The organism is Sinomonas flava (assembly GCF_039531875.1).
In the GTDB taxonomy this organism is placed as follows: domain Bacteria; phylum Actinomycetota; class Actinomycetes; order Actinomycetales; family Micrococcaceae; genus Sinomonas; species Sinomonas flava.
Genome location: NZ_BAAAQW010000014.1, coordinates 32,366 through 87,884, shown reverse-complemented (window position 1 = coordinate 87,884; position 55,519 = coordinate 32,366). Strand labels below are relative to the sequence as shown.

The 55,519-nt window shown below is 70.9% G+C and carries 52 protein-coding genes and 1 tRNA gene (1 of these 53 only partly in view); 30 read left to right on the top strand and 23 right to left on the bottom strand.

Annotated elements, in window-relative coordinates; translation table 11 throughout:
- From ABD298_RS17890 to ABD298_RS17875, 4 genes are all read right to left on the bottom strand, one after another.
- Positions 1–708, bottom strand: partial view of an acetyl-CoA carboxylase biotin carboxylase subunit gene (locus ABD298_RS17890; protein ID WP_344301181.1) — the 5' portion only. The gene continues 702 nt to the left of window position 1, outside the view; 708 of the gene's 1,410 nt are visible here — the first part of the coding sequence; it begins with the start codon at positions 706–708; its stop codon lies off the left edge, out of view.
- Complete coding sequence (locus ABD298_RS17885) at positions 705–1,250, bottom strand: acetyl-CoA carboxylase biotin carboxyl carrier protein (RefSeq protein WP_344301180.1); 546 nt, start codon at positions 1,248–1,250, stop codon at positions 705–707. The genes ABD298_RS17890 and ABD298_RS17885 overlap by 4 nt, the downstream gene beginning before the upstream one ends.
- 129 nt (positions 1,251–1,379) lie before the next feature.
- Entirely contained in the window at positions 1,380–1,766 is a 387-nt protein-coding gene (locus ABD298_RS17880) for a low affinity iron permease family protein (protein ID WP_344301179.1), read from the bottom strand.
- Between the two features lie 71 nt (positions 1,767–1,837).
- On the bottom strand, positions 1,838–2,929 hold the full coding sequence (locus tag ABD298_RS17875; RefSeq protein ID WP_344301178.1) for a S1C family serine protease: 1,092 nt from the start codon (positions 2,927–2,929) through the stop codon (positions 1,838–1,840).
- 104 nt (positions 2,930–3,033) lie between these two features.
- On the opposite strand from ABD298_RS17875, the gene ABD298_RS17870 reads away from it, so the two are divergent.
- Positions 3,034–3,996, top strand: coding sequence for an aldose 1-epimerase family protein (locus tag ABD298_RS17870; protein WP_344301176.1), 963 nt, complete (start codon positions 3,034–3,036; stop codon positions 3,994–3,996).
- Between the two features lie 22 nt (positions 3,997–4,018).
- On the opposite strand, the gene ABD298_RS17865 is transcribed toward ABD298_RS17870, so the two are convergent.
- Positions 4,019–4,504, bottom strand: a complete 486-nt coding sequence (locus ABD298_RS17865) for a MarR family winged helix-turn-helix transcriptional regulator (protein WP_344301175.1) — start codon at positions 4,502–4,504, stop codon at positions 4,019–4,021.
- 99 nt (positions 4,505–4,603) lie between these two features.
- On the opposite strand from ABD298_RS17865, the gene ABD298_RS17860 reads away from it, so the two are divergent.
- Positions 4,604–5,668, top strand: a complete 1,065-nt coding sequence (locus tag ABD298_RS17860; RefSeq protein ID WP_344301174.1) for a sodium:calcium antiporter — start codon at positions 4,604–4,606, stop codon at positions 5,666–5,668.
- Between the two features lie 37 nt (positions 5,669–5,705).
- Here ABD298_RS17860 and ABD298_RS17855 read toward each other — a convergent pair whose 3' ends face one another.
- The 6 genes from ABD298_RS17855 to ABD298_RS17830 form a co-directional block, all read right to left on the bottom strand.
- A complete protein-coding gene (locus ABD298_RS17855; RefSeq protein WP_344301173.1) occupies positions 5,706–6,179 on the bottom strand; it encodes an SRPBCC family protein in 474 nt (157 codons plus the stop codon).
- Positions 6,180–6,287: 108 nt separating this feature from the next.
- On the bottom strand, positions 6,288–7,475 hold the full coding sequence (locus ABD298_RS17850; RefSeq protein WP_344301172.1) for an MFS transporter: 1,188 nt from the start codon (positions 7,473–7,475) through the stop codon (positions 6,288–6,290).
- Between the two features lie 7 nt (positions 7,476–7,482).
- Entirely contained in the window at positions 7,483–7,923 is a 441-nt protein-coding gene (locus ABD298_RS17845; RefSeq protein ID WP_344301171.1) for a VOC family protein, read from the bottom strand.
- A 233-nt stretch (positions 7,924–8,156) separates the two neighbouring features.
- A complete protein-coding gene (locus ABD298_RS17840) occupies positions 8,157–8,948 on the bottom strand; it encodes an IclR family transcriptional regulator (RefSeq protein ID WP_344301169.1) in 792 nt (263 codons plus the stop codon).
- 71 nt (positions 8,949–9,019) lie between these two features.
- Positions 9,020–9,730, bottom strand: a complete 711-nt coding sequence (locus ABD298_RS17835; RefSeq protein ID WP_344301168.1) for an HD domain-containing protein — start codon at positions 9,728–9,730, stop codon at positions 9,020–9,022.
- A 67-nt stretch (positions 9,731–9,797) separates the two neighbouring features.
- Positions 9,798–10,421: a HutD/Ves family protein gene (locus tag ABD298_RS17830; RefSeq protein WP_344301166.1), complete on the bottom strand. Its 624-nt coding sequence runs from the start codon at positions 10,419–10,421 to the stop codon at positions 9,798–9,800.
- Positions 10,422–10,549: 128 nt separating this feature from the next.
- On the opposite strand from ABD298_RS17830, the gene ABD298_RS17825 reads away from it, so the two are divergent.
- Both ABD298_RS17825 and ABD298_RS17820 read left to right on the top strand, forming a co-directional pair.
- Positions 10,550–11,566, top strand: coding sequence for a zinc-binding dehydrogenase (locus ABD298_RS17825; protein WP_344301165.1), 1,017 nt, complete (start codon positions 10,550–10,552; stop codon positions 11,564–11,566).
- Between the two features lie 13 nt (positions 11,567–11,579).
- A complete protein-coding gene (locus ABD298_RS17820; RefSeq protein WP_344301164.1) occupies positions 11,580–12,653 on the top strand; it encodes a tellurite resistance/C4-dicarboxylate transporter family protein in 1,074 nt (357 codons plus the stop codon).
- A 75-nt stretch (positions 12,654–12,728) separates the two neighbouring features.
- Here the strand turns inward: ABD298_RS17820 and ABD298_RS17815 are convergent, their stop codons facing one another.
- A complete protein-coding gene (locus tag ABD298_RS17815) occupies positions 12,729–13,904 on the bottom strand; it encodes an MFS transporter (RefSeq protein WP_425564498.1) in 1,176 nt (391 codons plus the stop codon).
- Between the two features lie 179 nt (positions 13,905–14,083).
- On the opposite strand from ABD298_RS17815, the gene ABD298_RS17810 reads away from it, so the two are divergent.
- From ABD298_RS17810 to ABD298_RS17800, 3 genes are all read left to right on the top strand, one after another.
- Positions 14,084–14,833 (top strand): IclR family transcriptional regulator, encoded by a 750-nt coding sequence (locus ABD298_RS17810; protein WP_344301162.1) that lies wholly within the window; start codon positions 14,084–14,086, stop codon positions 14,831–14,833.
- 201 nt (positions 14,834–15,034) lie between these two features.
- On the top strand, positions 15,035–16,225 hold the full coding sequence (locus ABD298_RS17805) for a 4-hydroxybenzoate 3-monooxygenase (RefSeq protein ID WP_344301161.1): 1,191 nt from the start codon (positions 15,035–15,037) through the stop codon (positions 16,223–16,225).
- 162 nt (positions 16,226–16,387) lie between these two features.
- Entirely contained in the window at positions 16,388–16,870 is a 483-nt protein-coding gene (locus ABD298_RS17800) for a carboxymuconolactone decarboxylase family protein (RefSeq protein WP_344301159.1), read from the top strand.
- Here ABD298_RS17800 and ABD298_RS17795 read toward each other — a convergent pair.
- Complete coding sequence (locus ABD298_RS17795; protein WP_344301158.1) at positions 16,860–17,819, bottom strand: AraC family transcriptional regulator; 960 nt, start codon at positions 17,817–17,819, stop codon at positions 16,860–16,862. The genes ABD298_RS17800 and ABD298_RS17795 overlap by 11 nt on opposite strands.
- Before the next feature lie 173 nt (positions 17,820–17,992).
- Between ABD298_RS17795 and ABD298_RS17790 the strand changes: the two genes are divergently transcribed.
- The 8 genes from ABD298_RS17790 (at position 17,993) to ABD298_RS17755 (ending at position 27,940) form a co-directional block, all read left to right on the top strand.
- Complete coding sequence (locus ABD298_RS17790) at positions 17,993–19,378, top strand: ABC transporter substrate-binding protein (protein ID WP_425564491.1); 1,386 nt, start codon at positions 17,993–17,995, stop codon at positions 19,376–19,378.
- 2 nt (positions 19,379–19,380) lie between these two features.
- A complete protein-coding gene (locus ABD298_RS17785) occupies positions 19,381–20,352 on the top strand; it encodes a carbohydrate ABC transporter permease (protein WP_425564489.1) in 972 nt (323 codons plus the stop codon).
- A complete protein-coding gene (locus ABD298_RS17780) occupies positions 20,349–21,248 on the top strand; it encodes a carbohydrate ABC transporter permease (RefSeq protein WP_344301157.1) in 900 nt (299 codons plus the stop codon). Before ABD298_RS17785 ends, ABD298_RS17780 begins: the two co-directional genes overlap by 4 nt.
- Positions 21,249–21,288: 40 nt before the next feature.
- Positions 21,289–22,353: an NAD(P)-dependent alcohol dehydrogenase gene (locus ABD298_RS17775; RefSeq protein ID WP_344301156.1), complete on the top strand. Its 1,065-nt coding sequence runs from the start codon at positions 21,289–21,291 to the stop codon at positions 22,351–22,353.
- 130 nt (positions 22,354–22,483) lie between these two features.
- Entirely contained in the window at positions 22,484–23,101 is a 618-nt protein-coding gene (locus ABD298_RS17770; protein ID WP_344301155.1) for a PadR family transcriptional regulator, read from the top strand.
- Between the two features lie 23 nt (positions 23,102–23,124).
- Positions 23,125–25,029: an ABC transporter ATP-binding protein gene (locus ABD298_RS17765; protein WP_425564497.1), complete on the top strand. Its 1,905-nt coding sequence runs from the start codon at positions 23,125–23,127 to the stop codon at positions 25,027–25,029.
- A gap of 557 nt (positions 25,030–25,586) precedes the next feature.
- Positions 25,587–26,783 carry a dual-specificity RNA methyltransferase RlmN gene (gene rlmN / locus ABD298_RS17760; protein WP_344301151.1) on the top strand — a complete coding sequence of 399 codons (1,197 nt, stop codon included), beginning with the start codon at positions 25,587–25,589 and terminating at the stop codon, positions 26,781–26,783.
- Positions 26,780–27,940: an FUSC family protein gene (locus ABD298_RS17755; RefSeq protein WP_425564486.1), complete on the top strand. Its 1,161-nt coding sequence runs from the start codon at positions 26,780–26,782 to the stop codon at positions 27,938–27,940. The genes rlmN and ABD298_RS17755 overlap by 4 nt, the downstream gene beginning before the upstream one ends.
- Before the next feature lie 9 nt (positions 27,941–27,949).
- Here ABD298_RS17755 and ABD298_RS17750 read toward each other — a convergent pair whose 3' ends face one another.
- Positions 27,950–28,450, bottom strand: coding sequence for a GNAT family N-acetyltransferase (locus ABD298_RS17750; RefSeq protein WP_344301150.1), 501 nt, complete (start codon positions 28,448–28,450; stop codon positions 27,950–27,952).
- Positions 28,451–28,591: 141 nt separating this feature from the next.
- On the opposite strand from ABD298_RS17750, the gene ABD298_RS17745 reads away from it, so the two are divergent.
- Positions 28,592–29,593: an aldo/keto reductase family protein gene (locus tag ABD298_RS17745; RefSeq protein WP_344301149.1), complete on the top strand. Its 1,002-nt coding sequence runs from the start codon at positions 28,592–28,594 to the stop codon at positions 29,591–29,593.
- Positions 29,594–29,705: 112 nt separating this feature from the next.
- On the opposite strand, the gene ABD298_RS17740 is transcribed toward ABD298_RS17745, so the two are convergent.
- Positions 29,706–31,229 carry an FAD-dependent oxidoreductase gene (locus ABD298_RS17740; protein ID WP_344301148.1) on the bottom strand — a complete coding sequence of 508 codons (1,524 nt, stop codon included), beginning with the start codon at positions 31,227–31,229 and terminating at the stop codon, positions 29,706–29,708.
- Between the two features lie 80 nt (positions 31,230–31,309).
- Between ABD298_RS17740 and ABD298_RS17735 the strand changes: the two genes are divergently transcribed.
- Positions 31,310–32,032 carry a GTP cyclohydrolase II gene (locus tag ABD298_RS17735; protein ID WP_344301147.1) on the top strand — a complete coding sequence of 241 codons (723 nt, stop codon included), beginning with the start codon at positions 31,310–31,312 and terminating at the stop codon, positions 32,030–32,032.
- 35 nt (positions 32,033–32,067) lie between these two features.
- Here ABD298_RS17735 and ABD298_RS17730 read toward each other — a convergent pair whose 3' ends face one another.
- Entirely contained in the window at positions 32,068–33,588 is a 1,521-nt protein-coding gene (locus tag ABD298_RS17730) for an APC family permease (protein ID WP_344301145.1), read from the bottom strand.
- A 1-nt stretch (position 33,589) separates the two neighbouring features.
- Positions 33,590–34,666, bottom strand: a complete 1,077-nt coding sequence (locus ABD298_RS17725; protein WP_344301143.1) for an agmatine deiminase family protein — start codon at positions 34,664–34,666, stop codon at positions 33,590–33,592.
- 152 nt (positions 34,667–34,818) lie between these two features.
- Here ABD298_RS17725 and ABD298_RS17720 point away from each other — a divergent pair, with 152 nt between their 5' ends.
- Positions 34,819–35,511, top strand: coding sequence for a TetR/AcrR family transcriptional regulator (locus ABD298_RS17720; protein WP_344301142.1), 693 nt, complete (start codon positions 34,819–34,821; stop codon positions 35,509–35,511).
- Between the two features lie 124 nt (positions 35,512–35,635).
- Positions 35,636–37,057 (top strand): flavin monoamine oxidase family protein, encoded by a 1,422-nt coding sequence (locus ABD298_RS17715; RefSeq protein WP_344301141.1) that lies wholly within the window; start codon positions 35,636–35,638, stop codon positions 37,055–37,057.
- 97 nt (positions 37,058–37,154) lie between these two features.
- Here ABD298_RS17715 and ABD298_RS17710 read toward each other — a convergent pair whose 3' ends face one another.
- The gene (locus tag ABD298_RS17710) at positions 37,155–37,484 is read right to left on the bottom strand and encodes a DUF2853 family protein (RefSeq protein ID WP_344301140.1); all 330 of its coding nucleotides are present in this window, start codon (positions 37,482–37,484) and stop codon (positions 37,155–37,157) included.
- Between the two features lie 123 nt (positions 37,485–37,607).
- On the bottom strand, positions 37,608–38,297 hold the full coding sequence (locus ABD298_RS17705) for a class I SAM-dependent methyltransferase (RefSeq protein WP_344301139.1): 690 nt from the start codon (positions 38,295–38,297) through the stop codon (positions 37,608–37,610).
- A 63-nt stretch (positions 38,298–38,360) separates the two neighbouring features.
- Between ABD298_RS17705 and ABD298_RS17700 the strand changes: the two genes are divergently transcribed.
- Positions 38,361–40,025, top strand: a complete 1,665-nt coding sequence (locus ABD298_RS17700) for an FAD-binding dehydrogenase (RefSeq protein ID WP_344301138.1) — start codon at positions 38,361–38,363, stop codon at positions 40,023–40,025.
- 240 nt (positions 40,026–40,265) lie between these two features.
- On the opposite strand, the gene ABD298_RS17695 is transcribed toward ABD298_RS17700, so the two are convergent.
- Positions 40,266–40,342 (bottom strand) — tRNA-Met (locus ABD298_RS17695).
- Between the two features lie 97 nt (positions 40,343–40,439).
- Entirely contained in the window at positions 40,440–41,903 is a 1,464-nt protein-coding gene (purB, locus tag ABD298_RS17690; RefSeq protein WP_425564484.1) for an adenylosuccinate lyase, read from the bottom strand.
- 188 nt (positions 41,904–42,091) lie between these two features.
- On the opposite strand from purB, the gene ABD298_RS17685 reads away from it, so the two are divergent.
- Complete coding sequence (locus tag ABD298_RS17685) at positions 42,092–42,616, top strand: hypothetical protein (protein WP_344301136.1); 525 nt, start codon at positions 42,092–42,094, stop codon at positions 42,614–42,616.
- Entirely contained in the window at positions 42,613–44,085 is a 1,473-nt protein-coding gene (locus ABD298_RS17680) for a hypothetical protein (protein ID WP_344301135.1), read from the top strand. The genes ABD298_RS17685 and ABD298_RS17680 overlap by 4 nt, the downstream gene beginning before the upstream one ends.
- Positions 44,086–44,093: 8 nt before the next feature.
- On the opposite strand, the gene ABD298_RS17675 is transcribed toward ABD298_RS17680, so the two are convergent.
- Complete coding sequence (locus ABD298_RS17675) at positions 44,094–44,522, bottom strand: phage holin family protein (protein ID WP_344301134.1); 429 nt, start codon at positions 44,520–44,522, stop codon at positions 44,094–44,096.
- Positions 44,523–44,576: 54 nt separating this feature from the next.
- On the opposite strand from ABD298_RS17675, the gene hisC reads away from it, so the two are divergent.
- From hisC to ABD298_RS17650, 5 genes are all read left to right on the top strand, one after another.
- Complete coding sequence (gene hisC, locus ABD298_RS17670; RefSeq protein ID WP_344301133.1) at positions 44,577–45,737, top strand: histidinol-phosphate transaminase; 1,161 nt, start codon at positions 44,577–44,579, stop codon at positions 45,735–45,737.
- Positions 45,738–45,893: 156 nt separating this feature from the next.
- Complete coding sequence (pdhA, locus tag ABD298_RS17665; protein ID WP_344301132.1) at positions 45,894–47,138, top strand: pyruvate dehydrogenase (acetyl-transferring) E1 component subunit alpha; 1,245 nt, start codon at positions 45,894–45,896, stop codon at positions 47,136–47,138.
- Entirely contained in the window at positions 47,138–48,118 is a 981-nt protein-coding gene (locus tag ABD298_RS17660) for an alpha-ketoacid dehydrogenase subunit beta (RefSeq protein WP_344301131.1), read from the top strand. Before pdhA ends, ABD298_RS17660 begins: the two co-directional genes overlap by 1 nt.
- Positions 48,119–48,129: 11 nt before the next feature.
- Positions 48,130–49,638, top strand: coding sequence for a dihydrolipoamide acetyltransferase family protein (locus ABD298_RS17655; RefSeq protein WP_344301130.1), 1,509 nt, complete (start codon positions 48,130–48,132; stop codon positions 49,636–49,638).
- A gap of 195 nt (positions 49,639–49,833) precedes the next feature.
- Positions 49,834–51,276, top strand: a complete 1,443-nt coding sequence (locus ABD298_RS17650) for an MFS transporter (RefSeq protein ID WP_344301129.1) — start codon at positions 49,834–49,836, stop codon at positions 51,274–51,276.
- Here the strand turns inward: ABD298_RS17650 and ABD298_RS17645 are convergent.
- Complete coding sequence (locus tag ABD298_RS17645; RefSeq protein ID WP_344301128.1) at positions 51,273–51,854, bottom strand: PadR family transcriptional regulator; 582 nt, start codon at positions 51,852–51,854, stop codon at positions 51,273–51,275. The two genes, ABD298_RS17650 and ABD298_RS17645, sit on opposite strands and share 4 nt — an antisense overlap.
- A 144-nt stretch (positions 51,855–51,998) precedes the next feature.
- Between ABD298_RS17645 and ABD298_RS17640 the strand changes: the two genes are divergently transcribed.
- The 3 genes from ABD298_RS17640 to ABD298_RS17630 form a co-directional block, all read left to right on the top strand.
- On the top strand, positions 51,999–53,141 hold the full coding sequence (locus ABD298_RS17640) for an aromatic ring-hydroxylating oxygenase subunit alpha (protein WP_344301127.1): 1,143 nt from the start codon (positions 51,999–52,001) through the stop codon (positions 53,139–53,141).
- A 2-nt stretch (positions 53,142–53,143) separates the two neighbouring features.
- The gene (locus ABD298_RS17635) at positions 53,144–54,145 is read left to right on the top strand and encodes a PDR/VanB family oxidoreductase (RefSeq protein WP_344301126.1); all 1,002 of its coding nucleotides are present in this window, start codon (positions 53,144–53,146) and stop codon (positions 54,143–54,145) included.
- 2 nt (positions 54,146–54,147) lie between these two features.
- On the top strand, positions 54,148–55,519 hold a 1,372-nt coding region (locus ABD298_RS17630; protein WP_344301125.1), incomplete at its 3' end, for an MFS transporter.

Below are 55,519 nucleotides of genomic sequence, written 5' to 3'. Positions count from 1 at the left end.
CGAGCACTCGCGCTCGCCGAGGTGGATGCGGTGCCCGTGGCGGTCGCCGAGGACCTGCACCTCGACGTGCTTTGCGTCCTCGACGAACCGTTCGAGGAACACGGTGCCGTCGCCGAAGCTGGCCTCCGCCTCGGCCGAGGCGAGCTGCCAGGCCTCGAGGAGCTCCGCATGGCTGCGGACGAGCTTCATGCCGCGGCCCCCGCCGCCGAACGCGGCCTTGATCAGCACGGGGAAGCCGATCGAGTCGGCGAGGTCCGCTACCTCGCGCTCCGCGGCCGCCGTGCCGCCCCTCGAGACCGGGACGCCGTTCGCCTCCGCGAGGCGACGGGCGGTGAGCTTGTCGCCGAGGGCCTCGAGGGCCTCGGGCTGCGGGCCGATGAATGTCAGGCCCTCCTCGGCGCACAGCCGGGCGAAGGCAGGCTGCTCGGAGAGGAAGCCGTAGCCGGGGTGCACCGCGGTGCAGCCGGTGGCGACGGCGGCGTGGACCACGGTGTCCATCGCGAGGTAGGAGTCGCCGGGGCGGGGGCCCCCGAGCACGACGACGCGTCCGGCCCGCTTCGCCGCGAGGGTGTCCCTGTCGGCGGCCGAGACGCCGAGGACGGTGTCGAAGCCGAGCCGGTCGCAGGCCTCGATGAGGCGGACCGCGATCTCGCCGCGGTTCGCGATGAAGACCCGGTGCGCCGCGCGCTCGGTGGCGGGGGAGGTCATGCGGACTCCCGCACCGCGAAGAGCGGCTGGCCGAACTCGACGAGGTCGCCGTCCTTCGCGTAGACCTCCGTGACCGTGCCGGAGACCCCGGCCTGGACCGAGTTCATGAGCTTCATGACCTCGACGATGCAGACCACGGCGTCCGGCTCGACCGTGTCGCCCACCGCGACGAACGCCGGGGAGCCCGGCTTGGGGGAGGAGTAGAACGTGCCGAGCATCGGTGCGGTCACGACGGCGTGTCCGGCCTCGGGCGTCAAGGGCGCCTGTGCCGACGGCGCCGGGACCGCCCTGAGCGCGGGGCCGGGGGCCGTGGAGTGGGCGGGGGAGGGCTGCGGCGAGGCCGCGGCGGCGGGTGAGGCGGCGGCGTCGTGCGCGGCCTGAGGCGCGGCGTGGGGTGAGGGAACGGCGGGGGCCCCGTCTGCGAAGTGGCCGCCGCGGGAGACCCGGAGCCGGAAGTCTCCCTTCTCGAAGAGGAAGTCGGTGAATTCGGTCTTGTCGAGCTGCTCGATGACGGCAGCGAGCTCTTCGAGGTCAAGGTCCACGGGGCAGCACCTCCTTGCGTTGTGGCGGGGATCACTTCTCCAGAACCGTAGAAGGTGATTCCTGCCATCGCAACGGAAACTTTCAAGATTCCTATCAAAGGAATATCGATTGGCCTCGCCGTGCCGCTGCTACGAGCCGTCCGTATCGCCGGCCTCGTGCTCAAGGCGCTCACGCTCCCGCTCGAGTTCCTTCTCGCCCTCCTCCTCGGCTTCGTAGAGCCTCGAGTTGGTGATCTGCAGCTCCCGCATCACCGCATCGAGCTTGATGTGCAGCGCGGCGGAATCCCGGTTCTGGGTGTTCTGGATGATGAACACCATCAGGAACGTCACGATCGTCGTGCCGGTGTTGATCACCAGCTGCCACGTGTCGGAGAAGCCGAGGAACGGCCCCGAGATGCCCCACAGGACGAGGATGGCGACCGCGGCCGAGAAGACCCAGGGATGCCCGAGCACCTTGGAGGTCCGGGTCGCGAACCGTGTGAAGAAGTCCTTGCGGTGTGTCGTCTCGTTGTCCATGGCCACATCTTGCCCGGTCGAGGTGCCAGTTCCCCGTGGCGGGGACTCCGTTGCGTGCTTCATGTCTGCCCTCACCCCTGCTGTGCGAGGTCCCCAAGGGTGACCTTGAGGTCCTGGGTGCCGTCGCCGCGCCGGACGGTGGCGGTGACGGTCTGGCCGGGGTCCTGCTTCCGCAGGGCCGCCAGCAAGTCCGTGACGTTCTTGACCTTCGCGCCGGCGAAGTCGGTGATGATGTCACCCGGCTTCATTCCGGCCTTGTCCGCCGGCCCCTGCGCGGTGACGTCGAGGACGAGGGCGCCCTCGGTGGTGGCCAGCCCGAACCGCTGGGCCGTCTGGGCGGTGATGTCCGCGGGAACGATGCCGAGGGCCGCATGCTTGACTATGCCGTTGGCCAGCAGCTGGTCGGCGACCGAGGACACTGTGCTCGCGGGGGTGACGAAGCCGATGGCGACCGCGCCCGAGCTCGGCGGCAGGTACGCCTCGGAGAGCCCGATGATCTGGCCGTTCGCGTCCGCGACCGCCCCGCCCGAGTTCCCGGGCGAGATGGGGGCGTCCGTCTGAAGGAGGTCGATCGCCCCGTGCGGCGATTCCGAGGACGGCGGCATGTTCCGGTGGAGCGCCGAGACGATGCCGGCGGTGACCGTCTCGTCGAGGCCGAGCGGGCTGCCGATCACGACCGTCAGGGAGCCGACCTCCGGGACCTGGGTGGCGTACGCAGGGGCGGGGAGCCCGTTGCGGCTGACCTTGAGCACGGCCACGTCGGTGACGTCGTCCACGCCGGTCACGTCGGCAGACGCCTGCGACCCGTCCGCGAACTGGACCTGCACCGTCCTGTAGGGGTGCTTCTGCTGGTCTTCGACCACGTGTGCATCGGTCACGAGCGCGCCGTCGCTGTGGTAGACGACGCCGCTGCCGAGCCCGAGCGGGGTCTTGACGGTGACCACCGAGGGCTCGAGCTCCTTCACGACGCCGGGCACCGCGGCGAGGCCGCCGCCGCCGGCGGCACCGGAAGGCCCGACCGACGACGACGCCCCGGCCGCCGCCGTCGCGGGAGCGCCGCTCGCCCCCGCCGTGCCCCCCGACGCCGTGCACCCGGCGAGCGCGGTCGACGCCGTGGCGACCAGAAGGCCCCTCCAGAGTCGCTGTGCGCGTGTGGTCCTCATCGGATTCTCCCTTCGCTGGCAGCCCTTACTGATTGTTTTCCCACGTCCTTTGCGGGTATGCAACCATTGCGCTTTTTTCATGCATGCGAGGAAAGGGACACACGATGGAACCGACCCCCGGAAGGGCAGACGAGCGCCGCCTGCCGTCAGGCCGTCAGGTCACCCTTGCCCACGCCGGCTGCTCCGTCACCATCACCGAAGTCGGGGCCTCGCTCCGCCGCTTCCAGTGCGAGGGCCGAGACGTCCTGGACGGCTACACCGAGGATGAGATGTGCACCGGGGCCCGCGGCCAGTCGCTCATCCCCTGGCCCAACCGCATCCGCGAGGGGCGGTACAGCTGGGGCGGGCGTACCGAGCAGCTCGCGCTGACGGAGCCGGAGAAGGGCGGGGCGATCCACGGCCTGACCCGCTGGGCGAACTGGCGGCTCGAGCAGCTCAGCGAGGGCGCTGCCAGCTTCGTCCACACGCAGCACGCCTGCCAGGGGTGGCCGTGGGTGCTCGAGTGCCGGATCGAGTACCAGCTGGACGATTCCGGACTCTCGGTGAGGACCACGGCGGTGAACCGGAGCGCGGACCCCTGCCCGTACGGGACCGGCGCGCATCCATACCTCACCGCGGGCACGTCGTCCATCGACCCGGCGCGGGTGCAGGTCCCCGGCGGCGTCTACCTGCCTGTCGACGACCAGGGGATCCCCACCGGACGACGCCGCGTGGACGGGACCGCCTACGACCTGCGGGAGCTGACGGTGCTCGGCGACCGCCGGATCGACGTCACCTACACCGAGCTGGCCCGGGAGGACGACGGCCGCGCCCGGGTCCACCTCGAGGGCCCCGACGGGACGTGGGCCGCGGCGCTGTGGGCCGACGAGGCCTACCCCTACTTCGAGATCTTCACCGGGGACACCCTGCCCCAGGAGGACCGCAGGCGCACGGGGCTCGGCGTGGAGCCGATGACCTGCACGCCCAACGCCTTCAACTCGGGCGAGGGCCTCATCGAGCTCGGGCCGGGCGAGTCGCACACCGCCGTCTGGGGCATCGAGCCACGGCCCTCGGGCAGGAGGGGATGAGCACGGTCGGCGGCGCGGCCGGTCAGCCGCTGAGGCCGAGCGTGAAGCGCCCGTCCTCGGTGCCGGATCCGCCCGCGGCGTCGGCGAACGACGCCATCGCCGCCGCGACCTCGTCCCGCGACTCCTTGGGCATCCGTCCGATAACCTCGGCGATGGCCTGGCGGCGGTGCTCGAACACCGTCTCGACCAGTTCCTTCCCCGCGGGAGTGAGATCGAGCTGGAGGAAGCGCCGGTCGGTCGGGTCGTCCCGCCGGCTCACGAGACCGGCGACGACCAGGCGCTCGCAGGTCCGCGTCGCGTTGGAGGCGTGCACTCCGAGTTCCCGGGCCACCGCGCCAAGGTTCTGGGGTCCGTGGAGGGCGAGGAGCACGAGGACCCGCAGCTGCGGGGTGGTGACCACATCCTCGACCTCGGCCACGGATGCCGCAACCACCCTCAGCAGGACATCCGCTGCGCGCAGGACAGCGTCCACCTGCTCAGCGTTCCCCAGACCCCCGGTCTTCTCCATTCCCCCAGTATCCGCTGGCCGGTTGCGGATCCGCAAAGTTTGCGGAAGGTCCCGGGTCGGCCGGATCGTCCCATCCTCTCAACAGAAGGAGATTCGCCCATGTCGTCCTGGCCGCTCTGGGCTCTGCTGCTGCTCTTCGTCGTCGCCGCCGCCGTGATCTGGCTGGCAGGCATCCAGCTCTCCAAACAGACCGACATCCTCGACGTGAGGCTCCACCTCGGTTCCGCCCTCGGCGGCCTGATCCTCCTGGCCGTCGCCACCAATCTCCCCGAGATCGCCATCACCGTCAGCGCGGCCGTGTCCGGCAACCTCGGGGTTGCGGTGGGCAACATCCTCGGCGGTATCGCGATCCAGACTGTCGTCCTCGTGGCCCTGGACGCCTTCGGGACCAGACGGGGCGAGCCCCTGATGTACCGTGCGTCCTCCCTCACCCTCGTCATCGAGGCGGTCACCGTGGTGGGCGTCCTCGGGGTCGTCATCGCCGGGAGCCAGATGCCCGCGGGCCTCGTGGCCTTCCGCCTGACGCCGGCGGCTGTCCTGATTACCGCGGTGTGGGTGGTGGGCCTGCTCGCCGTCCGGCGGGCCCAGAAGGGCCTGCCATGGCGAGAGCAGGGCAACGCCCCCGGCGCGCAGGACAAGGCGCAAGGGCACAGCAAGGACCCCGGAGACGGCAGTCGGGGCACGAAGACCAGCACCGGCCGGGCGGTACTCATCTTCTCGGTGGCGGCCGTGGCGACCCTGGCTGCTGGCGTGGCTCTGGAGCGCAGCGGCGACGAGATTGCCGGCCACGTCGGCCTCTCCGGAGTCCTCTTCGGTGCGACCATCCTTGCCCTGGCCACGTCCCTGCCCGAGATCTCGACCGGCCTGGCCTCCGTGAAGCAGGGCGACTACAAGCTGGCGGTCAGCGACATCTTCGGCGGCAATGCCTTTCTCCCCGTGCTGTTCCTGGTTGCGGTGCTCATCTCGGGCACACCGGTCCTGCCGCAGGCGCACAACACGGACATCTACCTGACAGCGCTCGCGATCCTGCTGACTCTCGTCTACGTCATGAGCCTGATCTTCAGGCCCAAGCGGCGGGTCGCCGGCATGGGCGCGGACTCGTTCATCGTGCTGGTCCTCTACCTGCTCGGCGTCGCGGGGCTTTTCGCCGTCGCCTCTGGGTAGCCGCCACGGGTGAACAGCGCCAGCCGCCCGAGCGCGGTCACGTCCCGCTTCCCTGCCGATCCGTGCGGTGCTCGCCGCTCTCCAGCCGTCGCTTCAGATTCTGGAGGCTCTTGGGCGCCTCCCTCGCCGCCATCCTGCGGACCAGGGGCGCGAGGAACTTCCCGAGCCCGCGGCCGGCGAAGTCGAACGACAAGGTCACCCGCGAGCGGGTGGTGTCCCCACGTGGCTCGACAGTCACCTTCGCCAGCAAGCTTACTGGGCCGCCGATGGTGCGCGCGGCCCAGGTCCTCGGCTCATCGACGTCGATGATCTCCTGGGTCGTCGTCCGCTGCATGCGCCCGACCCGGCGTGTGGTGACGAACCGCGATCCCACGCCGCGCGAGCCGGTATCGTCGCGGCGTGCGCTCACGACGTCGAGCTGCCACTCCGGGAACTGCAACGGGTCCGTGATGTAGGAGAACACCTCCTCGATCGGACGTGCAATGTCGATAATCAAGACGATCGGCATCATGTCGATTCCTCCTCTTTTCGCCCCCCTACCAGACTGCCGCAGTTTCGGGCGGATGTGGCCAGTGGAGACACCTGCGGCCGGCGCCGGACAGCCGTGAGACGTCGGAGCTCACCGCGAGCGCCGTGTGGAGAGCCGCCGCCCTGCCACCACGAGCACGACGGCGAGCACCAGGCCCGCCGCGCCGCTCACCAGCAGCGGCACCCGCCCGGCGTCGCCCCATGCGAGCCCGGCCCAGATTCCCGCAACGAGGATGCCGCCGCCCGTGAGCCCCTGGAAGAGGCCCTGCGCCCTGCCCTGCAGCAGTGTGGGGGCGAGGCTCGCCACCCACGCCTTGCCCACGCCGTCGGTCGCGGCCGTGAACCCGCCGTAGGCGATGAGGATCGGGAACACGAGCGCGGGGTCGTTGATGAGGCCGAGCCCGAGGTACCCGACGGCGAAGAACGCCAGCCCGGCCGCGAACACGAGGTGCCGCGGGACGCGGTCGGACAGCGCCCCGGCCGGGTAGGACAGCGCCGCGTATGCCACGTTGTACAGGATATACGCCCCGATCACTCCCTCGGTGGAGAGCCCGAGGTCGTGCGCACGCAGCAGCAGGAGCGCATCCGGGAAGTTCACGAGCGAGAACAGCGTCAGCCCCGCGATCAGCAGCCGCAGCTTCGCGGGCAGCGGCGAACCCCCTCCGGGCGAGGCCGACGACGGCGCGTGGCCACCCGCCGTCGTGCGCGGCGCCTCCCGCACCGCCGCGACGAGCAGCACCGAGAGCACCGCGGGCACCACCGCGATCCACAGGAGCGGCGGGATCTGCCGCTGGAACGCCTCGTACAGGATGAGCCCGAGGGCGGGGCCGACGACGGCGCCGAGGGTATCCGCCATGCGGTGGAACCCGAAGACCCGGCCGCGGCTCGCCGGATCGGCGCCGTCCATGAGGAGCGCGTCGCGGGGGGCGCCGCGGATGCCCTTGCCGAGCCGGTCCACACAGCGGGCAGCGAGGACGACGGGCCAGGACCCGGCGAGGGCGATGATGAGCTTGCCCACGGCGGCGAGCCCGTAGCCGGCGGCGATGAGGCGGCGCTTCGAGGAGCGGTCCGCGAGCCGACCTGCCCAGATCTTCGTGAGCGACGCCGCACCCTCGGCCGCGCCCTCGACGGCCCCGACCACCGCGGCGGGGGCGCCGAGGACGGTCGTGAGGAAGATGGGCAGGATCGGGTACAGGAGTTCGCTGGCCGCGTCCTGGAAGAAGCTGACGCCAGAGAGCGTCCCGACGTTGCGCGTGAGCCACCTGGGACGGCGTGCCACGCGCCGGTCAGCCGATCTGTTCGGCCAGCGCGACGATGATGCCCGCCGGTCCGCGGAGGTAGCAGAGCCTGTAGATGCCCTCGTACTCCGCCACCTCGCCGAGCAGTTCGGCGCCGTGGGGCCGGAGGCGCGCGAGGGTGTCGTCGAGGTCGTCGACCGCGAACATGACACGGTGCAGGCCCAGCGTGTTGGGCGGCGGGTCCTGCGGCTCGGGGCGGTGCGCCGCGGGGTGGCGGTACGCGGCCAGCTCGAGCTTGCCGTGGCCGTCCGGGGTCCGCATCATCGCGATCTCGCTGCGGACGCCGTCGAGCCCGACGGTCTGGTCGGCGAAGAGGCCTTCGATCGGGGCCCGGCCTTCGACCTCCAGGCCCAGTTCCGTGAAGAATGCGACAGCCTCGTCCAGGTCATCCACGACGATGCCGACATTGTCCAGACGCTGAACAGCCACAGGATCACCTTTCGCAGGAGCGGATGGCCCCAGTCTGTCACCAGTTCAGGGCTCGTCCGGAGGCTTCGAGGAGGATGTCGGCCAGGGCCATCAGCTCGCTGCGGGCCTCCTCGGCGGATTCGCGCGGCATGCTGCCCCGGCGTATCGGGCCCCCGAGGACACGAACACGTTCGCGCCTCCCGTCGTCGCCTGACTCGACGGCCAGCCGCAGACTGGCGCCGCGGGGCGCCACCTCAGCCGCCGATCTTCGCGCTCGCGCGGAGGGTCTCGAGGGGGATGTGCGCCGTCGCCCGCTCGATCTGCGCCGAGATGCCGCGCAGGGTGGGCAGGTGCCGGAGCATCGTGCTGGCCTGGGAGGACAGGACGACGATCCCGAGCCCGGCCCCGATCCGTCCCGTGTGGAACACGGGCACGGCGATCGAGGCGGAGCCGAGGCGCATCTCCTCGGCCGTGGTCGCGTAGCCCTGGTCGCGGATCTGGACGAGCTCCTCGGCGAGCCGCGCCGGGTTGATGTGCGTGTACGCGGTGGGCTGCTCGAGGTGCCTGTGGAAGTATGCGTCGCGGACCCAGTCCTCCTCGTAGGCGAGGATCACCTTGCCGACGGCGGTCGCGTGCATGGGCAGGCGGCCGCCCACGCGAGAGGCGCGCGGCACGCGCTTGGTCCCGTAGATGCGGTCGATGTAGAGGACCTCATGGCCCTCCCGGATCGCGAGGTGCGCCGTTTCGCCGGTGAGCGAGAAGAGGTCCTGGATGTAGGGGTGGGCCGTGTCGCGCAGCGCCCGCCCGGCGTTCTGGCCCAGCTCCCACAGCCGAAGCCCGAGCTGGATGCGGCCCTGCGGGTCCCGTGCCAGGGCACCCCACTCGACGAGTTCCGCGACGAGCCGGTGGGTGGTGCTGAGCGGCAGGTGGGCCGCCTCCGCGAGCTCCGAGAGGCTCAGGGACCGGCGTCCGGACTCGAACGCGAACAGGATCGCCAGCGACTTGGACGTGACCGTGCGGCCCGGCTCGTTGCTGCCGCCCGCCATCGTGCCTCCTCGCCCGTGCCGCTGTGCCGCCGCTCGGCGCCCTGACGCCGGCGCTGGCGCGTCCGCCGCGGCTAGGGCAACTCTAGCGCCGCCCGCTCCGGCCACAGGTTCGCGGACTCGATCGCCGCGAGGCCCCGCGCGAGAGCCTTCGCGGCGTCCGTGAACAGGTGCGCGTGCACGCGCGAGCTGCACAGCCGCAGTGCCTGCCCGCGGTCCAGCCCGAACCAGTCCATGACCGTGTCGATGCCGTGCGGGGTCAGCCGCCAGACCTTGTCCGCGTCCTTCACGATGGCGTCCTCGATGGAGACCGCCTCACGCCGCGAGTCGTGGCCGTCGATGATCTCGACGATCCGTGCTGCCCGCTCCGCGGGCACGCCTGCCTCGGCGAGGATGGCCTCCGCGAGCCGGGCGCCCTCCTTCTCGTGCAGCAGCACGAGGTCCGGCCGTCCGCCGCCCGGCGCGATCGCCTCGAGCACCTCGTCAGCCGGCACGCGTGACCAGCCGATGTCGTGCAGCATGATCGCCGGCAGCACGACGCCGGCCTCCGCCCCCGGGTGCGCTGCCAGCAGCGAGCGCGCGATCGCCACCGCGTACAGCGTGTGGGCGTCGTTGCTGCGCACCCCCAGATGCACGACGGCGCGCGGCCAGATCCGTGACAGCTCGCCGTCGAGCCCGTGGTCGCCGGTGTCGGCGAGGCCGAACACGCCGTCAGCCTCCGCGGGAATCGACGATGCGACCTCCCGGCCGACGTGGTTCACGGCCGCCGTGCGCTTCAGTGCCATGGTGCCAGTGGACCGCGGACGACGTGCTCGCCGCCACCTGCGGCTTCCGCTGGACGGAAGCGGTCAGCTAGCCGGCCTCGGGGGAGTCCGCCGGGGAGTCGGCTTCGAGGGAGACCACCGCCAAGAAGCCCCGGCCGGACACCTCGACCGGCGGCTCGCCCTCCTCTGCGGCACCGGCGACCACGGTGTCGTACCGCCCGAGGTGAGCGCCGCCGTCGTCCGCCGGACCCGCGCCCGACGCGACGGCGTCGCCTTGGAGGAGGACGCCGAGCTGGCCGGCCGAGAGGGGCAGGGAGCGCTTCTTGGAGAGCTCGAGGATCGTCACGTAGCCGGTGAACATGCCGCGGCGGGTGATGAGGCTGAGGTTGCGGATCGAGCCGGTAGGCAGGACCGCAGTGGCGGGCGCACCGCCGTCGAACCGGAACGGGCGGAAGCGCTCGAGGCCGTGCTCGCGGCCGTCCACGGTCAGGACCAGCAGCTCGCCCTCCACCACCGTGAGCACGCGCTCCATGCCGGCGAAGGCGGAGAAGTCGCCGGCGCGCTCGACGTCCGCGATGCTCAGCCGCCAGCCCCAGTCCTCTCCTGAGGCGGGGGCACGCTCGGGCCCGCTCGCGATCTCGACCGTGGTTCCGCCGCCGTTGCGCCACTTCTCCGGGCGGAGGTCGGCGAAGCGGATGATGTGCGCGGGCATGGGCGTCCTTCCGTCGGTGCTCCACGGCTACGGGGCCGGAGGCGGACGCCCCGGCCGTTTCCCGGGTGGGGCTATGATCGCCCCGTCGGCGACCAGGGCCGGGGCGTTGATGAGGACAGGGGTGAGGCGTGAGGCAGGCAGTGATCACCGGGGTGGGCGGTCCAGAGCGGATGGCCCTGCGCGAAGGCCCGGATCCGACGCCGCGGGGACGCGAGGTCCGGATCCAGGTGCGGGCCGCGGGGGTCAACTTCGCGGACATCCTCGCCCGCAAGGGCCTGTACCCGGACGTGTCACGGTTCCCGGCGGTCGTGGGCTACGAGGTCTCGGGCGTGGTGGACGCCGTGGGGCCGGAGGCGGACCCGCGGTGGGAGGGGCGCGACGTCGTCGGCCTCACCCACTTCGGCGGATACGCGGACACAGTCTGCGTCCCGCAGGAGCAGGTGTTCGAGAAGCCGTCCCGGCTCTCGCACGCCGAGGGCGCGGCCATCCCGGTGACGTACCTCGCCGCGTGGCAGCTCATGGTGGTCATGGGCTCGCTCTCCGCCGATGAGACGGTCCTGATCCACAACGCCGGCGGGGGAGTGGGGCTGGCCGCCGTGGACATCGGGCGGCACGTCGGCGCGCGGATGATCGGTACGGCCAGCGCCCGCAAGCACGCCTTCCTGGCCGAGCGGGGCCTCCACGAGGCCATCGACTACACCACCCAGGACTGGCCTCAGGAGGTCATGCGGCTCACGGGAGGCCGCGGCGTCGAACTTGTCCTGGACCCCTTCGGAGGGCGGCACTGGAAGCAGAGCTACAGGGTGCTGCGGGCGTCCGGGAGGCTGGGGATGTTCAGCGTGGCGGGCTCGGTCTCGTCGAGGCTGCCCGGGAAGCTCAAGCTCCTGGGGCTCGTAGCGCGCCAGCCGCTGTTCAACCCCATCCCGCTCATGAACCGGAACCTCGGCGTGTTCGGCGTGAACCTCGGGCACCTGTTCACCGAAGGCGAGAAGGTCCGCGGCTGGGCGAACGCCATCCTCCAGGGCGTCGACGACGGGTGGGTGCGCCCGCACGTGGACCGCACCTTCCCGCTCGCTGACGCCGGAGCGGCCCACGCCTACCTCGAGGGACGGCACAACACCGGCAAGGTGGTCCTGGTCCCCTGACTAGACTGCGGGCATGAGCGCAGCCCCTCCCCGTGAACCTGTGAGGTCCCGCTATGCGGAGGCGGTCCAGACGCTCACGCCGGGGTACTTCGCGCTCGTGATGGCCAGCGGGATCATCTCCGTAGGCCTCGAGCTCGAGGGGTTCGGCGTGCTCTCCGCCGTCCTGCTCTGGATCTGCGCCGTCGCCTACACGGTGATCCTCGTCCTGACCCTCATCCGGCTGACCCGCTTCCGGGACGCCATGGCGCGGGACTTCATGGATCCGGGCCGCGCGTTCGGGTTCTTCACGTTCATCGCGGGCACCGACGTCCTCGGCGTGCGGCTCGGCATGGCCGGGTGGCCGGCAGCGACGGCTGTGCTCCTCGCCATGGCGGTGCTCGCGTGGGTGGTCCTGGGCTATGTGGTGCCGTGGACCGCGGTGCTCGGCCGCGACGAGCGGCCCGTGGTCAAGGACGCCAACGGGACGTGGTTCATCTGGGTGGTGGCGAGCCAGTCGGTGGCGGTCGCGGCGGCGTCGCTCGAACCCGGGGTGGGCGACGAGTGGCGCTCGGCCCTGGCCCTGACCGCCGTGGTCGCCTGGTCCGTGGGGCTCATCCTCTACGCGGCGGTGGGGATCTTCGTGTCCCTGCGGCTCATGACCTACCCGATCCGGCCCGAGGACCTGCGCCCGCAGTACTTCGTGGCGATGGGGGCCATGGCGATCAGCGTCCTCGCCGGGGCCCGGATCGTGGAGATGGCCGGTGCGCCGATGGTGGACGCGACGCGGGGACTCGTGGCCGGCTCCTCGGTGGTGTTCTGGTCCTTCGCCTCGTGGCTGTTCCCTGTGCTGGTGGCCGCGGGATGGTGGCGGCACTTCGTCCACCGGGTCCCGCTCGCGTACGAGCCGGGCCTGTGGAGCGTCATCTTCCCGCTCGGGATGTACGCCGTGGCCGGGATCTACCTCGGACGGGCGGACCACTTGCCGATCGTGGCGTTCATCGGGCGCGCGGAGCTGTGGATCGCGGTTGCGGCTTTCCTCGCCACGTTCGCCGGCATGCTGTGGCACCTGTGGACCACCCTCGTGAGCCCGCGCCCCTCCGCCGTCTGAGGGTCACCTTCTGAGGGTCACCTTCTGGGGGTCACGTGAGGTGACTCTCAGGAGGTGACCCCCAGAGGGAAGGCGTCAGAGGTCGTTGCGGCCCGGGACGACGTGCGGGACGGCGACGAGCGCGAGCACGGCCAGCACGGCGGCCGCGGCAAAGACGTAGAAGCCCCACGGGTACGCGATGCCGAGCGTCACGAGGGTGCCCGTCACGGCTGGCCCCAGGATGGCGCCGATCCGGCCCACCCCGGCGGAGAAGCCGAGCGCGGTGCCGCGGAGGTGCGCCGGGAAGATCTGCGAGACCCAGGCGTAGACGAGCACCTGGGCGCTGAACACGAACACGCCGGTGACGAACACGGCCACGTTGAGCAGGAGCTCGTTCTGCATCTTGATGCTCAGGAACGCCAGCAGCACCGCAGAGACGCCGAACCACATCAGCACGATCCGCTTGGCCCCGTGCTTGTCCGCGAGCCAGCCCGCGAGCACGAGGCCCGCCACGGCGCCGACGTTGAGCACAAGCAGGAGCGTGAGCGACGAACTGAGCGAGTACCCGGCCTCGGCCATGAGGGTGGGCAGCCACGTGTTGAGGCCGTAGACGAGCAGGAGGCCCATGAAGGAGGCGACGGCGATCCCGAGCGCCACGAGCGGGTACGGCTTCTGCAGGAGGCTCTTGAAGCCGACCGGCTGGGACTCCTCGGCGACCTCGGCAGGCTCGAGCGTGCCCTCGGGGGCGGCCTTCGACGGCAGCGATTCGGGGAGCTTGAACCACAGGAACGGCACGAGCGCGAGGCCCGAGAGGCCGCCCGCGATGAACATCACGCGCCAGTCGGGGATGACCATGAGCGCGAGGAACGCGGTCGCGACGGCGCCCACGTGATACCCGGTCATGGTGCGGGTCGTGTTCGAGGCGCCGGAGCCGGCCGGAGCGTAGTCGTTGATGTAGGCCAGCGCCGCCGGCAGACAGGCGCCCAGGCCAAGGCCCGCGAGGAGCCGGAACAGGCCGAAGAGTGCGACGTTCGGCGCGATGACCACGGCGAGGGTGAAGACCGAGAACCACGCGACGCACGCGATCAGGAGGCGCCGGCGGCCGAACCGGTCCGAGAGCGGGGCGATGAACAGGGCGCCCAGGCCCACGCCGACGAGGGAGATGGTCGCAGCGAACGTCGCGCCGACCGGGTCGAAGCCGAGTTCCTTGGTCTTGAGCAGCGTGGGAATGACGGCACCGAGGACCACGAGGTCGAAGCCATCGAGGACCATGGCGAGCCAGCAGAGCCACACTGGCCACTGGGATCTCTTCGAGGACACGGGGGTCTGGGGCATCACTGCATCGTTCCGCACCTGAGAGGTGTATCACCGAGCCGTGTCGTGTGCGACACTGAGAACCATTCAATGGAATCTAGTGCGACCAGTGCGGGTGCGACAGGAGCGAGGCCGAGATGGCGAATTCGACGACCGGGGACTCGGTGGTGGACCGCGTGGTCCGCATCCTCGAGGCCTTCCCGGAGGGCGTCAGCTCGCTCCCGCTCGGCGAGCTCTCGGCCCGCGCCGGGCTCCCGCTCACGAGCGCGCACCGGCTCGTCAAGCAGCTCGCCGAGCACCGACTGCTCGAGCAGGCCCCAGGCGGCAAGGTGCAGCTCGGCCTGCGGCTCTGGGAGCTCGTGAACCGGAACTCGCCCACCCTCGTGCTGCGCCAGGCGGCGCTGCCCTTCATGGACGACATCCACCAGGTCCTCAACCAGAACGTGAACCTCGCGGTGCTCCAGGGCGACGACGTCCTCTTCGTCGAGCGGCTCTCCCGCAGGGGGTCCGTGGCCAACCGGGCCAAGGTCGCGGGCCGCATGCCCGTGCACATCTCCTCCGCCGGCGTGGCGATCATGTCTGCGCAGCCGCCGCACGTCCAGGTGGCCTACCTCGCGCGCTTCCGCGACCCCACGGGGAGGACGACCGCCGAGCATGTCCGTCAGATCCTCGCCGCGGCCGCGACCCAGGGCTTCGCGGAGCTCGCCGGCGTGGTCGACCCCGACACGTGGGGCATCGCCGTGCCCATCCACGACCGCCAGCGCCGGCCCGTCGCGGCCATCGGCGTCGTGGTCCCGCTCGCCGAGGTCCGGATCCAGCAGCTCGTCCCCGCGCTCATGACGGCGGCGCGCGGCATCGGCAGGCAGCTCGGCGAGCGCGCGCAGTAGGCGGGCCGGCCCCGCGCGGCGGGGGGCGCCGTCGTGCGTACCGAACGGCGCACGACGCCGGGAGCGTGCCTCTCGTTTTCGTCAGCGTCTTCCGATCAATGGAATTCGGGTACGCGGCGCAGGCGATGCGCGTCACACTCATTCCAGACGCTTCGCCGCCGCGGATCCCGCGAGCCGGCCCCACCCCCGAAAGGAACGATCATGGGCGATCGCACCGTCATCACCACCCAGGTGGCCATCATGGGCGCAGGGCCTGCAGGCCTCATGCTCTCCCACCTGCTCGCACAGGCCGGCATCGACAACACCGTGGTGGAGATCCGCAGCCGCGAGGCCATCTCCAGCACCATCCGCGCCGGCATCCTCGAGGCCGGCAGCGTCAACCTGCTCGTCGACTCGGGCGTGGACAACGTCCTGCGCAACGGCCACGAGCACGAGGGCACCGAGTTCCGGGTCAACGGCGTGAGCCACCGCATCGACTTCAAGGGCCTCGTCGGCCAGTCGGTGTGGCTGTACCCGCAGAACGACGTGTTCGACGACCTCGCCGCGCGCCGCGAGGCCGACGGCGGCGACGTCCGCTACTCGTGCTCCAACGTCGACACCGCTGACCTCACCGGCCAGCCCAAGGTCTTCTTCACCGACGAGGACGGCAAGGACTTCGAGCTCCGCGCCCAGATCCTCGTCGGCGCCGACGGCTCCCGCAGCCACTGCCGCTTCGCGATCCCCGAGTCCGAGCGGCGCTGGTACTTCAACGAGTACCCCTTCGCCTGGTTCGGCATCCTCACGGAGGCGCCGCGCAGCTCCCCCGAGCTCATCTACGCGAACTCCGAGCACGGCTTCGCGCTCATCTCGCAGCGCACCGACACCGTGCAGCGCATGTACTTCCAGTGCGACCCGGGCACCAACCCTGCCGACTGGACCGACGAGCAGATCTGGGAGCAGCTGCGCCTGCGCGTCAACGGCAACGGGTTCGAACTCAAGGAGGGGCCGGTCACGGACAAGGTCGTGCTGCCGTTCCGCTCCTTCGTCAACGAGCCGATGCGGTATGGGAACATGTTCCTTGCGGGCGACGCCGCGCACACCGTCCCGCCGACGGGTGCCAAGGGCCTCAACCTCGCCCTGCACGACGTCCGGCTGCTCTTCGAGGGCCTCGACTCATACTTCAAGTCCGGCTCGTCCGCGATCCTGGACTCCTACTCCGAGCGTGCTCTGGACCGCGTCTGGAAGGCCCAGAACTTCTCCTACTGGATGACGACGCTCCTGCACACCGTCCCCCAGGAGGAGAACCACGCGTTCTTCCGCGCCCGCCAGCTCGGCGAGCTCGGCTCCCTGCTCGAGTCCGAGCACGGCCGCGCCTACATCGCCGAGTGCTACACGGGGTGGCAGACCAAGTAGTCTCCGCTGTCCCATCGGGCTCCCGTCCCCCGTTGCGGGGTCTCTGGCACGCCGATGCGGGGTCCCTGGTCACGCCAGGGACCCCGCATTCGCATGCCAGGGACCCCACAACACCGAGGGGGGTCCGGCTTTGACTCCGCCGCCGGATGGCATGATGCCCCCATGACTCAGAATCCCGCCCTCGACGCCGACGACGAGCCCTCGTTCTACCTCGACAAGTCCGATCCCGCCGTCTGGAAGTCCCTCAACGCCGTCGCTCTCGCCGCCCGGAAGGCCGCGGACGACGCCGGCCTGCCGCGCGCCGTCGTGGAACTCGCCTCGGTGCGGATCTCGCAGATCAACGGGTGCGCCTTCTGCCTGGACCTCCATGGGCGGCTCGCGGTCGAGGCGGGCGTGCCGGAGCGGAAGCTGCACGTGCTGCCGGCGTGGCGCGAGGCCGGGCTGTTCACGGTGCTCGAGCGGGCCGCCCTCGACATCGCCGAGGCCGTCACGCTCCTGCCCGATGACGAGGAGCGGATTGCCGTCCTCGCCCGCGCGAAGGCCGAGCTCGGCGAGGCCCGGTACTCCGCCCTGTGCTGGAGCGCGGTCACGATGAACGCTTTCAACCGTGTCTCGATCGTGAGCCGCCACAAGGTCATGCCGTAGACGGCGCCGACCGCGATCTGCGGTAGTCGCGCGGCGTCATGCCCGATTCGCGGAGGAAGTGGCGGTTGAAGTTGGACAGGTTCGTGAACCCGACGTCGTAGCAGACCGCCGAGACTGGCAGGTCCGTCGTCTCGAGCAGGCGGCGCGCGTGGGCGATGCGGAGCTTGCGGACCAGATCGCTGAAGTTCTGGCCGGTGGAGCGCTTGAAGTACTTCGAGAAGGCCGTCTGCGTCATCCCGGACATCTCGGCCGCCTCGGCCATGCTCACGCCAGAGGCGAAGTTGGTGAACACGTACTCGAGGACGAGCTCCACCACGGCGGCGCCCCGGCTGTCGAGCTCGGGATTGAACCATGCATCGGCGAGGTACCGCCTGTCCTCGCGCGGAGCGCGGGAGAGGACCGCGAAGAGATCCATCAGGTGGCCCAGCCGCTCAATCCCGTGCGAGGAGCCCATCGCCTCGATCGGCGCCGCGGCGGACCTCGCGGAGGCGCCCAGGAATTCGATGCCGCGCGAGGACTCCTCGAGCAAGGGGGCCATCTCGCGCAGCTCCGGAAGGAGCGCGGTGCACCGCTCCAGCCAGTGGCCGTCGAACTGGATGACGGCGTCCCGCTTCTCGATGACCTCCCCCGGGGCGAGGTCGCTCACCCAGTCGTGCGGCAGCCCCGAGCCGATGAGGGCTACGTGGCCGGCCTCGAACGTGCCGATGTGGTCGCCCACGATGAACTTCCCCGTGCCGTGGCGGATGAGGTGGATCTCGTATTCCGGATGGTAGTTCCAGCGGGCTATCGGGCTGGGATAGTCGTGCTCATGCCAGCGCACCGAATGGGCCGGGTCCGGCGGGATGACCTCCCGGTTCGCCTGGAGGCCCAAGAGCCGCTCGGCAAGCCTGGCGGCCGCGCCCTCCTCACCTCCGGCGCTGTGACCCGCAAGGGCCGACCTTCCGCTCATGGCAAATAAGTATCAGAAGACGGCAATGAGGGCGCTAGTGCCCAACGTCGCGTGACTCTACCGTTGAAGGACAGCCACACCGGACGGATCCTCCGGAAGCGGCCTCACACCACTCTCACTCGTCCTTGCCGACGACGTGATGCGGCCTGCCCTGAAGAACAAAGGAGTCCTCCTTGCGCCCCTCCACACACCGTCCGCGACTGCCTTCCCGGCTCCGCGTCGTCTCCGGCGCCGCCGTCGCACTCTGCCTCGCCCTCAGCGCGACCGCCTGCGCCGGGGCAGGCGGCGGCGGATCGAGCGCCGATCCTGACAGCGTCAACGTCCTCATGGTGAACAACCCCCAGATGGAGGACCTCCAGCGGCTCACGGCCGAGAATTTCACCGCGAAGACGGGGATCAAGGTCAATTTCACCGTCCTGCCGGAGAACGACGTCCGGGCCAAGATCGGCCAGGAGTTCTCGAGCCAGGCAGGACAGTACGACGTCGCGTCGCTGTCCAACTACGAGATCCCCTTCTACTCGGAGAACGGGTGGCTCGCGCCGCTCGACGGCTACGCTGCAGCCGACGCCGCGTTCGACCAGCGCGACATCCTCCCCGCCTACACCGCCTCCCTCACCGGCGCGGACGGCAAGCTCTACGGCGAGCCGTTCTACGGCGAGTCGTCCTTCCTGATGTACCGCAAGGACATCTTCGCGGCCAAGGGCCTCACGATGCCCGACCATCCCACGTGGAGCCAGGTCGCGGACCTCGCGGCGAAGGCCGACGGCGCCCAGCCGGGGATGAAGGGCATCTGCCTGCGCGGCCAGCCCGGATGGGGCCAGGTCTTCGCACCCCTCACGACCGTGGTGAACACTTTCGGAGGAACGTGGTTCGACAAGGACTGGAACGCCAAGGTCGATTCCCCGGAGTTCCGCGAGGCGACGCAGTTCTACGTCGACCTGGTGCGCAGTCACGGCGAGGCGGGCGCCGCGCAGGCGGGCTTCACCGAATGCCTCAATTCCACGAGCCAGGGCAAGTCCGCCATGTGGTACGACGCCACCTCGGCGGCCGGCGTCCTCGAGGCCGAGGGGTCCCCCGTGAAGGGCAAGATCGGCTATGCCCAGGCGCCCGTGCAGAAGACAGCGTCCTCGGGCTGGCTGTGGACCTGGTCGTGGGGCGTCCAGGCGGCCTCCAAGAAGAAGGACGCGGCCTGGAAGTTCATCTCGTGGGCCAGTTCGAAGGACTACGAGCAGCTCGTGGCCTCCACCCTGGGCTGGGCCAAGGTCCCGTCCGGCAAGCGCATCTCCACCTATGACAACCCCGAGTTCCAGAAGGCCGCCCCCTTCTACACCGCAGAGCGCTCCGCCATCGAGAAGGCCGATCCGAAGAACCCGGGCCTGCAGGAGCGTCCCGCCGTCGGCATCCAGTTCGTCGGCATCCCGGAGTTCGCGGATCTGGGCACCCGGGTGTCCCAAGGCGTGACTGCGGCCATCGCCGGGCAGGGCACCGTCGAGGATGCCCTCGCCAAGGGTCAGGAGGCCGCGCAGAAGATCGGTGACAAGTACAAGGGCCAGGAGTAGCCATGACCACAGCAACAGCCCCGCGGCCGCGCGCCGCCCGGCACATCCCCGCCACGATGGGTTCCCACCCGAAGGCCCGCGAGCGTGCCATCGCCTGGGCGCGCCGGGCGCCGCTCCTTCCGGCCCTCGTCTTCCTCATCGTCGTCACGCAGCTGCCGTTCGTCGCCACGGTCGTGATCTCGTTCCTTGACTGGAACAGCCTGCGGCCCGGCCGCACCCGGTTTGCGGGGTTCGCCAACTACGCGGAGGTCCTCGGCAACGCCGACCTGCGCCAGGCGATCCTCACGACGATCGTCCTGACCGTCTCGGTGGTGCTTGCGAGCCTCGTCCTCGGGCTCGGTCTGGCCCTGCTGCTCGACCGGAAGTTCTTCGGACGAGGACTAGCCCGCACGCTCCTCATTGCGCCGTTCCTCGTCGTCCCGGTGGCTGCTGCGCTCGTGTGGAAGCATGCGATCCTCAACCCCACCTACGGCCTCATCAACGGGACGCTGACCTGGATCTGGTCGCTCTTCGGCAGCCAGGACGCGCCCCAGCCCGACCTGCTCTCGCAGACGCCCCTCGCGGCGGTGGTCGTCTCGCTGGTCTGGCAGTGGACCCCGTTCATGATGCTCATCCTGCTCGCGGGGCTGCAGTCCCGGCCCGGCGACGTCGTCGAGGCCGCCCAGATGGACGGCGCCACGCCCTTCCAGATCTTCCGCCACCTGACCCTGCCGCACCTGCGGCAGTACCTCGAGCTCGGCGGACTGCTCGGCGCGATCTACATCGTCCAGAACTTCGACGCGGTCTTCACCCTCACCTCCGGCGGCCTCGGCACTGCCAACCTGCCCTACGCGATCTACCAGACGTTCTACTACGCCAACGAATACGGTCTCGCCTCGGCGGCCGGCGTCGTGGTCGTCCTCGGCACCATCCTCGTGGCGACCTTCGCCCTGCGCACTGTGTTCTCGCTCTTCCAGAAGGAGGCGGCACGATGACCGCACTCGCCCCAACGCCCCGCACCGCCTCCGGCACCCGGCCGGCCCTGCGCCGTCGTGCGTCCTCGAAGGACGCTGGGCGGACCAGGGCGGCCGCCGGGGTCGCTGCCTGGATCCTGGCGCTGCTGTTCGCCTCGCCCGTCCTGTGGATGGTGCTGACCTCGTTCCACTCCGAGGCCGACGCCGCCACGAACCCGCCGTCGCTCGCCGCCGATCTGACTCTGGACGCCTACCGCGAGTTCTTCGGTGCCACCTCGGGCGTGAGCCCCTGGCCGCCGCTCATCAACTCGGCGACCGCATCGGTCCTCTCGACGGTCCTCGTGCTCGTCCTCGCCATCCCCGCCGCCTACGCGCTCTCCATCAAGCCCGTGAAGAAGTGGACGGACGTGCTGTTCTTCTTCCTGTCCACGAAGATGATGCCCGTGGTCGCGGCCGTCCTGCCCCTCTTCCTGTTCGCCAAGACGGCCGGGGCGCTGGACAACATCTGGTTCCTCATCCTGATGTACACGTCGATGAACCTCCCCATCGCGGTGTGGATGATGCGGTCCTTCCTCGCAGAGGTCCCCGTGGAGATGCTCGAGGCCGCCCAGCTGGACGGCGCCGGCCTGGTCCTCGTGCTGCGGAAGGTCATCGCCCCGGTGGCCATGCCCGGCATCGCCGCGACCGCGCTGATCTGCTTCATCTTCAGCTGGAATGAGCTCCTCCTGGCCCGCGTGCTCACCGGGGTGGTCGCCGGCACGGCGCCCGTGTTCCTGACCGGGTTCGTCTCGAGCCAAGGCCTCTTCCTCGCCAAGGTGTGCGCCGCCGCCGTCGTGATCTCGCTCCCCGTGCTGTTCGCCGGCTTCGCCGCGCAGGACAAGCTCGTCCAGGGGCTCTCACTCGGCGCCGTCAAGTAGCCCCGCGTCCCCACCCTCCTCGACTTCCGAAGGACCCGCCATGACCACCTCCGCCAGCCCCACCAGCCCCGCAGCCACGACGCCGGGGCTACCCCGCCGGATGCGCGCCGCGGTCCTCGCGCGCCAGGGGGAGATGACGCTCGAGACCCTCCCGCTGCCCACGCTTGACCCCGACCAGGTCCTCGTGCAGGTCGCGGCCGTCGGCGTCTGCGGCAGCGACGTCCACTACTACGACCACGGACGCATCGGCCCCTACGTCGTGGACCACCCGCTCGTCCTGGGCCATGAGCTCTCCGGCCGCATCGTGGCGGTGGGCAGCAGCGTCGACCCGGAGCGCGTCGGCCGGCGCGTCGCCGTCGAGCCCCAGCGCCCGTGCCGAAAGTGCCCGCAGTGCCGGGCGGGGCGCTACAACCTCTGCCCCGACATCGAGTTCTACGCGACGCCGCCGGTCGACGGCGCCTTCGCCGAGTACGTGGCGATCCAGGACGACTTCGCGTTCGACATCCCGGATACCCTCAGCGACGAGGCGGCTGCGCTCATCGAGCCCCTCTCGGTGGGCCTCTGGGCCTGCGAGCGTGCCGGCATCCGACCGGGCAGCAGGGTCCTGATCGCCGGCGCCGGTCCCATCGGCGTCATCACGGCCCAGGCGGCGCGCGCCTTCGGCGCGGCCGAGGTCTACATCACCGATGTCGCCGAGGATCGACTGGCCTTCGCCCTCGGGCACGGGGCGACCCACGCGCTCAACGCCATGACCGAGAGCGCCGAGGGCCTCGACGTCGACGCGTTCATCGACGCCTCAGGCGCCGCGCCGGCTGTGCGCGCGGGCATCCGGGCCGTGGCTCCGGCGGGGAAGGTGATCCTCGTCGGGCTCGGTGCGGACGACGTCGAGTTGCCCGTCTCCTTCATCCAGAACCGTGAGATCTGGCTCTCGGGCGTCTTCCGCTATACCAATACCTGGCCGCTTGCGATCCAGCTCCTCGCCGACGGGAAGGTGGACCTCGACGTCCTGGTCACGGGCAGGTTCGCGCTGGCGCAGGCTGAGGAGGCGCTGAAGGCCGGCAAGCAGCCGGGCCAGCTCAAGGCGGTGGTCTACCCGGGTCGCTGACCCTCAGAGCTTGTTCTCCGATGTTCAGCGATATATCGTTAGGTATCGGTTCCGTCCGGAGCCGGGACATATCGATCCGCTTCAGGAGAACACCGTGTGCGAAAACGCGCGACACCATCATCATGAAGAAATGCACCATCACGACGGACCACGTCGCCCAGACGAGCGGGGCTTCGGTCCCGCCGGCCCCCGCGGCGGCATCCCCGGCTTCGCGCCCGGGGGCCCGGGCTTCCCCGGACACGGCTTCGGGCCCGGCGGCCATCATCCCGGCCACGGCTTCCCGCCGGGGTTCGGCCCCCGAGGGGGACGCCGCGCAAGCCGCGGGGACGTGCGGGCCATGGTCCTCTCGCTCCTCACCGAGCAGCCCCTCACCGGCTACGGCATCATCCAGGCCGCGAGCGCCAAGACGAACGGCATGTGGAAGCCGAGCCCCGGCTCGGTGTACCCGACGCTCGCCCAGCTCGTCGACGAGGAGCTCGTCGAGCAGGCGGGCGAGGGCAAGCGCACCGAGTACACCCTCACCGACGCCGGCCGCGCCTACGCCGCGGACCACGCAGAGGAGCTCACCAAGGCCTGGGACTCTGCCCCCGGAACGAGCGAGGCGACCGAGGCGTTCATAGAGAGCGTCGGCAAGTTCATGGGCGTCCTGCACCAGTTCCGCACGGCGGCGACGGACGCGCAGCGCACCCAGGCCGCCGCGAAGATCGATGAGGCCCGCAAGGCCCTGTACCTGATCCTCGCGGAATAGCGGAGTCGGGAGAAGCCATGTCAATGCACCCACCCGGGCGACCCGGCGCCGTCGTGCGCGGAGGGCGCATTGGAACCGGCGACGTGACCCTGCAGAAGAAGCTCAACGCCGAGGCGCCCAAGATCCCGCACCTTCTCGCGCGGATCGCCGAGCTGTTCCGCCCGCACCGCGGGGCGCTCGTGCTCACGGTGGTGCTGGTCCTCGCGGCGGCGGCGCTCTCGGTCGCCCCGCCGCTGCTGACCCAGCGCATCTTCGACCAGGGGCTCTTCCCGCCCACGGGCCGCCCCGACGTCCCCACCCTGGTGCAGCTCGTGGGGCTCATGGTCGGCGCGTACGTGCTCTCGGCCCTGCTGGGGGTGTGGCAGACGTACCTGACCTCGACGGTGGGCAACGAGGTCATGGGCGCGCTGCGCGTGCGGCTGTTCACGCACCTGCAGTCCATGGAGCTGAGCTTCTTCACCCGGACGAAGACCGGCGTGATCCAGTCGCGGCTGCAGAACGACGTCGGCGGGGTCGCCGGGGTGCTGTCGAATACGGTCTCCGGGGTGGTCGGCAACGTCGTGACCGTCATCGCGGCCTTCGTGGCCATGGTGGCGCTGAACTGGCAGCTGACCCTCATCGCCGTCGTGCTCATGCCGTTCCTCGTCGTCGCGCAGCGGCGCGTCGGGCAGGTCCGCGCCCGGATCGCGACGAAGACCCAAGAGTCCCTGTCCGACATGACCGCCATCACGCAGGAGTCCCTGAGCGTCTCGGGGATCCTGCTGTCGAAGAGCTTCAACCGCCAGCCGGACGAGATCGGCCGGTACTCGAAGGAGAACCGGAACCTGGTCCGGCTGCAGATCCGTCAGGCCATGAGCGGCCAGTACTTCTTCGCCCTCGTGACGATCTTCATGTCCTCGATCCCGGCGATCGTGTACCTCGTGGCGGGGTGGCTGCTGACCGGGAGCGTGGGGGCCGGTGCCCCGGCCGCGATCACCGCCGGCACGATCGTCGCGTTCACCAACGTCCAGGCGCGCCTGCTCTTCCCGCTCATCGCCCTCATGCGCGTGGCCCTCGACCTGCAGACCTCCGGCGCCTTGTTCGCGCGCATCTTCGAGTACCTCGACCTCAAGCCCGCCATCACCGACGCGCCCGACGCGGCCCCCCTCCCCGACGGCGCGCCGCGCCTGGGCGAGGTGGCGTTCGACGGCGTGACGTTCCGCTACCCCGACGCGCGCGGCGAGGAGCGGGCCACCTTGGAGGACGTGTCGTTCGCGATCGAGCCCGGTCAGTACGTCGCCTTCGTCGGGCCCAGCGGTGCCGGCAAGACGACGGTCTCCTACCTCATCCCGCGCTTCTACGAGGCGACCTCGGGGTCGGTGCGCTTCGCGGGCCGGGACGTGCGGGACATCGAGCGCGAGTCGCTGGTGAGCCATATCGGCGTCGTGAGCCAGGAGACGTACCTGTTCCACGCCTCGATCGCCGAGAACCTGCGGTACGCCAAGCCCGATGCGACGCTCGAGGAGCTCGAGGCCGCCTGCCGCGCGGCGAACATCCACGCCACGATCCAGTCCTTCCCGGACGGCTACGACACGGTGGTAGGGGAGCGGGGCTATCGGCTCTCCGGCGGGGAGAAGCAGCGGATCGCGATCGCACGCGTGCTGCTCAAGGACCCTGAGGTCCTCATCCTCGACGAGGCGACGAGCGCCCTCGACACCGTCTCCGAACGCCTCGTCCAGCGCGCCCTCGACGCCGCGGCCCACGGCCGGACCACGATCGCGATCGCGCACCGGCTCTCTACCGTGGTCGGCGCGGACGTGATCTACGTCGTCGACGGCGGGCGGATCGCCGAGCGCGGAACGCACGCCGATCTCCTCGCGGCCGGGGGCACGTACGCGGGGCTGTACGCCGAGCAGGCCGCGGCGCCGTCGCCGGCCCGGCAGGCCTGACGGCGGGCAGGTCCCCCGGCGCCTCGCCGCCCCGCGTTTCGGGTACGCCAATTTGGGTCGCCCCGCGTTTCGGGTACGCGAATTTGGGTCACCCCGCGTTTCGGGTACGCGAACTCGGCCAGGCCGGCTTTTCGGGTACGCCAACGTCGTCAGGGCGCCAGCGTGTGAGCATGGCGATGGGGTGAGACGGCTTGGGGCGAGGGAGATCGCCTCAGGGCGTCTCACACGCAAGAAGCCGTCGCAGCGCGGGTCATATCCTGTCTCAACAGCGACAAGCCGCCTCCTGACGTCGGCCGGGAACGCGCGCACGACGGCGCCGCGCACCCGCGTGGGTCGGCCACACGCCGTCGTGCGTACCCGAAAGGCTCTGGGGGCCGGAAGATCTGTACCCGAAAGGCTCTGGGGGCCGGAAGATCTGTACCCGAAACGACCCCGCCCGCCCAGCTGCGCCGCCCCGCCCCGCCCGGCCGCCCCGCCGCCCCGCCCTAGCCCCGCGAGAGCGGAATCATAGTGCCCGGATTGTCACTTCAACAAACGGGCGTGGGATGATGGGAAGGATGACTTCTCGCCCTGCCTCTCCCGACACCCGTCCCCAGGTCCTGCCCACGGCAGAGGGCTGGGAGCAGCAGCGCACCCCCGAGGGCCGGCCGCTGCTCCAGTTCGCGTCTCCGCGGGTCAAGCAGCCCCCGCAGCACCTCGCGGACCTCTCCCTCGAGGAACGCCAGGCCAAGCTCAAGGAGCTCGGCCTCCCGGCGTTCCGCGCCAAGCAGGTGAGCACCCACTACTTCCAGCACTGGACCACGGACCCGGCCGCGATGAGCGACCTCCCCAAGGCCGGCCGCGAGGACCTCGTCTCCGAGCTCTTCCCGCCGCTGCTGACCGAGGTCCGCCGCCTGAAGACCGACGACGGCAACACCATCAAGTTCCTCTGGCGCCTCTTCGACGGGGCGCTCGTCGAGTCCGTGCTCATGCGCTACCCGGGCCGCATCACCCTCTGCGTCTCGTCCCAGGCCGGCTGCGGCATGAACTGCCCGTTCTGCGCGACGGGCCAGGCGGGCCTGACCCGCAACATGTCCACCGCGGAGATCGTAGACCAGGTGGTCGCCGCGAACCGCATCATCGCCGCCGGCGAGCTCGGCGAGAAAGAGCACGCAGACGAGCGCGTCACCAACATCGTGTTCATGGGCATGGGCGAGCCGCTGGCCAACTACAAGCGCGTCATGAACGCGGTCCACCGCTTCGTCGACGCGGTCCCGATGGGCCTGGGCATGAGCGCCCGCAACATCACGGTCTCGACCGTGGGCCTCGTCCCGGCGATCCGCAAGCTCGCCGACGAGGACCTCCCCGTCACCTTCGCGCTCTCCCTCCACGCGCCCGACGACGAGCTCCGCGACGAGCTCATCCCCGTCAACAACCGCTGGAAGGTCGACGAGGCCCTCGACGCCGCGCACGACTACTACAAGAAGACCGGCCGCCGAGTGTCCATCGAGTACGCGCTCATCAAGGACATGAACGACCACGCCTGGCGCGCCGCCCTCCTCGCCAAGAAGCTCAACCAGCGTGGCCGCGGCTGGGTCCACGTGAACCCGATCCCGCTCAACCCGACCCCGGGCTCGATCTGGACCTCCTCCGAGCGCCCCGTGCAGCAGGAGTTCATTGAGACCCTGCGCGCGGCCGGCATCCCCACGACCCTGCGCGACACGCGCGGCAAGGAGATCGACGGCGCCTGCGGCCAGCTCGCCGCAGCGGAGTGAGCGCTTCCGAGATGACGCACGACGGCGCCGCGCGCCCGGGCGGGCGGCGCGCCGTCGTGCTTTCCCGGGTCCGGAGGTTCGTGCGCGAGCTGCTGTTCAGCATGGGCCCGCTCAGGAACGACCACCAGGTCGCCGTGCGCTGCGCGGTGGGCGTGTTCGTGCCGCTGATCACGCTCGTCGCGGTCAACCGGCTCGACCTCGCCATCTTCGCGAGCTTCGGCGCGTTCACGGGCATCTACGGCCGCAATGAGCCGCACCGCCAGCGGATCGTGACGCAGGTGCGGGCGGGGCTGCTCATGGTTGGCGTCCTGTTCGCGGCAACGGTCGGGGCCCGGCTGAGCCCGGGCGGAGCGATGGACCCGTGGGCGATCGTCGGGGCGACGACGCTGGTCGCGTGGGCGTGCTCCGTCGTCGTCGGGCTGTGGCGGCTGCGGCCCTCGGGCTCGCTCTTCCAGATCTTCGCGTTCGCGGCCGTCGCGTCGATGCCGCACCAGCCGCCGCTCGGGGAGGCCATGCTCGCCGCGGCGGGCTCGGCTGCCCTCAGCCTGGCCATCGGCGTGGCATCGCGCGTCCACCCATCGCGCCGGACCTCGTTCACCTGGGACGCCGTCCGCGCGGCGTGGCGCATCCGGCTCGGCGCCGAGGAGCGGAAGGTGCTGTGGCTCGAATCCCTCGGCTACCTCATCGCCGCCGGGATCGCCGGGACGCTCGCGACGATCGTCGGCCAGTCCCTCGGGTTCGGCCACAACTACTGGGCGATGGTCGCCGCGGTGGTCCCGCTCGTGGGGCATTCGACCCGGCACCGAGTGGACCGGGGCGTCCAGCGTATCCTCGGCACCGTGGTGGGGCTCGCGGTCCTCGCGGGGATCGTGGCGATCCGGCCGGCGGCGTGGCTCATGGTCGTGTTCATCGCGGCGTGCCAGTTCGGCGCCGAGATGCTGATCGCGCGCCAGTACTTCCTCGCCCAGGTGTGCGTGACGCCGCTCGCCCTCATGTCCACGCTGCTCGTGGCCCACGTCAACCCGCTGGACCTGCTGCACGACCGCTTCATCGACACCGTGATCGGCGCGATCGTGGGCGTCTTCGTGGTACTGGCCCCGAGCGTCTGGCGGCGCTGGATCCGGTGGCGCTCGCGGGCGGAGCAGCTGGAGTGGTAGGCCGTCCCCTCAGCTGACCGCGTGGATGCGCACGGGGTTCATCACGGGCTTGCCGTAGCAGATGGAGTCGTCGAGCTCCTGGTACGGGCCGAAGTTGGGGATGCGCCGATAGCCGGCCGCCTCGTAGAACATCTTCCCGTCCGGCTGGGCCGACCCAGCCTCGGCGAGCATGAGCGTCACGCCGGCGCCGTGGGCCTCCGCTTCGAGCGCGGTGAGGATCGAGGTCGCGATACCGGCCCCGCGCGCGTAGGGGAGGACATAGACGCGCTTGACCTCCGCCGTCGTGCGCTCGACCCACCGCAGCCCGCCGCAGCCGAGCGGCTGCCCGGTGGCTCGCTCGTAGGCGATGAGGAAGATCGCGACGTCCGCGGCCGACGGCGCGTCCCCTGCCTCGTGGTCTGCGTGACCCCAGCGCGAATCGAGCTCGGCCTGCTGCGCGGCGCGGAGGTCGCGGCCCACCGGGTTGCTCCACGGAACGCGCCGGATGATGAGCTTGGGGTGGGTCTGCATGACGCTCTCCTGACTCGAGGTGCCGCGAGGTATGCCTGAAACGGTAGTGAGCGCGTGTTTCGGGGCCGTGACGCAGACGTGATTTCTGGCGAACATGTGGCTACGCTCACTGCGGCGAGCCCACTGTCGGAAGGAACCCCCATGGAATACCGCAAGCTCGGCACCTCGGGCATGTACGTCTCGGAGATCGCCTACGGCAACTGGGTCACGCACGGCGATCAGATCGACCAAGAGACCGCGACCGCCTGCGTGCGGACGGCGCTGGACCTCGGCATCACGACCTTCGACACCGCCGATGCCTACGCCGGCACCCGCGCCGAGTCCGCGCTCGGGGAGGCACTGGCGGGGGTGCGCCGCGAGGGCCTCGAGATCTTCACCAAGGTCTACTTCCCCACGGGCGAGGGCAAGAACGACCGCGGCCTCTCCCGCAAGCACATCATGGAGTCCATCAACGGCTCCCTCCGCCGTCTCCGCACCGACTACGTGGACCTCTACCAGGCCCACCGGTACGACTACGAGACCCCGCTCGAGGAGACCATGCAGGCCTTCGCGGACATCGTCCACGCGGGCAAGGCGCATTACATCGGAGTCTCCGAGTGGACCCCGGACGAGATCCGCGCCGGCCACGAGCTTGCCACCGAGCTCAACATCCGGCTCGTCTCGAACCAGCCGCAGTACAACATGCTCTGGCGCGTGATCGAGGCGGAAGTCGTGCCGCTGTCCGAGGAACTCGGGCTCGGGCAGATCGTCTGGTCCCCGATCGCGCAGGGCGTCCTCACGGGCAAGTACCAGCCGGGCGCCCAGACCGCGCCGGCGGACTCCCGCTTCTCGACGGCCGAGGGCACCGTCAAGGCGGACCACCGGTACCTCCAGGACACCGTGCTCGAGCGGGTCCAGGCGCTGCGGCCGCTCGCCGAGGAGTCAGGCCTGTCCATGGCGGCATTCGCGGTGGCGTGGGTGCTGCAGAACAAGAACGTCTCGGCGGCGATCATCGGCGCGTCCAAGCCCGAGCAGATCAAGGACAATGTCACCGCTTCTGGGGTCGCCCTCGACCCGGCCCTCCTCGCGAAGGCGGACGAGGTCCTCGGGGACGTCGTCGAGCGCGACCCGTCCAAGGTCGAGTCGTTCCTGAAGCGGGCCTAGCCCCCTCCTGTCCGGCCTCGCTCACCCCCAGTCATCGACTGCTCCGTAAGTGTCGTTATAGGGCCCCAAAACGACACTTACGGAGCAGTCGATGGAAGGGGCGGACTAGGGGTCATCGGGGGAGGTCGCGCCGGGCGAGGTCCTTCTCGGCCGGCCCCTGGATGACAGTGCCGTCCAGGGCGAACCGCGACCCGTGGCAGGGGCAGTCCCACGTGGGCGCCTCGCCGTCGGCGCCCCGCCTGAACTCGACGACGCAGCGCAGGTGCGTGCACCGGGCGGAGAGCGCGTGGGGCGCGCCGGAGTCGTCGGCGTAGACGGCGGTCGCCTTCCCGTCCACGTCGAACACGGCGCCCTCTCGCGGTGCCAGCCGCGGGAGCCCGCGCCACGGCGGGAGGCGAGGCTCCGCCGTCGTGCTTTCGGCCTGGCGCGCGGGGGCGACCTCGCGCGTGCTGTCGAACAGCCCCGCCCACGGGCTCGCGCCGCCCGTGATCGCCTCCGCGACCACGAGCGCCGCAGCGGTGCCGTTCGTGAGGCCCCACTTCCGCAGGCCCGTGATGACGTACACGTGGCGCGCCTCCGGGGTGAGTGAACCGGCGAACGGCAGCCCGTCCGCGGGGAGCGTGTCCTGGGTGGACCAGCGGTAGGCCGGCGCGCCGCCGCCGAGGCGCTCCCGGGAGAACTCGGCAAGCCGGTCGAACCGCTCCGTGGAGCCGGCCCCGGGTGCCCCGCCGTCCCCGCCCACAGGATGGCCTTCGCCGCCCACGAGCACGTAGTCGGTCCCGCCCACCCGGGCGGACAGGATCGAGCGCATGGGCTCGTCGGCGCTGATGAACGTCGCGTCTTCCGGCAGGCTCCCGCCCGGTACGGGGCTCGCGACGATGTACGAACGGTGCAGCGTGAGCCGCTCGCGGTACCGGCCGCCGTCTCCCATCGGGACGTTGGTCGCAACCACGATGTCCCGCGCCCGCACCGTGCCGCGGTCCGTGACGGCCTCGGCGGGGGTGCCGTCGCGCAGCTCCGTCACCACGGTGCGTTCGACGACGACGCTGCCGCCGCCGTCCACGGCCCGCGCGAGTCCGCGGAGGTAGTTCACGGCGTGGATCTGGGCCTGGTGGTCGAAGCGGACGGCCCCCGCGGTGGGGAAGGGGAGGGGGACGTCGGCGGTGTACGACGCCGGCAGGCCGAGCCGGGCGGCGAGCTCGGCTTCGGCGCGGATCGCCGGGAGGTGCTCTGTGGACGCGGTGTAGGTGTAGTTGGCGACGCGGCGGAAGCCGCAGTCGATGTCCTCGGCCGCGACGGTCTTGGCAATGTGCTCGAGGGCGGCCTCGTTGGCCTGCCCGTAGGCCCGGGCCGCGTCCTCGCCGTGGTCCGCGGCAAGCGTGCCGTAGGCGAGGCGGTGCAGCGAGGTGACCTTGCCGGTCGTGTTCCCGGTGACACCGGTGCCGATCCGGGAGCCCTCGATCACGGCCACGGTGAGGCCCCGGCCCTTGAGCTCCAGCGCCGCCGTGAGCCCGGCGATGCCTCCGCCAATCACCGCGACGTCCACATCCAGGTCACCGTCCAGGCGCGGGTAGTCCGTCTCCTGCGCGGTGGCGATCCAGAGAGAGATGACCTTTGACTGCGCTGCGTCCGCCACGACTGCCTCCCGGAACCCCGCCTGTGTAAAATCGGGTTAGGCTATTTTAGATCGACGGCGAGCGTGGAGAGAAGGGGCCAATGCCAGAACACCACAGCCCGGAGGCGCCAGGCCCCGAAGTCCGCACCCACGTCCGAGTGCCGCTCGCGCTGCCCGACGGTTTCACAACGACCGCGGACGTGTTCACGTTCCGGCACCTCGCCGACCCTCTCGAGCACCTCCTGCTCGGGCTCGGCGACTGGGAAGGGGCCCTTGCGCAGGCGGCCGACGGCGGCGCGGCCCCCCTCGTGCGGCCGCACAGCGAGTGCCTCACGGGGGACGTCCTCGGGTCCCTGCGCTGCGACTGCGGGCACCAGCTCCGCGAGGCCGTCGAGCGGATCTCGGGCGAGGGCGGGTTCCTCCTCTACCTGCGGCAGGAGGGCCGCGGGATCGGGCTGTACGCGAAGCTCGACGCCTATGCCCTCCAGGACCAGGGCCTCGACACGTATGCCGCGAACCGTGCCCTCGGGCGCGGCGACGACGAGCGCGACTACCTCGTCGCCGCCCAGATGCTCGGCGCCGTCGGCGTGGAACGGATCCGGCTCCTCTCCAACAACCCCGACAAGGCCGCGCAGCTCGAGTCGTTCGGGATCGGGGTGTCCGAGCGCGTCCCGACCGGCGTGCACGTCTCCGCCAACAACGTCCGCTACCTCGAGGCGAAGCGCGACCACACCGCGCACACCCTCGACCTCGGTGGCCCGGGCCTGGCGGCGACGGACCTGACGGACCTCGACCCGACCGGGACGGACGTCGCGGGCCTCTGACCCCCAGGAGGTGACCCCCAGACGGGCGGAGGAACCTACTCGGCGGCGGCCTCCAGCGGGACGGTGCGGCCGCGGAAGAACTCGGGGTGCCGGCCCCGGACAGCCAGCATCACGAGGACACCGAGGGCCAGGATGCCCACGCCAACGATGAACACGAGCCCCACGCCGCCGATCTCGGAGCCGGAGCCGAACGCGGGGTCGATCGAGTCCACGGCGGTCTGCACGAACACTGCGGTGAGGCCGATCCCGCCCAGCAGCGGCAGCGCGAGCCGCATCACGGCGTGGCGGCCCGAGCCGAACCACGTCCGGCGGAAGTACCACACGCACGCGAACGCGGTGACGGCGTAGTAGAAGCAGACCATCATGCCGAGGGCCATGATCGTGTCGTTCAGGACGTTGTCGCTGAGCAGCCGCATGGCCACGTAGAACACGGCCGAGATGCCGCCGGCGAGCAGGACCGCGACCCGCGGGACGCCCTTGCTGTCCACGGCGCGGAGCCGGGCCGGCAGCGCATCGTAGAACGCCATCGCCTGGAGCGCGCGGGCTGGCCCGACCATCGTGGACTGCAGCGACGACGCCGAGGACGTCAGGACGGTGAGCGAGAGCAGGATCGCGAGCGGCCCCATGACCGGCCCCGCGAGCGCCGTCAGCATGTTCTCCGAGTTGTCCGGGTTGGCCAGGCCCAGGCCTTCCTGGCCGGGGCCGGCGAACATGAGGGAGGCGATGGTCGTGGCGAGGTAGATCGCGAGGATGACGGCGGCGGTGACCGTTGCGCCGACGCCTGCGGTGTGGTGGCCGCCCTTGGTCTCCTCGGCCATGGACAGGCACATGTCCCAGCCCCAGTACAGGAAGATGGACAGGCTCAGGGCCGCCGCGAGGGCGCCGCCGCTGGGGATCTGGGACGGGTCGAACCAGCTCCAGTCGAACGGGACGGAGGTTTCCGAGGCGCCCTCAATGGCCTTCTGCAAGGCCATCGCGGAGTACAGGAGCATGACGCCGACCTGGAATACGACGAGGACCATCTGGACGTTGCGCGTCGTCTCGAGTCCGCGGATGCTGACCCACAGGGCCACTGCCATGAACACGAGGCACGTGACGACGTTGACGAGCTTGTCCTGCGCGAGCTCGGCGATGGCCTCGTTGCCCGTGAGGTCGGCGACGAACCGGTAGAAGAAGTCGACGGCGACCCCGGCCAGGTTGGACAGGACGATGATGTTGGCGGCGAGGAAGCCCCACCCGCCCATCCAGCCGACCCAGGGCCCGAACGCCTTGGACGCCCAGGTGAACGTGGTGCCGGAGTCCGGGAGCGCTGCGTTGAGCTCCTTGTACGCCAGGGCCACCATGAACATCGGGATGAAGCCGATGAGCAGGACGATGGGCATCTGCGGGCCGACCTGGGCTGCGATGGGGCCGATGCTCGGGGCGATCGTGTATGCCGGGGCGACGGTGACGATGCCGAGGACGATGATCGAGAGCAGGCCCACCTGCCCGGCCTTGAGGCCCTTCTTCCCGACCTCGCCCGTGCCCGGCATGTTCTCCATGGTATTCAGGGCCATGTCAGATCCTTCCGCTCGTGCTGTGCCGTGGGCCGGTGGCCCGCGGCTGCTGCTGGGTGATGCAGTGGATCCCGCCCCCGCGGGAGAAGATGGCGCGGGCGTCGACGGCGGCGACGTGCCTCCCGCGGTAGGCGTCGGCGAGCATGCGGAGCGCCTTCTCGTCGTGCGGATCGTTGAACGAGCAGGCCACGAGCCCGCCGTTAAGGGCGACGTGGTTGATGTAGCTCCAGTCGACCCAGCCCTCGTCGTCGTGCAGCTGGGCCGGGGCGGGGACCTCGACGATGTCCCACGGCCTCCCGTCCACGGTGCGCGAGGCCCGGAGTGCCTCGAGGGCCTGGCCGGAGACCTGGTGGTCGGGGTGCTCGGGGTTGTACTGGACGTGGACCAGCAGCGTCCCCGGCCTGGGGATCGCCGCGACGAGGTCCACGTGGCCGCGCGTGCCGAAGCGCTCCGAATCCCGTGTGAGGCCTCGGGGAAGCCAGACCACGTGCCGGGCGCCGATGGTGCGCTCGAGCTCCGCCTCGACGCTTGCCTTGGTGGCGCCGGGGTTGCGGCCCGGGTCGAGCTGGACGGTCTCGGTGACCAGGACGGTGCCACGCCCGTCCACCTGGATCCCGCCGCCCTCGTTGACGAGCGCGCTCGGGATGACCTCGGCGCCGGCGGCCTCGCCGACGGCGCGGCCGATCGCGGCGTCGCGCTCCCAGCTGGCCCAGTCCTGGGCGCCCCAGCCGTTGAAGGTCCAGTCGACGGCGCCCAGGCGGGGGGCGCCGTCGTGCGCGCCGTCCTTGCCGGCGCCGAGGACGAAGCTCGGGCCGATGTCGCGCATCCAGGCATCGTCGAGCTCGGCCTCGAGAAGGTGGACGCTGCGGCCGAGATAGGCCTCGGCGATGGCGCGGTCCTCGGGGCGGACGACCATCGTGACCGGTTCGAAGCGGCGTGCGGCGCGGGCGACGGCGGCCCACGCCTCGCGCGCCTCGTGTGCGGACTCGTCGGTCTCGCCGAGGGTGTAGCCGCCGGACGGCCAGGCCATCCAGAGGCGTTCGTGCGGATCGGTCTCCGCGGGCATGAGCCAGCTCATGGGGGAGTCCCTTTCGAGAAGAGTGGGGGCCCTGGGTGAGGGCGATAAATGAATGAGGTTCGTTTATTAGAGCAGTGACGCAGGCCACGGTCAACCCCCGCTCCGGCCCCGCGCCGCCGCCCTTCGCGCGCAGTCCCCCTAGACTCCGAGGCATGGAGATCCCCGCCGCCGATGGGCCCGAGACCGCCGAGCCGCGCCGACGCGGGCGGCCCCCGCGGCCGGTCCTCTCGCGCGAGAAGATCACGACGGCGGCGCTCGCCGTCATCCGCCGGGCCGGCTACGAGGGGCTCACCATGGCGGCCCTCGCGCGCGAGCTGCGGACCGCGCCGTCGGCCCTCTACAACCATGTGAAGTCCAAGGACGAGGTCCTCAACTGGGTCCAGGACGACGTCAACGAGGCGATCGACACGTCCGGCTTCGAGGAGGGCCCGTGGGACCTTGCGCTCACGCGGTGGGCCCACTCCTACCGCGACGCGTTCGCCCGGCACTCGCCCCTGATCCCCGTGATCGCCGTCCTGCCGATCACCGGCGCCCCGAACACGCTGGCCATGTACGAGCGCGTCGCCGGCGGGCTCCGGACGGGGGGCTGGCCGGAGGACCTGGTCGTGGACGTGATCGTCGCGGTCGAGTCGTTCGTCCTGGGGTCCGCGATGGACGTCTCGGCCCCTGAATGGATCTTCGACGTCGGGGACCGCCGGGACCTCGCCCCGACCTTCGCAGACGCCGTTGCCGCCCGGCCCCGCCGGGGAGCGGCGGCCGCCGATGACGCGTTCGGACTCGGCCTCACCGCACTGGTCGCGGGGCTGCGCGGCACCCTCGCGGCGGTGCGCGCGACCCGCGCTTGACCCCACACGCCTGAAGGAGTGACTACTCGGCGGGTCGTACGGCAGGGGGTTGTGGGACTCAATTTAATGATCTACATTCATTTTGAGATCCCTCCCACACCCCTCCACCGTCGAAGGAAGCGCCATGTCCCAGCAGACCCCCGCAACGCAGACCCGTGAAGCCGTCGTCGTCGTCGTCGGCGCTGGCCCCGCCGGGCTCATGGCGGCCCGAACCCTCGTGAAGGAGGGCCAGCGCGTCGTCGTGCTCGAGGCCCGCGACCGGGTGGGGGGACGCACCTGGAGCGACACGGTCGAGGGGGCCTTCCTCGAGATCGGCGGCCAGTGGATCAGCCCGGACCAGACCGAGCTGCTCGGGCTCGTGGACGAGCTCGGCAAGGAGACGTTCCAGCGCTACCGCGAGGGGCAGAGCGTCTACATGGCGCCCGACGGGACGCGCACGGTCTATTCCGGGTCCGAGTTCCCGGTCTCGCCCGGCACCCTCGCGGAGGTCGAGCGGCTCACCGCGATCCTGGACCAGCTCGCCGCCGAGCTGGGCCCGGAGGAGCCGTGGGCGCACCCGAAGGCCCGCGAGCTCGACACGGTGAGCTTCGAGCAGTGGCTACGCGCCCAGTCGGCGAACGAGGAGGCCTGCAACCTCATCGGCCTCTTCATCGCCGGCGGCATGCTCACCAAGCCGGCGCACGCCTTCTCCGCGCTCCAGGCGGTGCTCATGGCCGCCTCGGCCGGCTCGTTCAGCAACCTCCTCGACGAGGACTTCATCCTCGACCGCCGCGTGGTGGGCGGGATGCAGTCCGTGAGCGAGGCGATGGCCGCCGAGCTCGGCGACGCCGTGGTCCTCGGCGCGCCCGTCCGCACGCTCAAGTGGAGCGATCAGGGAGTGGTCGCGACGGCCGACGGTGGGGCCTCCGGCCGCGTCGCCGTCACCGCGCGTCGGGCGATCCTCGCCGTCCCGCCGACCCTGTACTCCCGCATCTCCTACATCCCGGCGCTCCCGCGGCGCCAGCACCAGCTGCACCAGCACCTCTCGATGGGCCTGGTCATCAAGGTCCACGCCGTCTACCCCCGCCCCTTCTGGCGCGAGGCCAACCTCTCGGGAACCTGCTTCGGGGCGGGCCAGCTCGTCCAGGAGGTCTACGACAACACGAACCACCGGGACGACCGCGGGACGCTGGTCGGCTTCGTCTCCGACGAGAAGGCGGACGCAATGTTCCTGCTCTCACCCGAGGCGCGCAAGGCCGCAATCCTCGCCTCCATAGCGGACTACCTCGGCGAGGAGGCGCTCACGCCCGAGGTCTACTACGAGTCCGACTGGGGCTCGGAGGAGTGGACGCGCGGCGCGTACGCGGCGAGCTTCGACCTGGGCGGGCTGTCCCGCTACGGGGCCGACCAGCGCACGCCCGTCGGCCCGATCCACTGGGCCTGCTCCGATCTCGCGGCCGAGGGCTACCAGCATGTCGACGGCGCGCTGCGCATGGGGCGCCGGGCCGCGGCAGAGGTCATCGAGGCCCTGAGCCCCGCCCCCGCCCGTCTGAGGGTCACGTCCTGAGGGTCACGTCCTGAGGGTCACGTCCTGAGGGTCACGTCCTGGGGGTCACGTCTGATGTGACCCCCAGAACCTGACCCCCAGACGGCGGGCGGACGGCCTACTTGGCCTTCTTGAAGAGGTCGAGCTGCCCGAAGTGGTCCGCGAGCAGGTAGTAGACCGTCGGGCGCTGACGTCGGGATGTCCCCTTCATCTTGTCTCCGACGGACTGGATCGCGGCGTCGAGCGTCTCATCGTCCTCCGTGCGGCCCAGCTTCTTCTTCAGGAAGCCGTCGCGGATCCGGACCGTCTCGGACTTGTCGCCGAACGAGACGAGGGAGGCGTCAGCGCTCTGGAGCGAGATCCCGCAGTGCCGGATGATTCCCGCTGCGGCCTCATCGTCGGCGTTCGGCGCGAACTTCTTGATCTGCTCTGCCCAGTCAACAGCCATGTGGAGCTCCTTTGATCGCGGTCGCGGGCCAAAGCAGGCCCGTGGCCGTCACGGTACCGCTCCGCAGCCTCCACCGGCAGCTGCAGGCCAGAACAAGCCCGGACATCGAGGGAAAATGTCACCTCAGGACGGCCGCACGGCCCCAGCGATGCACCACCCGGCGCCCCGGCGCCTGTAGACGGGCTGGAGCCCGTGCCGGCGCACGACGTCGACCATCGCCTCGGGCGGGTGGACGAAGGCCCGGAAGCTGCCCGCACCGAGGGCGAGGAGGGCGTTCCCCATCGCGACCCACCAGCGGGTGAGGGGGTTCCGCGGCGGGTAGCTGAAGACGAGCGCCCGGCGGGCGTGGTCCGCTGCCGCCCCGAGGAGCCGCTCGTAGTCGGGGTAGCAGCACACCACGCGGTGGAGGATGACGACGTCTGCCGGCTCGACGGCGTCGGGCGTTTCGGCGAGGTCGACTCCCACGGTGCGGCGCACGCGTGCCGCGACCCCGGCCCGCGCGATGAGCCGCGCGGCGTCCGCCTCGTAGGCGCCCGAGAGCTCGAGGTTGGTGGTGCTGGCGGCGCCGCGCTTGAGCAGTTCGAGCTGGATCTCGCCGGCACCGCCGCCGACCTCAAGGACGGTTGCCTGCCCGAGGCCGCGGGGGAGGGACGCCTCGAGGAAGCCGACCATCCGCCTCTCGGTGGCGGTGAGGCCGCGGCGCTCGTAGCGCCGGGAGACGCTGCGGGAGAAGCGGGGGCTGAAGATCCGGCTGTAGCCGCCGTCGGGCTCGGGATCGCGGGCAGGATTCGTGGGACCGCAGCAGCCGGACATGGAACCAGTATGCAGTCGGTCCCGGGCGTTGACGCAGGGTCCACGCCTCGGGAGGCTGGGGGGATGGTCGACTCACGGGAAGTGATCCACGCCGACGTGGCGGTGGTGGGAGCCGGGCTCGCGGGGCTCGTCGCCGCCGTCGAGGCCGCCGACGCGGGCCGGGACGTCGTGGTGCTCGACCAGGAGCCGCCGCAGTCACTGGGCGGCCAGGCGCACTGGTCGTTCGGCGGGCTGTTCCTCGTCGGCTCGCCCGAGCAACGTCGGATGGGCGTGCGCGACTCGCTCGCGCTCGCCCGTCAGGACTGGATGGGGTCCGCCCAGTTCGACCGCCCGGAGGACTACTGGCCCCGCGCCTGGGCCGAGGCCTACCTCGAATCCGCGGCGGGCGAGCAGCGCGCCTGGCTGCACTCCCTCGGAGTGCGGTTCTTCCCCGTCGTGGGCTGGGCCGAGCGCGGTGACGGCCGCGCCGAGGGGCACGGCAACTCCGTGCCGCGCTTCCACATCGTCTGGGGGACCGGCCCCGGCGTCCTGGCACCGTTCATCCGCCGCGCCCGCGCGCACGCGGACGCCGCTCGGATCCGCTTCCTGTTCCGGCACCGCGTCGACGAGGTCGTGACGCACGACGCCGCGGCCACCGGCGTGCGCGGGGCCCGCCTCGCGCCGTCGTCGGCAGAGCGGGGGAAGGCGAGCGGCCGCGACGTGGTGGGGGAGTTCGAGGTGGAGGCGGGCGCCGTCGTCATCGCATCCGGCGGGATGGGCGGAAACCTCGAGATGGTGCGGAGGCTGTGGCCGCAGCGGATGGGGACCCCGCCGTCGTCCATGGTGGCCGGTGTGCCTGCGCACGTGGACGGGCGGATGCTGGGCATCGCGGAGGCGGCGGGTGCGCGGCTGATCAACGCCGACCGGATGTGGCACTACACCGAGGGGCTGCGGAACTGGGATCCCGTGTGGGAGAACCACGGTGTGCGGATCCTGCCGGGGCCCTCGTCCGTGTGGCTCGATGCGCTGGGCCGGCGCCTGCCGGTGCCGCTGTTCCCCGGGTTCGACACGCTGGGCACCCTCAGGCACCTGCGCGGGACAGGTTACGACTACTCGTGGTTCGTGCTCACTCAGTCGATCATTGAGAAGGAGTTCGCCCTCTCCGGGTCCGAGCAGAACCCCGACCTGACGGGCAGGGACTTCCGGCTGCTGGCCTCCCGGGTGCGGCCGGGAGCGCCGGGGCCAGTGAAGGCGTTCATGGAGCACGGGGAGGACTTCGTGGTGGCGGATTCGCTCGGCGAGCTGGTCGAGGGGATGAACCGGGTGGGCGAGCCGGGGCTGCTGACGGAGGCCGCGGTGCGTACGGTCCTGGAGGCGCGGGACGCCGAGATCGCGAACGCCTTCGGGAAGGACGCCCAGGTGACGTTCCTGCGCTCCCACCGCCGCTATGTCGGCGACCGGCTCATCCGTGTGGCCGCGCCGCACCGCATCCTGGACCCCAGGCACGGCCCGCTGGTCGCGGTGCGGCTCAACGTGCTCACGCGCAAGGCCCTCGGGGGCCTCGAGACCGACCTGTCGGCGCGCTGCATGTCGCCGGCAGGCCACGTGGTGGCGGGGCTCTTCGCGGCGGGGGAGGCGGCCGGATTCGGCGGCGGCGGCATGATGGGCTACAACGCGCTCGAGGGGACGTTCCTGGGCGGGTGCCTGTTCTCCGGGCGCGTGGCCGGCCGGGCTGCTGCCGCTGGCTGACCGGCGCAGAGGAACGGGCGCGCCGTCAGGCCTTGGGGGGCTGGCTGGCGACGCGCCCGTGGTGCCGGGCTTTGGGGGGATACCCGGCGGTTACGATCTTAGGCGACGCTTCGCGCCGATCCGGGGCGTCTTTACGGATTCATAACGGCTGTCATGCGCCTCGGCACAGAGCGGGCGCTTCCCCGGGCCCGGACATGGAAGAGGCCCCCGATCCAACTGGATCGGGGGCCTCTTCGGCAGTGGTTGCGGGGACAGGATTTGAACCTGCGACCTCTGGGTTATGAGCCCAGCGAGCTACCGAACTGCTCCACCCCGCGGCGCTCAACCAACTATACACGTCCGCGGGTGAGGGCGCCAATCGACACCAAACGGGCTCAAATGGAGCAACCGGGCCGGGCCTGCCGTGCGGCAGGGTCAGCCGAGGTGCTCGACGAGGTCGGCCGCGATGCCGTTGTAGGTGGCGGGAGTCAGGGCCAGGAGGCGGGCCTCCGCGTCAGCGGAGAGGCCGAGCCCGGAGACGAACTCCTTCATGCGGGCCGCGTCCACGCGGTGGCCGCGCGTGAGGTCCTTGAGCCGCTCGTAGGGGTTGTCCATGCCCTCGACGCCAGCGATCGCCTCGGCCCGCATGACCATCTGAATCGCCTCGGCGAGGACCTCCCAGTTGGTGTCGAGGTCCGCGGCGAGCACGTCCTCGGCAACGTCGAGGCGCTCGAGGCCCTTCGCGACGTTGGAGATCGCCAGGAGCGAGTGGCCGAACGCGACCCCGATGTTGCGCTGACTTGAGGAGTCCGTGAGGTCTCGCTGCCAGCGCGAGGTCACGAGCGTCGCGCCGAGCGTGTCGAGCAGTGCGGAGGAGATCTCGAGGTTCGCCTCGGCGTTCTCGAAGCGGATCGGGTTGACCTTGTGCGGCATGGTCGAGGAGCCCGTGGCGCCCGCGACCGGGATCTGCGCGAAGTAGCCGATCGAGATGTAGCTCCAGATGTCCGTGCAGACGTTGTGGAGGATCCGGTTGAAGCGGGCCATATCCGCGTACAGCTCGGCCTGCCAGTCGTGGGACTCGATCTGGGTGGTGAGAGGGTTCCACGTCAGCCCGAGGCCCTCGACGAAGGACTTCGAGACCTCCTGCCAGTCTGCCGTGGGGACGGAGGCGTAGTGCGCGGCGTAGGTGCCCGTGGCGCCGTTGATCTTGCCGAGGTACTCGGTGCGCCCGATCCGGTCGAGCTGGCGCCCCAGCCGGTGGGCGATGACAGCGAGCTCCTTGCCGAGCGAGGTGGGGGTCGCCGGCTGGCCGTGCGTGCGCGAGAGCATGGGGACGTCCCGGTTGGCCCGCGCCATCTCGGCGACCTGCCCCGCGAGCGCGCGGGCGGCGGGCAGCCACACGTCCTCGACCGCACCCTTGACGCCGAGGGCGTAGGAGAGGTTGTTGACGTCCTCCGAGGTGCAGCCGAAGTGCACCATCGGGGTGAGGTTCTTGATGCCGAGGGCCTCGAGCCGGCGGCCGATGTAGTACTCGACGGCCTTGACGTCGTGCACCGTGACGGCCTCGATCTCCGCGAGCTCGTCGACCGAGGCGGCATCGAACTCGGTCACGATCTTCCGCAGGCCTTCCTCCTGCTCGGGGCTCAGGGGGCCGGCACCGGGCAGGACGCTGTTGCGGGTCAGGTGGATGAGCCACTCGACCTCCACGGCCACGCGGTCCCGGTTCAGCGCGGCCTCGGACAGGTAGTCGACGAGCGGTGCGGCGGTCGGGCGGTAGCGGCCGTCGAGCGGCCCGAGGGCGATCCTGTTCTGTGCGGGCCCGCCCGCAGCCTCACCGGCGGCGGCCAGGGAGAGTCGTCCGGACGGAATGCGCGAAGGGGAGTCAGCCATGGCCTCCATTCTTCCACGGAGCTCCTGCGGTCGCCGCGCGGCCGGTGAGGGCAAAGGCTGCTGTTACTGCTCCTCCACAGCTGCCCGCCTGGGCGTGTTGTCCACATACGACGCCGGGCCCGGCCATTCCCGGGCGGCGGCGCCTAGCGTCGTGGACAGGCCGGGCTGAGGGGTGCGGCGGAGCGGGGGGAGCGGACATGGCGGGCACGGGTCCAGGAATGGGCGGCTACGGAGACGACGGCTTTTCGGGAGCGGGCTCGGCTTCCGGCATCGCGGCGGCGTGCCGCGGGCACAGCGAGGCGGACCTCCAGACCGCGTCCAGACATCTGGCGGCCGCTCAGGAGGAGGCGCAGACCGCCGAGGCCGCCGCCGCGAGGGCCCGGTCGGCGGAGTGGTCCGGGCCGGCCGCGGCAGCGTTCAGGATGAAGGCCGAGGCCCTTCGCCTCCAGATCGCCGCCGTGGCCACGGGGCTCGCGGGGCTGGCCGCGCTCCTGGTCGCGCTGCAGGCGGACGCGGCCGCGTGCCCGGGAGCTGGCGGCCCGGGAGCTGGCGGTTCGGGCGCTCTGGCCGCGGTGTCGCCGCCCGGGTCCGCGCGAGGTCCGGTGTTCGTTGGCCCGGTCCTGCCGCTCGTGCCGCAGCCGGCGCCGGCGCCCCTGCTCCCCGGGCCGGTGCCTTCCCCGCCGGTCTTCCTCGCCCACGCGCCAGAGGCCCAGTGCCGATGAGCATCGACGAGAAGGGCGCAGACTGGCGCCGTGAGCGCGATCCCGCAACCTTCACGGTCACCGGTGGCGCCGCTTTCCGCGTAGACACCGCCGCCCTGGCCGAGGCGGCGTCCGCCCTCGCCTCGGCCGCTGACGCCGCCGGGCGCATCGGTGCCGGCATCGAGTCGGCGCGCGCCGCGGTGTGGCGGGGCGCGTGCGCTGGGTCCGCGGCGGCGCGGTTCGACGACGACGCGTCCGCGCTTGTCCGGGCGTCCGGCATTCTGCGGCTGGACCTCGCCGCGACTCGGCAGGCCGTGGATGCCTCGGCCCGGGCCTATGCCGACGCCGAGGCGGGGCGGGCCTCCGGGGCCGAGGGGCTGCAGGGCGTTGCCCGGTTCCTCGTGGGCGCGGCCGCATCCGGTATCCCGTGGAACCTTGTCCGGTTCGCCCCCGGCCGCTTCCTCGCAGGGGGGCTCAACGGAACCGCGGCGGTGGGATCCGCGGCTGCTGCCTCGGGGGCCCTCGGGGGGCTGGGTCCGCTGCTTGCCCCCTGGCTGCCTGCTGGAGGCCCATCGGACCGCGTCGGTGTTTCGAGGTCGCAGGCCGTCAGCGGGGAGGGCAGTCCCGCCTCCTTCGCCTACGCAGCCCAGAGCCTGCGACAGGCCCAGGGGGCGGCGACCCTCGAGGACGGGAGCCCGGTCCCGCCGTCGTCGATCCTGGTCGAGCGCATGCCGCGCGGTGACGGGACGACGGCGCTCATGGTCACTGTCCCGGGGACCCAGACCTGGAATCCGGACGATCCTGCCGGGGGCGTCTTCGACGCAGAGGGCAACCTCCACGGTCTCGCCTCACGGGACAGCCATGCCCGGCAGCTCATCGAGCGCGCCCTCGCCGACCAGGACCTCAGGGACGGCGATGTGGTCGTCTTCAACGCCCACAGCCAGGGGTCCCTGCACGTCTTCGGGCTCCTCGAGGACGAGGACTTCCGGCGGCGCTACCCGGTGGCGGCCGTCACCGTCCTCGGTGGCATCCCCACGGCCTTCGCGGTCCCCGACGACGTGGCGGTGCTGAGCGTGCGGCAGGAGGATGACGTCGTTCCCGCGCTGTCGGGATCCGCGTCGGTCCCTTCGCCGAACGTGGTCGACGTCCGGACCCCGGCCCATCGGGACCGGCCGCTCGCAGAGGACGTCCTAGGCCTCGTCGGCGCCGCGCATTCGCTCGATAGGTACGCGATCGACGCCCAGGCGCTCGATCGGTCGACCGATCCCTCGGTGGTCGGCTATGCCGCCGTCCTGGGCGCCGCCCTCGGGGGAGGCGCGGCGGCCTCGGCGGCGCCCGTCGTCCGAGGGGAGGCGCAGACAGGCGGGCCGGCAGGCCAGCGCGTGCGCTTCATCTACACCGGCACCGACACGAGAACGCCTGCCACGTCGGCCCCTGGCGCCGCGCCCCCTGCGGCGTCCGGGCGGCGGACGGCGGGTGAGTCCCGGTGAGGCCTCGGCTACTTCTTGTCTGCGCCGACGACCCAGCTCACTACCGCCGAGACGAGGGAGACGATGATCGCGCCCAGGACGGCGGTCCAGAAGAACGAGTCGATGGTCAGGTGGACCGGCGTGTAGCTCGACAGCCACGCCGTGAGGGCGAGCATCGCGGCGTTGATGACGAGGGCGAACAGGCCCAGGGTGAGGCACGTGACCGGCAGCGACAGGAAGCTCACGATGGGCCGGACGAGGGCGTTGACGAGGCCGAAGATCAGGCCGATGAACAGGTAGGCGAGGACGACGCCCACGGTGTCGCTCGCATTTCCGGCCCCCGCCCCGGCTGCGGCCGCCGCCGTGGCGGAGGAGGTGATGTCCATGCCCGGCAGGAGCCAGGCGGCGACGCACAGGGCAACGGCATTGACGACGACCCGGAGCAGGAACTGCATCATGGGCTCATGCTCGCACAGCAAACTGTGCCCCGGGCCACGACTACCCTAGACGGTATGACTTCACCGCTGAACCAGACCGACGGAGCCGAAGCCGCCGCCGTCGCAGCCGGGGTCGCGGGCGTGATCCCTCGCCCAGTCGTCAACCGGCTCCCCAAGTACGCCGCGGGCAAACCCCCGGCTCCCGTCCCGGGGCTCGAGAGCTACAAGCTCTCCTCGAACGAGAACCCGCTCCCGCCGCTCCCTGCCGTCCTCGAGGCGATCGCGCACGAGAGCGCGATCAACCGCTATCCGGACCCCGTGGCCTCGCGCCTGCGGGCCGCCCTCGCAGGATTCCTCGACGTCCCGGCGGAGGACATCGTCACCGGCGGGGGCAGCCTCGGCGCCCTCAACCAGCTCCTCGCGGCCTTCGCAGGCCAGCAGGACGACGGCACCCAGGACGAGGTCGTGTACGCATGGCGGTCGTTCGAGGCGTACCCCATCTCGGTCGGGCTCGCCGGCGCCAAGAGCGTGCAGGTTCCCGTCACAGCGGACGGGCGGCATGACCTCGAGGCGATGGCCGCCGCGGTCAACGAGCGGACGAAGGTCGTGCTGCTGTGCACCCCCAACAACCCCACGGGGCCTGCCCTCCGGCGTGCGGAGACCGTTCGGTTCATCGAGTCGGTCCCGAGCAGCGTCCTGGTGGTCGTCGACGAGGCGTACCAGGAGTTCGTCCGTGACCCGGAGGCCGTGGACGGGATCGAGCTCTACCGGACGTACCCCAACGTGGTCGTCCTCAGGACCTTCTCGAAGGCCCACGGCCTCGCAGGCCTCCGGGTCGGCTACTCGGTCTCGCGCCCGGAGGTCACGCAGTACCTGCGCGTGGCGGCTCCCCCCTTCGCCGTGTCCTCGATCGCCGAGAGCGCCGCGATCGCCTCGCTCCGCAACTACGAGGATGTTGTAGGAAGGGTACAAAGCCTTGTGGACGAGCGGGACCGCGTCGTCGCCGGTCTGCGCGAGCTGGGCTGGGAGGTCCCGGACGCGCAGGGCAACTTCGTGTGGCTGCCGCTTGGCGAGGCAACCCCCGAGTTCGCGGCCCGGGCGGGGGAGCAGGCCCTGTCCGTGAGGGCGTTCGGCATCGAGGGCGCGCGCGTGAGCATCGGCGAAGTCGAGGCGAACGCCCGGTTCCTCGAGCTCTGTAGGTCCTTCACAAAGGTGCCCGAGGACTTCCTGAGGTAATCGACATGCGCGGCGGCCCGGCCGCACTCTGTAGAGTTGCAGCTGGGCCGTCGCTATATTCCGCCCGTGGAATGAATTCCTGATCTGGAATATATGCAGGCGGAACCCCGCGCCCGGGTCCCCGGGACGGTGACCCGACGGCAGCGAGGAGGCGGTATGGGAGTGGAACTGCCCACTACCGAATTCAGCGACATCCCGGACGAGCTCTGGCTCGAGCTGGAAGCCCATGCGCACGACGGCGCTGAGGGCCATCACGCCATGGTCCAGCTCCTCGACGAGGAGGGCCGCTTCCGCGGAGACTCGAAGCTGGCGTCGACTCTCCGGGGCCTGAGTGAAGATTCCCTTCGAGGCATGTACAGGGACATGGCCGCGGTGCGCCGCTTCGACATCGAAGCCACGGCGCTGCAGCGGCAGGGGCAGCTCTCGCTCTGGGTCCCGGTGCGCGGCCAGGAGGCCGCCCAGATCGGATCCGGCCGGGCCACCCAGTCCCAGGACTACCTCTTCCCCACCTACCGGGAGCACGGCGTCGCGCTGACCCGCGGCGTCGAGCTCGGCGAGCTCCTCCGCCTCTTCCGCGGCATCTCCAACGGCGGATGGGACCCACGGCAGACCGGCTTCCACCTGTACACCCTCGTGCTCGCCGCTCAGATCCCCCACGCGGTGGGATATGCCATGGGCATGCAGCGCGATGCCGCGCGCGCCAAGACGGCCGGTTCCGCCCCGGGGGACTCCGAGCGCGGCGCCGTGGTCGCCTACTTCGGCGACGGCGCGAGCTCTGAGGGCGACGTCCACGAGTCGATGGTCTTCGCCGCGAGCTTCAAGGCGCCGGTCGTGTTCTTCTGCCAGAACAACCAGTGGGCCATCTCGGTCCCGGCCGAGGTCCAGTCCCGCGTGCCGCTCTTCAACCGGGCCAAGGGGTACGGCTTCCCGGGCGTGCGCGTGGACGGCAACGACGTCCTCGCCGTCTACGCAGTGACCCAGTGGGCCCTCGAGCGCGCCCGAAGCGGCAAGGGCCCCGTGCTCATCGAGGCGTTTACCTATCGCCTGGGCGCCCACACGACCGCCGACGACCCCAGCAAGTACAGGCTCACGGACGAGGAGAAGTCGTGGGTCGCCAAGGACCCGCTGGCGCGCTTCGAGAAGTACCTGCGCGACCATGGGATCGCGGACGACGCGTTCTTCGCCGACGTTGCCGCCGAGGGCGACGCCCTCGCCGCCAAGGCCCGGGCAGATGTCCTCAGCTTCGCCCCGCCCACCATGGAGGACGCCTTCTCCCACGTGTACGCCGAGGCCCACCCCCTCGTGGCCGAGGAGCTCGCGTGGCACCGCGACTACGAGGCGGGCTTCGCGGACTCCGACGGCGCAGCCGGTGCCGAGCACACCACGGAAGGCGGCCGCTGATGCCCACGATGACCATCGCCAAGGCCATCAATGCCGGACTCCGCGCCGCCCTCGACCAGGACGAGACCGTCCTGCTCATGGGCGAGGACATCGGCACCCTCGGCGGCGTCTACCGCGTGACCGAGGGCCTCAAGTCAGAGTTCGGCGGCGACCGCGTGGTCGACAGCCCCCTGGCCGAGTCGGGAATCATCGGCACGAGCATCGGGCTGTCCATGCGCGGCTACCGCCCCGTCGCCGAGATCCAGTTCGACGGGTTCGTGTTCCCCGGCTTCAACCAGATCACCACCCAGCTGGCCAAGATGCACGCGCGCAGCCGCGGCCAGATCACTGTGCCCGTCACCATCCGCATCCCCTACGGCGGCGGGATCGGCTCGGTCGAGCACCACTCCGAGTCTCCTGAGGCGCTCTTCGCCCACACCGCGGGCCTGAGGATCCTCACGCCTTCCAACCCCCACGACGCATACTGGATGACCCAGCAGGCCATCGCCTGTGAAGACCCGGTCATCGTGTTCGAGCCCAAGCGGCGCTACTGGCTCAAGGGAGAGGTCGACACCGAGAACCCGGGAGCCAGCGCCGACCCATTCCGCGCGCACGTCGTGCGCGAAGGCGCCGACGCGACGATCGTGGCGTACGGGCCGCTCGTCCCGGTGGCGCTCGCAGCAGCCGAGGCCTCCGCCGAGGACGGCCGCAGCGTCGAGGTCATCGACCTCCGCTCCATCTCGCCGATCGACTTCGACGCCGTCGTCGCCTCCGTCCAGAAGACGGGCCGGCTCGTCGTCGCGCACGAGGCGCCCACCTTCGGCGGCATCGGCGGGGAGATCGCTTCGCGGGTCTCGGAGGGGGCGTTCCTGTCCCTCGAGGCTCCGGTGATCCGCGTCGGAGGCTTCCACATGCCCTATCCCGTCGCGAAGGTCGAGGGGCACTACCTCCCGGACATCGACCGCATCCTCGAAGCCCTCGACCGCGCCTTCGCCTACTAGGAGCACAGCCCGTGACGCAGCAGATCTTCACCCTCCCCGACGTCGGCGAAGGGCTCACCGAGGCCGAGATCGTCTCCTGGAAGGTCAAGGCCGGGGACACGGTCGCGATCAACGACATCATCTGCGAGATCGAGACCGCCAAGAGCCTCGTCGAGCTCCCCAGCCCGTACGCGGGGACGGTCCTCGAACTGCTCGCGCCCGAGCACGAGACCATCGAGGTGGGGAGGGCCATCATCGCGATCGGCGACGCGGCCCCGGGTACGCAGGGCGGCGAAGGCGAGCCTTCCGGCGCTTCCGGCGGGGGCGGATTCCCGCCCAAGAATGCCCACCGATCCCCGGAATCCGACCCCGCCTCCAGCGCCTCTGAGGGCACGGCGCCTTCCGTCGTGGCCGCCGCGGCTGCCGAGTCGCCGGTGCCGGTGATGCAGGAACCGGGCGTGGAGAGCGGGCCGCTCGTCGGGTCGGGCCCGAAGGCCGACGCCGCGAAGCGCCGGCCGCGGAAGGCTGCCCCCACGTCTGCACCCACCGCCGCGCCCTCGGCCGCCGAGGCGAGGCCGGTGTCCGCCGCGGCGGCGTCGCCGCAGGCCGCCGCCCCGCGCGAGGTGGGGAACGGCGTCGTCGGGCTCCTCTCCCGGGTCCTCGCCAAGCCGCCGGTGCGGCGCATCGCGAAGGAGCTTGGCATCAACCTCGCCGACGTCCCGGCCACGGGCGCGCGGGGCGAGGTGACGCGCGCGGACCTCGAGTCCTACCAGGCCCAGCGCGAGCGCGAGCTGGATGAGGCGCCGAAGTTCTGGGACCACCCGAAGCAGTCCCGCGAGCGGCGCATCGAGGTCATCCCGGTGCGCGGCGTCCGCAAGGCGACGGCCAAGGCCATGGTCGACTCGGCGTTCAGCGCCCCGCACGTGAGCATCTTCGTCGACGTCGACGCCTCCCGCACGATGGAGTTCGTACAGCGGCTCAAGAAGTCCCGCGACTTCGAGGGCATCAAGGTCTCGCCCCTGCTGATCCTCGCGAAGGCGGTCATCTGGGCCGCAGCGCGCAACCCCAGCGTCAACTCTGAATGGGTGACCTCGGACCGGGGCGACGAGATCCACGTCAAGCACTACATGAACCTCGGCATCGCCGCCGCGACGCCGCGCGGACTGCTCGTCCCGAACATCAAGGACGCACAGGACCTCTCTCTCAAGGAGCTCGCGGTCGCGCTCAACGACCTCGCGACCACGGCGCGCGCGGGCAAGACCAAGCCCGCGGACATGACCGGCGGCACCATGACGATCACGAACATCGGCGCCCTCGGTATCGACATCGGCACCCCGATCATCAACCCGGGCGAGGTCGCCATCGTGGCGTTCGGCACGATCAAGCAGAAGCCGTGGGTCGTCTCGGGCGAGGTGATCCCGCGGTGGATCACGACCCTCGGCGGCTCCTTCGACCACCGCGTGGTCGACGGCGACCTCTCGGCCCGCTTCATGGCGGACGTCGCGGCGATCATGGAGGAGCCCGCGCTCCTGCTCGACTGACCCAGCTGACCCAGCTGACCCAGCTGGCCGGCTGACCCGTCTGACCCAGCCGGCCCAGCCGGCCCAGCGGGCCCAAGCGCCCGGCCTTGCCGCGAGCCCGTGCCGGGCGGACAATGGCGCCGGCAGCTGGGGCTGGTCCCGACGCCGACCGGCGCCGCCCCCCGCTGCGGGAGGTTGATTCACATGGCGGCATCCATGGGCACCGACGCAGTGAGCGCCAGCCCGACCGGACCGCAGATCATCGCCCGGCTCGAACGGCTCGAGGTATGGAGTCTCTCCTACCTCTTCATCGGCATCATCGGGCTCGGATTCCTGTTCACGTTCTACGACATCTTCGACATCAACGTCTCCTTCATCCAGACGTGCATCGAGCTCAACAAGGGCTGCACCCCGGAGTCCGCGCTCGAGGCGCTTCCGCTCCCGGTGCTGTTGAATCTCGCAGGCTACGTGCTCGGCACCCTGGTCCTGAGCCCGATCGCCGACCGCATCGGCCGTCGCAACATGCTCATGATCACGATGCTGATCACGGGCCTGGGCTCGCTCTACAACGCGCTGGTGGGCGACTACGTGAACTTCAACATCGCCCGCATCGTCACCGGTATCGGGATCGGCGCCGACCTCGCGATCGTCAACACGTACATCAACGAGGTGGCGCCCAGGCCGGCGCGGGCGAAGTTCACGACCATCATCTTCATCATGTCCGCGCTCGGGGCGTTCTTCGGGATCTGGCTGGGGCTCTTCCTCACGACGCCGCCCACCCCGTGGCCGCTCGGCCTGCCCTTCGCTGTGGCCGGGCCCAGCTTCGAGACCGGTTGGCGGTGGATGTACGGCATCGGCGCGGTCCTGGCCGTCATCGCCGTGCTGCTGCGGATCGAGCTGCCCGAGTCGCCCCGCTGGCTGATCGGCCAGGGGCGCTTCGACGACGCGGACCGCGTGGTGCGCGACATGGAGGCCAGGGCGGCCAAGCACGGTCCGCTGGCCGAGCCGGTCGTCTCGGACGTCCACGGCGCCGTCGCTCCGCCCTCCCCGATCCCGTACCGGGACCTCTTCACGAGCCCGCTGTACGTGCGCCGGATGGTCCTCCTGTTCTGCATCTGGTTCATCGGGTACATCACGGTCTACTCGTTCGCGTCCGGGTTCACCGCTGTCCTGTCAGCCCTGCAGTACCCGCCGCCCGAGGCGGGCGTGATCGCGGCGGTCGGGACGCTGGGCTTCGTTGCGGAGGCCGCGATCATGAGTGCCATCGTCGAGAAGCTCGAGAGGCGCTACTGGCTGCCGATCGGCGCGGCCGTGACGATCATCGGCTCGCTGGTCGTGGCCGCGGCGGGGACCAACATCTGGCTCTCGTTCCTCGGCGCGATCCTCATCTTCGCGGGCTTCAACCTCTGGGTGTCACCGACCTACGCGCTCACGGCCGAGTCGTTCCCCACCCGGGCCCGCACCACGGGCTTCGCGATCGTCGACGGGGCCGGGCACATCGGCGGCGGCATCGGGGTCATGGTGATCGCCCCGTTCCTGCCGCACCTGTCGGTGCTGTGGGCGCTCCTGCTCATCTCGGTGTTCCTCGTGATCGCGGCGGTCCTGGTCCAGTTCACCCCGCACACGCGCAACAGGCACCTGGACCACATCTCGCCCTAGCGTTCGAGGCGGTCCACGAGGGCGAGTCCGCGTTCCGCCCAGGCCACCTCGGCCCGCGCCCGCTCGATCAGCCCCTCGTACGCGAACACCTTGTACTCGACGATGCGCTGCCACTCGTCCTCCGGCTGGCCTTCGAGGCGCCGCGCGAGCGTCGGGTTGGTGTGGTCGCGGAGGGTGCGGATCATGTCCTCCCAGTCGCGGATCCGGCCGCAGTGGTAGTCGATGTGGTCGCGGAAGAACTGCCGCCCGGCGTCGGGCTCGGCCCACTCGAGGTACGCGGCCCGCAGCCGCAGGGGGTCGCGCTCGCGCGTGTACTGCGGCGGCTCGTTGAGCCACGCGCGGAAGGCAGCCACGCCGTCGACCGTGATCTCGTAGCGCTTCTTGGTGCCCTTCCTGCCCCATGGGACCTTCTCGCCGCGGATGAGGCCGTCCTGTTCCATGCGCCGCAGCTCCGGGTAGATCTGCGAGTCCGGCGCGTGCCACACGTAGCCCACCGACGTCTCGAAGTTCTTGTAGACGTCGTAGCCGGTCATCGGCTGCGACGTCAGCATCGCCAGGAGGGCGAACCTCAGGCTCACGGGCCACCTCGTTTCGTGTCGGTAGCCAGCCTACCCAGCCCTTGCCAACTAACTATGGACATAGGTAGTCTGTGTCTCGAATCACCAACTATCTACATCGATAGATAGTCTCCGGTCAGCGACGACCGCCACGGAAGGACACCGATGTCTGGCACCCACCCCGCCTCGACCACCAACAAGACCCTTGGGCACCCGCTCAATGCCTGGTACGCCGCAGCCTGGGACCACGAGGTCACGCGCAAGCCGATGGCCCGCACCATCGCGAACCGCCCGCTCGCGCTCTTCCGCACCGAGGACGGCCGGGCCGTCGCCCTCGCCGACGCGTGCTGGCACCGCCTCGCCCCGCTCTCCATGGGCAAGACCGTGGGCCGCGACGAGATCCAGTGCCCCTACCACGGGCTCCGGTACAACTCCGCGGGACGCTGTACCTCCATGCCCGCGCAGGAGACCATCAACCCCTCCGCCGTGGTCCCCTCGTTCCCGGTCGTGGACCGCTACCGGTACGTGTGGGTGTGGCTCGGCGACCCGGAGCTGGCGGACCCCGAGCTCATCCCGGACATGCGCCAGATGACCTCGCCCGAGTGGGCCGGGGACGGCGAGACCATCTACGCGCCGTGCAACTACCAGCTCGTGCTCGACAACCTCATGGACCTCACGCACGAGGAGTTCGTCCACTCCTCCTCGATCGGCCAGGACGAGCTCTCCGAGTCCGACTTCGAGGTCACGCACGGCGACCGCACGGTCACCGTCTCCCGGTGGATGAAGGACATCGAGCCGCCGCCCTTCTGGCTCAAGAACATGCGGGACAAGTTCCCCGGCTTCGAGGGCCGGGTCGACCGGTGGCAGATCATCACCTTCCAGGCCCCGTCGACCATCACCATCGACGTCGGCGTCGCGAAGGCCGGCACGGGCGCCCCCGAGGGCGACCGCAGCCAGGGCGTCAACGGCTTCGTGATGAACACGATCTCGCCCGAGACGGACAGGACGTGCCACTACCTCTGGGCGTTCATGCGCAACTACCGCCTCGACAGCCAGCTCATCACCACCCAGCTCCGCGACGGCGTGCACGGCGTGTTCGGCGAGGACGAGGAAATGCTCAAGGCCCAGCAGGCCGCGATCGATGCGAACCCCGACTACGAGTTCTACAGCCTCAACATCGACAAGGGCGGCATGTGGGTCCGGCGCCTCATCGAGCGCATGCTCGAGGCCGAGGGCCGCCTCCCCGGCGCCCCGGCTCCCGCGCCCGCTTCCCAGCCCACGGCCCAGCCCGCGCAGGTCGGTGCCTGAGCATGGCGGCGCAGTCCTCAGCCATCTGGCAGCGCGGGCGGGTCGTGGAGGCGCGTGACGTCGCGCGGGGCATCCGGCGGATCGTCATCGCCCCCGAGAAGCCGGTCAGGGCGGCCGCGGGCACCCACGTGGACGTCGCCGTCGTGATCGACGGCCAGCCCGACGTGCGCTCCTACTCGATCGTCGAGGCGGACGACGACGGCGCGCGCCTCGCGCTGTCCGTGTACCGCACGCCCGCCTCGCGCGGCGGGAGCGTGTACATGCACGGGCTCGAGACCGGCGCGGAGGTCGAGCTGACCCAGCCGATGCAGAACTTCCCGCTGCGCGTGGGCGCCCGGCGCTACGTGGTCCTCGCCGGCGGCATCGGCATCACGGCGGTCCTCGGGATGGCGCGCATCCTGGCCCGCACCGGCGCGGACTACCGGTTCGTGTACGCGGGACGCAGCCGCGCGGCCATGGCCTACCTCGACGACCTCGTCGCCGAGCACGGCGACCGGCTCGAGGTCCACGTCGACGACGAGGGCTCGAGCCTGGACGTCCCGACGCTCCTGGCGGGCGTGGACCTCGATACCGAGCTGTACATGTGCGGACCGATCCGCCTCATGGACGCGGTGCGGCGCACGTGGCAGGACCTCGAGCTGTCCCTGCCGAACCTGCGCTACGAGACGTTCGGCAACAGCGGCTGGTTCGACCCCGAGGAGTTCGTGGTGCGGATCCCGCGCCTCGGCATCCAGACGGTCGTGCCCAAGGGCCGGTCCATGCTCGAGGCCCTCGAGGGCGCGGGGGCGGACATGATGTCCGACTGCCGCAAGGGGGAGTGCGGCCTCTGCGAGGTGCGGGTCCTCGGCCTCGAGGGCCGGCTCGACCACCGGGACGTGTTCTACAGCGATCGCCAGCAGCACGCCTCCGAGAAGATGTGCTGCTGCGTCTCGCGCGCCATCACCAACAGGGAATCCGTGACCGCGGGGAGTGGCCCCGCCGTCGTGACCATCGAAGTGAGCTGAGAATGACACCTGACCTCCGGGCCCGCATCGAGGCGGCCCCCATGCGCACGGCCCAGTGGCTGGTCGTCGCGCTCGCCACGGCGCTCAACGCGCTTGACGGCTTCGACGTGCTCGCCATGGCGTTCACGTCGGCCCGCGTCTCCAAGGACTTCGGCCTGACCGGCGGCGAACTGGGGATGCTCCTCAGCGCCGGCCTGGTGGGCATGGCCATCGGCTCGCTCGTGCTCGGGCCGGTTGCAGACCGGATCGGGCGCCGGCCCGTCCTGATCCTCTCGGTCTCCCTCTCGGCCGTCGGCATGCTCCTGTCCGCCACCGCGGGCGGTGCCTGGCAGCTGGGGCTCTGGCGGGTCGTGACCGGCCTCGGAGTCGGCGGGATCCTCGCCTGCACCAATGTGCTCGTGAGCGAGTTCTCCTCGAAGAAGCTCCGCGGCCTCGCGATCAGCATCTACACGGCGGGCTACGGCGTGGGCGCCACGGTCGGCGGAAGCGCGGCCGTGTGGCTGCAGGCGACGTTCGGCTGGCACGCCGTGTTCGTCGGCGGCGCCGCGGCGACGGCCGTCCTGCTCGTGGCCGTCCTCCTCTTCGCTCCCGAGAGCATCGACTTCCTCGCCACGCGCCGCCCGCGCGGCTACGAGGCCCGGCTCGCGCGCCTCGCCCGCCGCCTGCGCCTCGGCGGTGCCGAGACCGGGGACGTCCTCGCGGTGCCCGTCGAGGATGCCACGCGGCCCGATCCGTCCGGCACGACCGTGGGCCAGCTCTTCGCCCGCCCCAACCTCCGCACGACCCTGCTGGTCTGGGGCGCGTTCTTCGTGGTGATGTTCGGGTTCTACTTCGTCAACAGCTGGACCCCCAAGCTGCTGGTGACCGCGGGCATGACAGAGAGCCAGGGCGTGGTGGGCGGGCTCATGCTCACGCTCGGCGGAACGGTCGGCTCGATCGCCTACGGCGCGTTCGCCGCGAAGTGGCACCGCCGCACCGTCATGCTCTGGTTCACGGTGCTCGCCGCGGTCGCGACCGGCGTCTTCATCTCGACGGCGGGCGTCCTGGCCCTCGCCTTCGTGGTCGGCGTCCTGCTCGGCGCGCTCATCAACGGCTGCATCGCCGGCCTGTACGTCATCACCCCCTCGGCCTACGCCGCGAGCCTCCGCAGCACCGGGGTCGGCTGGGCGATCGGCATCGGGCGCATCGGCGCGATCATCGCCCCGCTGGTGACCGGGGCGCTGCTGGACACCGGGTGGACCCCGAACGGGCTCTACCTCGCGGTCGGCGCCGTGATCCTGGTCGGTGCCGCCGCGGTGTACTTCCTGCCGCGTGACGCCAGCGCAGGCCGCGCAGCAGGGGAGCCGGCGGAGCCGGAAGCGGTGGCCGCGCACT

Excerpts from the sequence above, each read along its gene's own strand:
- ABD298_RS17880 (WP_344301179.1), bottom strand. The coding sequence starts at position 1,766 with ATGGACAACGAGACGACACACCGCAAGGACTTCTTCACACGGTTCGCG.
- ABD298_RS17875 (WP_344301178.1), bottom strand. The coding sequence starts at position 2,929 with ATGAGGACCACACGCGCACAGCGACTCTGGAGGGGCCTTCTGGTCGCC.
- ABD298_RS17870 (WP_344301176.1), top strand. The coding sequence starts at position 3,034 with ATGGAACCGACCCCCGGAAGGGCAGACGAGCGCCGCCTGCCGTCAGGC.
- ABD298_RS17865 (WP_344301175.1), bottom strand. The coding sequence starts at position 4,504 with ATGGAGAAGACCGGGGGTCTGGGGAACGCTGAGCAGGTGGACGCTGTC.
- ABD298_RS17860 (WP_344301174.1), top strand. The coding sequence starts at position 4,604 with ATGTCGTCCTGGCCGCTCTGGGCTCTGCTGCTGCTCTTCGTCGTCGCC.
- ABD298_RS17855 (WP_344301173.1), bottom strand. The coding sequence starts at position 6,179 with ATGATGCCGATCGTCTTGATTATCGACATTGCACGTCCGATCGAGGAG.
- ABD298_RS17840 (WP_344301169.1), bottom strand. The coding sequence starts at position 8,948 with ATGGCGGGCGGCAGCAACGAGCCGGGCCGCACGGTCACGTCCAAGTCG.
- ABD298_RS17835 (WP_344301168.1), bottom strand. The coding sequence starts at position 9,730 with ATGGCACTGAAGCGCACGGCGGCCGTGAACCACGTCGGCCGGGAGGTC.
- ABD298_RS17830 (WP_344301166.1), bottom strand. The coding sequence starts at position 10,421 with ATGCCCGCGCACATCATCCGCTTCGCCGACCTCCGCCCGGAGAAGTGG.
- ABD298_RS17820 (WP_344301164.1), top strand. The coding sequence starts at position 11,580 with ATGAGCGCAGCCCCTCCCCGTGAACCTGTGAGGTCCCGCTATGCGGAG.
- ABD298_RS17815 (WP_425564498.1), bottom strand. The coding sequence starts at position 13,904 with ATGGTCCTCGATGGCTTCGACCTCGTGGTCCTCGGTGCCGTCATTCCC.
- ABD298_RS17810 (WP_344301162.1), top strand. The coding sequence starts at position 14,084 with ATGGCGAATTCGACGACCGGGGACTCGGTGGTGGACCGCGTGGTCCGC.
- ABD298_RS17805 (WP_344301161.1), top strand. The coding sequence starts at position 15,035 with ATGGGCGATCGCACCGTCATCACCACCCAGGTGGCCATCATGGGCGCA.
- ABD298_RS17800 (WP_344301159.1), top strand. The coding sequence starts at position 16,388 with ATGACTCAGAATCCCGCCCTCGACGCCGACGACGAGCCCTCGTTCTAC.
- ABD298_RS17795 (WP_344301158.1), bottom strand. The coding sequence starts at position 17,819 with ATGAGCGGAAGGTCGGCCCTTGCGGGTCACAGCGCCGGAGGTGAGGAG.
- ABD298_RS17785 (WP_425564489.1), top strand. The coding sequence starts at position 19,381 with ATGACCACAGCAACAGCCCCGCGGCCGCGCGCCGCCCGGCACATCCCC.
- ABD298_RS17780 (WP_344301157.1), top strand. The coding sequence starts at position 20,349 with ATGACCGCACTCGCCCCAACGCCCCGCACCGCCTCCGGCACCCGGCCG.
- ABD298_RS17775 (WP_344301156.1), top strand. The coding sequence starts at position 21,289 with ATGACCACCTCCGCCAGCCCCACCAGCCCCGCAGCCACGACGCCGGGG.
- ABD298_RS17770 (WP_344301155.1), top strand. The coding sequence starts at position 22,484 with ATGCACCATCACGACGGACCACGTCGCCCAGACGAGCGGGGCTTCGGT.
- ABD298_RS17765 (WP_425564497.1), top strand. The coding sequence starts at position 23,125 with ATGCACCCACCCGGGCGACCCGGCGCCGTCGTGCGCGGAGGGCGCATT.
- rlmN (WP_344301151.1), top strand. The coding sequence starts at position 25,587 with ATGACTTCTCGCCCTGCCTCTCCCGACACCCGTCCCCAGGTCCTGCCC.
- ABD298_RS17750 (WP_344301150.1), bottom strand. The coding sequence starts at position 28,450 with ATGCAGACCCACCCCAAGCTCATCATCCGGCGCGTTCCGTGGAGCAAC.
- ABD298_RS17745 (WP_344301149.1), top strand. The coding sequence starts at position 28,592 with ATGGAATACCGCAAGCTCGGCACCTCGGGCATGTACGTCTCGGAGATC.
- ABD298_RS17735 (WP_344301147.1), top strand. The coding sequence starts at position 31,310 with ATGCCAGAACACCACAGCCCGGAGGCGCCAGGCCCCGAAGTCCGCACC.
- ABD298_RS17730 (WP_344301145.1), bottom strand. The coding sequence starts at position 33,588 with ATGGCCCTGAATACCATGGAGAACATGCCGGGCACGGGCGAGGTCGGG.
- ABD298_RS17725 (WP_344301143.1), bottom strand. The coding sequence starts at position 34,666 with ATGAGCTGGCTCATGCCCGCGGAGACCGATCCGCACGAACGCCTCTGG.
- ABD298_RS17720 (WP_344301142.1), top strand. The coding sequence starts at position 34,819 with ATGGAGATCCCCGCCGCCGATGGGCCCGAGACCGCCGAGCCGCGCCGA.
- ABD298_RS17715 (WP_344301141.1), top strand. The coding sequence starts at position 35,636 with ATGTCCCAGCAGACCCCCGCAACGCAGACCCGTGAAGCCGTCGTCGTC.
- ABD298_RS17710 (WP_344301140.1), bottom strand. The coding sequence starts at position 37,484 with ATGGCTGTTGACTGGGCAGAGCAGATCAAGAAGTTCGCGCCGAACGCC.
- ABD298_RS17705 (WP_344301139.1), bottom strand. The coding sequence starts at position 38,297 with ATGTCCGGCTGCTGCGGTCCCACGAATCCTGCCCGCGATCCCGAGCCC.
- ABD298_RS17700 (WP_344301138.1), top strand. The coding sequence starts at position 38,361 with ATGGTCGACTCACGGGAAGTGATCCACGCCGACGTGGCGGTGGTGGGA.
- purB (WP_425564484.1), bottom strand. The coding sequence starts at position 41,903 with ATGGAGGCCATGGCTGACTCCCCTTCGCGCATTCCGTCCGGACGACTC.
- ABD298_RS17685 (WP_344301136.1), top strand. The coding sequence starts at position 42,092 with ATGGCGGGCACGGGTCCAGGAATGGGCGGCTACGGAGACGACGGCTTT.
- ABD298_RS17680 (WP_344301135.1), top strand. The coding sequence starts at position 42,613 with ATGAGCATCGACGAGAAGGGCGCAGACTGGCGCCGTGAGCGCGATCCC.
- ABD298_RS17675 (WP_344301134.1), bottom strand. The coding sequence starts at position 44,522 with ATGATGCAGTTCCTGCTCCGGGTCGTCGTCAATGCCGTTGCCCTGTGC.
- hisC (WP_344301133.1), top strand. The coding sequence starts at position 44,577 with ATGACTTCACCGCTGAACCAGACCGACGGAGCCGAAGCCGCCGCCGTC.
- pdhA (WP_344301132.1), top strand. The coding sequence starts at position 45,894 with ATGGGAGTGGAACTGCCCACTACCGAATTCAGCGACATCCCGGACGAG.
- ABD298_RS17660 (WP_344301131.1), top strand. The coding sequence starts at position 47,138 with ATGCCCACGATGACCATCGCCAAGGCCATCAATGCCGGACTCCGCGCC.
- ABD298_RS17650 (WP_344301129.1), top strand. The coding sequence starts at position 49,834 with ATGGGCACCGACGCAGTGAGCGCCAGCCCGACCGGACCGCAGATCATC.
- ABD298_RS17640 (WP_344301127.1), top strand. The coding sequence starts at position 51,999 with ATGTCTGGCACCCACCCCGCCTCGACCACCAACAAGACCCTTGGGCAC.
- ABD298_RS17635 (WP_344301126.1), top strand. The coding sequence starts at position 53,144 with ATGGCGGCGCAGTCCTCAGCCATCTGGCAGCGCGGGCGGGTCGTGGAG.